We start from the raw sequence: 45,603 nt of genomic DNA on the forward strand, positions 1-45,603 counted from the left end.
TGAGCACGCGGTCGACGGCGGCGACGAACGCGTCGACGCCCTCGCGGCCGAGGCACATCGGCGGCTTGATCTTCAGCACGTTCTGGTGGTCGCCGGTCGGCTGCACGATGACGCCGAGCTCGAGCAGCCGCTCGCAGATCGCCGCCGTCTCCTCGGTCGCGGGCTCGAAGCTCTCGCGGTCGCGCACGAACTCGAGGCCGAGGTAGAAGCCCGAGCCGTGCACCGCGCCGACGAGCGGGTGGCGCTCGCCGAGCTCCGCGAGCCGCTCGCGGAAGTAGCCGCCGACCTCGCGGGCGTTCTGCTGCAGCCCCTCCTCGCGGATCACGTCGAGCACGGTCGAGCCGACGACGCTCGACACCGGGCTGCCGCCGGCCGAGGAGAAGAAGTAGCCCTGGCTGCGGTACGCCGCCGCGATCTCCTTCGTCGTGATGACGGCGCCGAGCGGATGGCCGTTGCCGATCGCCTTCGCGACGGCGACGACGTCGGGCACCACGCCCTGCTGCTCGAAGCCCCAGAACCACTCGCCGAGCCGGCCGTAGCCGACCTGCACCTCGTCGGCGACGGCGACGCCGCCGTGCCTCCGCACCGCCTCGTACACCGCGGCGAGGTAGCCGTCGGGCAGGGCGATCCCGCCCGCGTTGCCGTAGTACGTCTCGGCGATGAACGCGCCCGGCGGGGTTCCGGCGTCGGCGAGCCGTTCGACCTCGGCGACGGCCTCGCCCGCGTAGCGGGAGGCCTCGGCACCCCGGTGCCGCCCCCGGAACGGGTTGGGCGCGTCGACCGTGTGCACCCAGTCGGGGCGGCTCGCGAGCGCGCCCGGGTTGTCGGCGACGGAGGTCGAGACGGCGTCGGAGAGGTCGGTCCAGCCGTGGTACGCCTCGCGCACGGCGAGGATGTCGCGCCGCCCCGTCGCCGCGCGGGCGAGCCTCAGGGCGAGATCGACCGCCTCCGAGCCGCTGTTCACGAGGAACACCGTGTCGAGCGGATCGGGCACGAGCGAGGCGAGCCTCTCGGCGTAGTCGACGACCGCGGGGTAGTTGAACCGCGAGTTCGTGTTCAGCAGCTGCCACTGCTCGGTCACCGCCTCGACGAGGCGCGGATGCGCGTGCCCGATCGAGGTGACGTTGTTCAGCGCGTCGAGGTAGACCCGGCCGTCGGCGTCGACGAGCAGCTCGCGCCAGCCCCGCACGATCGCGGGCGGCTCCTCGAAGTAGTACTCCTGCACCTCGGCGAAGACGGCCTCGCGCCGGGTGATGAGTTCGCGGGCGTCGCGGGTTCCGGCGGGCAGGGCCGTGTCGCCCGCCGAGTCGCTCGCACGCTCCGCGCCTGCGAGGAGCGGGCTCGGGTCGGCGACGAGGGCGAGCCAGCCCGCGGCCTCGGCAGCGGGCGCGAACCACGGCGGGGTCGCGTCGCCGTCGCGGTGCACGCGCACGGCGAGCTGCGTCTCGGCTCGGCCGATCGCGGCGCTGCGATCGACGTGGGCACCGGCGCCCGGCGCAGCGGCGCTCACGAGGGCGGATGCCTCGGCCCCGTCGAGGCGCAGCACGAGTCCGTCGCCGCGCAGCTCGAGCCCGTCCTCCCCGGCGGTCACGATCCCGGGCCAGGGCGCGAGCAGCTCGACCGGGTGTGCGAGGGCGAGCTCCACGCCGAGCGCGACGTTCGCGGGAGCCTCCTGGGCGAAGGGCGTCGAGCGGGTGAGGCGCGCCTCGCCGAAGCGGGTCGCGGCCACGGCCGCGCCGGCGGCGAGCGCCGCACGGGCGGCGGCGGCCTCGGCATCCGGCTCGAGCCAGCGCCCGCCGTGCAGTGCGGGGCTCGTCGTGCCGAGCTCGACGTGGGCGAACTCCTCGGGGCGGATGCCGCCGAGCAGCGGCCCGTGCGAGGGCAGCGCGAGCGTCTCGGGCTCGTGCCCGGTCGCCGCGAGCACGAGCGCCGTCTGCACGGCGAGCGGGACGGCGGTGGCGGCCTCGAGGATCGCGAGCTCGTGGCCGAGGTTCTCGGCGGCGTAGCCGTTGCCCGGATCGGTCGCGACGACGTGGTGCCCGCTCGCGACGAGCACGGCGGCGCGCAGCACGACGAGCGGCCAGAGCGCCTCGGCCTCGGCGCGGGAGAGCGGGCGCAGCCCGTGGTACGAGGTGGCCGCGCGGAGGGCGGCGCGGCGGTCGACGCCGTCGTGGTGCAGCAGCGAGGAGAGCGTGATGGCGAGCTCGCCGACGGTCCAGCCCCGGTTCAGGTCGCCGAGGTCGATGACGCCGTCGGGCCGGCGGGTGAGCGGGTCGCTCCAGACCACGTTGTCGTCGGTGAGGTCGCCGTGCACGGCCTGCACCGGCAGCTCGGGCGCGAGCCGCTCGACGACGGCCCAGGCCTCGCGGGCGGCGGCGGAGACCCGCTCGCGGAGCGCGGCGTCGCCGACGTAGGGCAGCAGCGCGTCGAGCACGGCGGGCGCCCGGCGGAGGTCCCACTGGTGCGGCCGCTCGACGCCGGGGGCGTCGAAGTCCGCGAGGGCGAGGTCGACGCGGGCCGCCAGCTCGCCGATGCCGCGCACGACCGCGGGGGAGAGGTGCCCGCCGCCCGAGAGCGTGCCGCCGTCGAGGAATTCGAGCACGCGGGCGCCGAGCCGCTGCCCGCCCGCCTCGATCTCGCGCACGGTCGCGCCGTCGCCGCCGGACTCGGGGTCCGCGAGGCTGCGCGGGGTGCGCAGGCCGGGGGCGCGCTCGGCGATGCGGGCGGCGGCGGCCGACTGCGCCTCGAGCTCGGCGCTCGTCGTGCCGGGGTTCGCGATCTTCAGGAGCACGGGCGGCTCCTCGCCGCGGTCGAGGAAGAAGTTGCGGTCCTGGTGGCTGCCGAGCGCCCGGGCGGTGGCGCGCAGGCCGAACGCGTCGCGGGCGATGCGCTCGGCGTCGGCGGGGGAGAGCTCGGGCGGGGTGGGCTGCACGAGCTCGAGCTCGGAGGGCAGGGGGAGCGTGGGCATGATCGGTCCTTCGGGGTGCGCGGGCGGCGGATGGGTCGGTGCGGGGTGAGCGGCGGACGGCTCAGTCCCCGGGGTCGAACACCAGATCGCTCGTCGGGGCGGAGCAGCACACGAGCACACTGCCCGCGGGCGGCGGGGTGAGCGGCTCGCTCAGGTACTCGACGGTGCCGCTCGTGAGCTTCCGCACGCAGGTGCCGCAGACGCCGACGCGGCAGCCGCTCGTCCAGTCGATGCCGATGCCCTCGACGGCGTCGAGCACCGAGCCGGACTCGGGGCGCCAGTCGAGCTCGTCCTCGCCGACGGTGATGCGGTGCGGGCCGCTCGTCGAGGGCTCGCGCGGCTCGGCGAGCTCGGCGGAGCTGGGTGAGAAGAAGACCTCGGCCCGCACCCGCTCCGGGTCGACGCCGAGCGCCGCGAGCTGCGCGCGGACGTCGGCGGTGAAGGTGCCGGGGCCGCAGGCGTAGACGTCGAGCCGGTCGAGGTCGAGCTGGGCGAGGATCGCACCGAACGTCGCCGCGTCCGGCCGCACGCTCGCGGCGCCGAGGCGTTCGGCCCCCGCGGGGTCGCGGGTGAGGTGCAGGGAGGCCTCGGCGTCGGGCAGGGCGGCGACGGCGTCCCGCACCTCGTCCCAGAGGGCGACGGATGCCGCGTCGCGCTCGCTGTGCACGACGCGCACCCGGCCGGTGCCGGGCGCGGCGAGCCGGGCGCGCAGCATCGCGGCGGTCGGGGTGATGCCGGCGCCCGCGCTGACGAGCAGGAGGTCGCGGGAGGCGTCCTCGTCGAGCACGACGTCGCCGAAGGGGCCGGTGACGACGAGCTCGCCGCCGGACTCCAGCTGCTCGTGCAGCGCCGTGGAGATGCGGCCGTCGCGCTTGACGCTGATCCGGAACCGGCCCGACGGGCCCGACTCGCTCGCGCCGTCGTCGGTCGCGGAGATCGTGTAGCAGCGCCAGTTCGGCGCCGCGGCGCCGGGGGCGTGGACGCGCACGTGCTGCCCGGGCCGGGCGCGCGGCAGGAGGCCGAGCGGGTCGTCGAACCAGAAGCTCGTGACCGCCTCGGACTCCCGGCGGCGCTCGACGACGCGTCCGGTGCGCGGCCAGCCGTGCTCGGCCCCCGGGAGCGGCGTGCGCTCGTCGAGGGGCTCGATCCGGTCGCCGGGCGAGATGCGGCCGGGTTCGACGACCCGGGCGTAGACGCCGCAGAACATATGGCCGAAGCGGCTCGCGAGGAGGGCCGGCACGTTCAGATCGGAGACCGCGTCGAGCGGGTTGATGGTGGTGGCGCGGCAGCGGTCGGTCGGCTGGAAGACCTCGAGCACCGCCCCGCCGAGCCGCACCCGGCGGCCGAGGAGCGCGAGCTCGCCCCAGGCGGGGAGCCCGCCGAGGTACAGGTTGCCGCGGAAGCGCCGCGGGTCGACGGGCTCGCCGGCCGCCTCGGCGAGCGCCTCGAGCGTCGCCAGGTTGATGATCGAGAGGTGGGCCGCGGGCCAATCCCAGAGACCGGCCGCCGCAGTGCGGACGAGCGTCGGCGGGCCGAGCGGCCCGGCGGGCAGCGTCGCCCGGAGGAGCGCGTCGGCGTCGGCCGCGTCGAGGGAGGGACCGGCGAGGCGCAGCCGGGCGACGGCGTCGGCCGCGCTGAGCGTGAGCACCGGGTCGTCGCCGTCCGCGCCGTCGAGGGCGGTGCCGATGCGGGCGATCGACTCGTACTTCGCGAGGTGGAAGTAGGTCTCGCGGGGCTGCCAGGCCGCGCGATCGGCCGGCACGACGGTGCCGTTCTCGACGGCGTGCCCGCGGTCCCAGCGCAGGCCGCGGCCGGGGCGGAGCTCGGCCCCGTCGGTCTCGGGCACGCCGGGCAGGCCCTTCACGGGGTAGCGCACGATGCGCTCCAGGTGAGCGGGTGCCATGGCGCCTCCTTCAGCGCGATCGCGTTCGTCGGGCGAACGAGGATGCCGGATCGATCCGGCACTCGCAGCGAGACTAGCGGGAGGCGCGCGCGCCGTCAACGCTGCCGGAACGATCCGGAGCTTGAGATCACGGGGATGTCTCGATTCCGGGAAACCTTCCGCCGGGGTCTTGACGGGGCATCCGATCGGGGCTAGCTTTCCAACACGCCGGAACGATCCGGCATCCGTGGCCACACCAGGAACCCCTTGCTCCACCCCTCCGATCACGGGCCCCCGCCCACGAACCCAAGGGAGTCGACAACGATGCGACACGCGTTCCCCCTCATCGGCGGCCTCGCCGCCGCCACCCTGCTCCTCACCGGCTGTACCGGCGAACCGGCCGGCAACGGCGACGACGCCGCGGCCGAGGTCGCCCCCGGCTTCCTCGCGGTCGCCGACGAGTCGATCGCCTCGAGCGGCACCTTCCGGGCCTACCTCGACTACGACACCGTCGAGCCCAACGGCCTCGACCCCCGCACTGCCGACACCGCCCGCTCCTGGACGATCATGGGCCTCGCCTACGAGACGCTCGTGAACATCGACGAGAACTTCGAGTTCACCCCCGGCCTCGCCGAGTCCTGGGACGAGGTCAGCCCCACCGAGTACGTCTTCCACTTGCGCGACGACGCGGTCTTCTCGAACGGCCGGCCGATGACCGCCGAGGACGTGAAGGGCAGCATCGAGCTCCTGCTCGAGACCGGCTCCGCGTGGTCGCTGCAGCTCGGGCCGATCGAGTCCGTCGAGGTCACCGGCGACCTCGAGGTCACGGTGAAGCTCTCCGCCCCGTACACCGCCCTCCTCGGCGCCCTCGCGAACACGCCCGCCGCGATCCTCCCGGTGCAGGAGGTGCGCGACGGCACGGTCGACCTGAAGACCGAGATGGTCGGCACCGGACCGTTCGTGCCGACCGCGCACGTGCAGGACGAGTCCTGGAGCTTCGAGCAGAACCCGCACTACCACGGCCTCGACGAGCTCGGCATCGACGCCGTCGAGCTCGAGATCGTGCCCGACGAGGCCAACCGCCTCGCCGCCATCCGCGACGGCAGCGCCCAGTACGTGTTCTTCAACAACGCCGACGCCCTCGACCTCCTCGCCGGGACCCCAGAGGCCAAGGTCGTGAACCAGCAGAACACCGACTTCTACTACGTCATCCTGAACTCCACGAACCCGGACTCGCCGCTCGCCGACGAGCGGGTGCGCTTCGCGGTGAACGCCGCGATCGACCGCGCGCAGCTCTCCGACCTCACGCTCGCCGGCCACGGCCTCGCCACCGGCGTCTCGCCCGTGTCGCTGCCCGGCGCCTGCGACCCCGAGGAGCTGCCCAGCCAGCAGCTGAGCGACGAGGAGATCACGAAGCTCCTCGCCGACGCCGGCGCCGAGAACATCACGCTGTCGCTGCAGACCTGGAACTCCGAGAGCGCCCCCGGCAAGATCGCCCAGGTCATCCAGCAGCAGCTCGAGCCCTTCGGCGTCACCGTCGACATCGAGATCGTCGACGACGCCACCTACGGCGCCACCTTCTACGGCTCAGACGAGACCGCCGGCGCCGACATCGGCGTCAGCTGGTACGCCGGCTACGGCGACGCCGCGATGGTCTCGCGCTGGTGGAACACCGACCAGGCCGGCTTCACCGCGCGCTTCATGCAGGGCTCGCCCGAGCTCAACCAGCTCGTGGTCGACGCCAGCGAGGAGCCCGCCGGCGAGGGACGCGACGCGACGCTCACGAAGCTCTGCGCCGCGGTCGACGAGGGCGCCGAGCAGGTGCCGCTGATGACCCGCCCCGGCGTCATCGCCTACCGCGACGACCTGATCAGCCCGACCATCAACTCCAACGAGGGCTACGGCGACATCTTCCGCTACGTCACGGACTTCCGTCTGAAGAGCGAGGGCTAACGGCACCATGCGCCTGCTCCACTGGCTCCCGGGGAGGCTCCTCAGCGCGATCATCGTGCTGCTCGGGGCATCCATCCTGATCTTCGCCGCGGTCAGGAGCCTCCCCGGCGACTTCGCCCAGATCGTGCTCGGCCCGCTCTCGAACGAGGAGCAGCGCGAGCAGCTGCGGCAGAGCTTCGGCTTCGACCGCTCGCTGCCCGAGCAGTACCTGCTCTGGCTCGGCAACGCGGCGCGCGGCGACTTCGGGCTCTCGCTCGCGAGCCAGCAGCCGGTGCTCGACGAGCTCGCCTCCCGGCTGCCGGTCACCGCGCTGCTGGCCGGGATGGCGATGCTCGTCACGATCGCGATCGGCATCCCGCTCGGCGTCTACGCGGGCACGCACGCCTCGACCGGCCGCGGCAGCGCGGCGGCCAGGATCGTCTCGACGATCGGCATCAGCTTCCCGGAGTTCGTGCTCGGCTGCCTCGTCGTGTTCCTCTTCTCCCGCTTCGACCTGGGGCTCTCGGTCGGCGCATTCACCTCGCCGACGACGGACTTCGGCCGCGGCGTGGTCTCGCTGCTGCTGCCGGCCCTCGTGCTCTCGGTGTTCTGCGTCGCGGCCACCGCGCGCACCACGCGGGACGCGGTGATCGGGGTGCTCGTCGAGCCGCACATCGCCGCCTCGGTGGCGCGCGGCGAGCCGAAGGGCTTCATCATCCGCCACCACGTGCTGCGGAACGCGCTGATCCCCGTGCTCACCCTCACCGCGACGATCACGGCCTACCTCCTCGGCGGGGCCGTCATCGTCGAGCGGGTGTTCAACGTGCCGGGCATCGGCTCCTACCTCGTGCTCGCGCTCGATCGGCGCGACTACACCGTGATCCAGGCGGGCGTGCTCCTCGCGACCGCCGTGTTCGTGATCGCGAGCCTGTTGATCGACGTGCTCACCGGCCTCGTCGACCCGCGGGTGAGCGTCGCGAAGAAGGGACGGGGCGCATGACCGCCGTCATCCGGGTCGAGGGGCGACGGCGCAGCGTGCTCCGCCGCGCCTGGGACTACCTCGCCTCCTTCGACGGGCTCGCGAAGACCGCGATGTGGACGCTCGCCGTGCTGTTCACCGCGGCCCTGCTCGGCCGCCTCTTCGGCCTCGGCGGCAGCCCGACCGCGATCGTCGGACCGCGGCTCGCCCCGCCGTCGCTCGCCTACCCCGCGGGCACCGACAGCCTCGGCCGCTCGCTGCTGCCCCGGCTGCTCGAGGGGGTCATGACGACGCTGCTGCTCTCCGCGGTGGCGGTGCTGCTGACCGCCGTGATCGCGACGCTCTGCGGCATCATCGCCGGCTACCGCGGCGGCCGCACGGGCGGGCTGATCATGCGCGTCGGCGACATCCTCTACGCCTTCCCGGCGATCGTGCTCGCGATCCTCGTCGCCGCGGTCGTCGGGCCCGGCTATATCGCCGCGCTCTGCAGCATCGTGCTCGTCACGGTGCCGCTCATGACGCGGATGGTCGGGCAGGCGACGAGGCTCGTCGCGCAGCGCGACTTCATCACCTCGGCCGTCATCAGCGGGGTGTCGACCCCCGTCATCATGACCCGGCACGTGCTGCGGAACATCTCGGGCACGATCGCCGTGCAGGGCACCTACGCGCTGTCGGTCGCGATCCTCGTCGAGGGCGGCCTGAGCTTCCTCGGCTACGGCGTGCAGCTGCCGGGCTCGAGCCTCGGCCTCCTCGTGCAGGAGGGCACCCTCTACATGGTGAAGGCGCCGTGGCTGATCCTGCTGCCGGGACTCATCCTCGTGCTCGCCATCCTCGCCATCAACCTCATCGGCGACAGCCTGCGCGACCGATTCGAACCGAGAGAGGCGAGGTCCCTCGAATGAGCGCCATCCTCGACATCCAGGACGTCACGGTCGAGTACTCGACCGGCGGCACCATCGTGCGCGCCCTCGACGGCGCGAGCCTCGCGGTCCGCGCGGGCGAGACCGTCGGCCTCGTCGGCGAGTCCGGCTCGGGCAAGTCGACCCTCGGCTCGCTCGTCGGCCGGCTGCTGCCCGGCAACGCCCGCTACCCCGAGGGCCGGGTGTTCGTCGACGGGCACGACGTGCTGCAGCTCGGCGTGAAGGAGCTGCGCACCCTCCGCCGGGAGCAGCTCGGCTTCATCCCGCAGGACCCGATCTCGGCGCTCGACCCGACCATGCGGATCGGCCGCCAGCTCGAGCTCGCGCTGCGCGGCCTGCCGAACGACCGCGCCGCGCTCGTCGGCCACCTCGAGCGGGTGCGGATGCGCGAGCCCGAGCGGGTGCTGCGGCTCTTCCCGCACGAGATCTCCGGCGGGATGGCCCAGCGCATCGTGATCGCGATGACGATGGCGCGCTCGCCGCGCATCCTGATCGCCGACGAGCCGACCGCGGCGCTCGACTCGAACGTTCGCAGCGAGGTGACGAAGCTCGTCTTCGGCCTCGCCCGCGACGCCGGCACCACGGTGCTGTGGCTCAGCCACGACCTGCGCAGCGTCGGCCGCTGGTGCGGGCGGGTCGCCGTGATGTACGCCGGCCGCGTCGTCGAGGACGGCCCCGCCGAGCAGGTGCTCGGCTCGCCGACGCATCCGTACACCGTCGCGCTCGCCGCGGCGGACCCGGCCGGCGTGCAGCCGGGCGAGCGGATCGAGACGAGCTCGGTCGACGTCGCCGCGCTCGCGGCGAGCTTCCGCGACGAGGAGGAGGTGGTGGCCCGATGAGCGAGACGATCCTCGAGCTCGACCGCGTGACGACGGTGTTCCGCACCGGGTGGGGGCGCGGCCGCAGCGAGCTCGTCGCCATGCGCGAGGTCAGCCTCGACGTGCGGGCCGGCGAGACGCTCGGCCTCGTCGGCGAGTCCGGCTCGGGCAAGAGCACCACGGCGAGCGTCGCCCTCGGGTTGCGCGAGCCCACGAGCGGCACGGTGCGCTTCCTCGGCGAGCCCATCGGCGGGCCGAAGCAGCGCCGGGCCCGCCGCGGCCTCATCCAGACCGTGCCGCAGAACCCGCACTGGTCGCTCGACCCGCGGATGCCCGTCGGCCTCTCGGTCGCGGAGCCGCTCGCCGCGCTCGACGGCTCGCGCCTCACGGCGCACGCCGAGCGGGTCACCGAGCTGCTCCGCCAGGTGCGGCTCGACCCCGCCCTCGCGGCGCGCTACCCGCACGAGCTCTCGGGCGGGCAGCGGCAGCGCATCGCGATCGCCCGGGCGCTCGTGACGAACCCGCGCTTCATCGTCTTCGACGAGGCGGTGAGCGCGCTCGACGTCTCCGTGCAGGCGCAGATCCTGAACCTCATCATCGACCTGCAGGCGCAGCACGGCTTCGGCGCCCTCTTCATCTCGCACGACCTCGCGGCCGTGCGCTACCTCGCCCACCGGATCGCGGTGATGCGGCTCGGCGAGATCGTCGAGCTCGCCGACACCGCCCGCTTCTACGAGACCCCCGAACACGAATACTCCCGCCAACTCCTGGAGGCACTGTGACCGACCCCTCAGCCACCGCGATCCCGCCGCGGCTCGCCGGACTGCCCAGTTGGGGCCCCCGGCCCACGAACCGCGACGTCGAGCTCGTGCCGAGCACCGACTGGTCGGGCGACGTCGTCACGTACGACTTCCCCGGCGTCGAGGTCGGCGTCGCCACGTACGAGAACGGCCCGACCGGCTGCACCGTGCTGCATGTCCCGGCCGGCGCCCGGCTCGCGATCGACGCCCGGGGCGGCGCGATCGGCATGAGCAACGGCTTCGAGTACTTCGCCCACGCGATCTGCCTCACCGGCGGCTCGGTGTACGGTCTCTCCGCCGGCTCGGGCGTCGCGGACGAGCTCCGCGCCCGCGGCGGCAACCGCGGCGGCGTCGACGATCTGCAGCTCGTCTCGACCGCGGTCATCTACGACTACTCGGCGCGCGAGACGGCGATCCACCCGGATGCCGCGCTCGGACGCGCCGCGATCCGCGCCGCCGAGCACGGCCGCGTCCCCGTGGGCCGGGTCGGCGCGGGGGCCACCGCCTCCGCGGGCAAGATCGACTACGCCCGCACCGAGCTCACCGGCCAGGGCGCCGCCTTCGCCCGCGCGGGCGAGGTGCGCGTGCTCGTCGTGACCGTGCCGAACCCGGTCGGCGTCATCGTCGACCGCGACGGCGAGGTCGTGCGCGGCAACTACGACGCCGAGCGCGGCGAGCGGCGCCGCCTCGAGGGCGACTACCTCGCGGCGATCGAGCGGGCGCAGCAGCCGCGGGCCGAGCGCGGCAACACGACGATCACCGCGGTGATCACGAACGTGCGGCTGAGCGACCGGGAGCTCATCCACTTCGGCCGGCAGGTGCACTCCTCGATGAACCGGGCCATCCAGCCCTTCCACACCGCACTCGACGGCGACACCCTGTTCGCGCTCACGACCGACGAGGTCGACCTCACCCCGAGCGTCCCCGCCGAGGACGACGACGCCCCGGTCAACTCGATCGCCATCGGCGCGCTCGCCTCCGAGCTCGCCTGGGACGCCGTGCTCGAGGCGGCCCGATGAGCGCCGCAGCGCCCGCGCCCACCGGCCGGACGCCCGCCACCCGCACCGCCACCGCCACGGAAGGATCCGACGTGCCGTTCATCGACCCCGCCGCGAGCGACGCCGGCCGCGCCGCCCCGCACCGGCTCACGCCCCCGCCCTACTGGGGCGACCGCGTCGGCAACGACGACGTCGAGCTCGTGCCGAGCCACGGCGTCGGCCGCGGCCTCGTCGCCTTCGACTTCCCCGGCGTCGCCGTCGGCACCGCCGAGTACGCGAACGGGCCGACCGGTGCGACGGTCATCACGATCGCGAACGGCGCGCGGACCTCGGTCGACGCCCGGGGAGGGGCGATCGGCATCATCGGCCGCTACGAGGAGTTCAACCACGCGATCTGCTTCGCGGGCGGCTCCTCCTACGGACTCGCCGCCGCCACGGGCGTCGACGAGGAGCTGCTCGTGCGCGAGCAGGGCCGGGTCGGCTGGCAGGACCTGCGCTCCGCCTCCGGCGCCGTCATCTACGACCTCGGTGCGCGCGACACGGGCATCGTGCCCGACGCGGCGCTCGGCCGGGCCGCGCTCGAGGCCGCCCGCCCCGACGCGATCCCCGTCGGCCGGGTCGGCGCGGGCATCGCCGCCTCGGCGGGCAAGATCGACCTCTCCCGCTGCGAGTTCACCGGGCAGGGCGCCGCCTTCCGGCAGATCGGCGACCTCCGCATCCTCGTCGTCACGATCGTGAACCCGGTCGGCGTCATCGTCGACCGCGACGGCCGGATCGTCCGCGGCAACTACGACCCCGAGACGGGCGAGCGGCGCCTGCCCGTCGTGGACTACGAGGCGGCCCTGCTCGCGGGCGAGCAGCCCGTGACGGCCGCCGGCAACACCACGATCACGGCGGTCGTCACGAACGTCAAGCTCGACGACAAGGAGCTGCGGCTCTTCGGCCGCCAGGTGCACAGCTCGATGCACCGGGCCATCCAGCCGTTCCACACCAACCACGACGGCGACACGCTCTTCGCGCTCACCACCGACGAGATCGCGCTGCCGCCCGCTGGCAGCACGCGGCTCGGCGAGCAGGCGGTCAATTCGATCGCGCTCGCCGCCGTGGCCTCCGAGCTCGCCTGGGACGCCGTGCTCGAGGCCGGCCGATGACCCGAGCGACGACCAGCACCACCCCGTTCGCGGCCCGCCGCGAGGAAGGACCGACCAGATGACCGTCCGCCGCTTCGAGACCGACGAGCTCGACCCCTATCAGCGCGGGCTCGCCCTCGGCCGCTTCGGCGCCGAGGAGATCGCGTGGAACGCGCGCGGCTACGCCGAGCTCTTCGAGGTCGTCGGCGTCGTCGCCGACGACCTCCCCGGCATCGGCCGGCAGGCGATCGAGCGCACCGAGGAGTGGGCGCCCGAGCTCGCCGCCGAGCTCCGCGGCCTCGCCGACGGCGCCGGTCTCGAGCACTGGCAGCTCGGCGTGCTCAACGCGCGCACCGAGATCCTCGCGACGGTCGGCGCGATCGGCGAGGGCGAGTGCTCCACGGTCGTCACCCTGCCGGCGGATGCCGCGCCGCGCACCGTGCAGACCTGGGACTGGCACGACGTCTCGAACGACCACACGCTCGTCGTGCGCGCCCGGGTGCGGCCCGACCACGAGGTGCGGTACTTCACCGAGTTCGGCATCCTCGGCAAGATCGGCCTGAACAGCGCCGGCATCGGCGTGCACTTCAACATCCTGAACCACGCGGGCGACGGGGAGGGCATCGGCGTCCCGGTGCACGTCGTCGCCCGTGCGGTGCTCGACCGGGCCCGAACCCTCGAGGAAGCCGTGTCGATCGCGTCCTCCGCCGCGGTCAGTGCCTCCACGGTGCTCACGATCGTCGCCTACACCGACGGCGTCGCCGACGCGGTCTGCGTCGAACTGAGCCCCGGCGGCGCGGCCGTCGTGCGGCCGAACGACGACGGACTGCTCGTGCACACGAACCACTTCCTCGACGAGGCGCTCGCGGGCGGCGAGCTCTCGCCGGCCACCGCGAGCAGCTACCCCCGCCTCGAGCAGCTGCTCGCGCGCGAGGCGCTGTTCCGCTCCGAGGACCCGGTCGATCGCGCGGTCGGGATGCTCGTGCACGACGCCGACGGCGCGCCGGTGTGCTGCCACCCCGATCCCGAGCTCGCCTTCGAGCACCGCTGGCAGACGCTGCTGACCATCTCGCTCGACCTCGAGGCCGGGCGGCTGCAGTTCCACGAAGGCGGCCCCTGCCGCGTCGAGCGGGCGAGCTGGCAGGTGTTCTGAGCGGGGAGGGTCTGACACAATGGCGGGGACTCGGGGAGGGCACGTGACGCCGGCGACGATCGTGGACGTGGCGCGAGCCGCGGGAGTGTCGAAGACCACCGCGTCCGACGCCCTGCGCGGGCACGGACGCGTCTCCGACGCGACCCGCGAGGCCGTGCTGCGCGCGGCATCCGAGCTCGGCTACGCCATCAACCGCTCCGCCCGCTCGCTGCGCACCGCGACGACCGGGGCGATCGGGCTGTACATCCCGCAGGTGGTCTTCCGCAGCGAGCACTACCTCTCCTTCGTGTACGGCGTCGTCGACGTCGCGGCCGGCTTCGACTACGACGTCACCGTGATCGTCGCCGGCGAGGAGGCGCGGCCGAACTACGCCCCGCACGTCGACGGCCTCGTGATGATCGACCCCGCCGAGGGCGATGCGATGGTCGAGCGGCTGCTCGCCATGGGGCTGCCCGTCGTCTCCTCCGAGCGCTTCCCGAGCGGCCAGCAGCCGACCGGCGTGGTCTGGTCGGATCACGGCGCCTACACGAGGGTGCTGCTCGACCACCTCGCCGAGCGCGGCGCGCACCGCCCGGCCCTGCTCGCCTCGGCCACGGTCTCCGACTGGTCGATCGGCATCCAGGAGTCCTACCTCGCCTGGTGCCGCGATCACGGCGTCGAGCCCGCGGTCGCGGTCGCGACCTTCGGCACCGACGCCTCCCAGGCGCAGGCCGAGGCGGCCGCCATCCTCGAACGCGAACCCGACGTCGACGCGCTCATCGGCGCGAGCGACGGCTTCGCCGCGGCGGCCGCGCCCGTCGTCACGGCGGCCGGGCGGGTCATCGGCGAGGACCTGCTGCTCGCCTCCTGCGTGGACAACAGCGCGCTGCGCGCCATGCACCCCTCCGTCACCGCGATCGACACCAAGGGCGGCGAGGCCGGCGCCGAGTGCGCGCGGCTGCTGTTCCGGCTGCTGAGCGGGGAGACCGAGCGGGGCGCCTCGATCGAGCTGCCGCTGGAGCTGCACGTGCGCGAGTCCACCCAGGGCCGCTCGCAGGGCTGAGGGCCGCCGCGTAGCGTGGGGGCATGACCTCCGCAGCCGTTCCGTCCCCGGCCGAGCTCCTCGGCCTCGCCCGCGACATCGCGGTCCGCGCCGGCGAGCAGTCGCTCGCCGCCCGCCGGGAGGGGGTGAGCGTCGCCGCGACGAAGTCGACGCCGCTCGACATCGTGACCGCGGTCGACCGCGACACCGAGGCGCTCATCCGGGCGCTCATCGCCGAGGAGCGCCCCGACGACGGCGTGTTCGGCGAGGAGGATGCGGCGCGCATCGGCACGAGCGGGCTCGAGTGGATCGTCGACCCCATCGACGGCACGGTCAACTTCCTCTACGGCATCCCGAACTGGGCGATCAGCATCGCCGTCGTCTCCGGCGGCGCCGACCCGGCCGAGTGGACCGCGCTGGCCGGCGTCGTGGTGAACCCCGTCTCGGGCGAGCTCTTCGAGGCGAGCAAGGACGGCGGCGCGCGCCTCGCGGGCGCCGAGCTGCGCGTGAACGATCCGGTGCCGCTGTCGCGCGCGCTGATCGGCACCGGCTTCGGCTACGCGGCCGAGGTGCGCCGGGCCCAGGGCGCGGTCGCGGCGGCGTTGCTGCCCGGCATCCGCGACCTCCGCCGCCTCGGCTCGGCCGCCCTCGACCTCTGCGCGCTCGCGGCCGGCCGGCTCGACGGCTTCTACGAGACCGGGCTGAATCCCTGGGATCACGCCGCCGGGGCGCTCATCGCCCGCGAGGCGGGTGCGCTCGTCACCGGGCCCGGCGGCGGCCGCGAGTCGAGCGAGCTGCTGGTCGCGGCCGGCCCGGCGCTGGCGCCGGAGCTGCGCGCGGCACTGACGGCGGCCGGACTGCCCGCCTGAGCGGAGGGCCCGGGACCGCTCTCACGGCGCGTCGCCTGGAACGGCGGGGATGCCGGCCGGAGCTGGCGGCCGACGGGTGGCGCGATCGGCGTGCCCGGGGTAGCCTTTACCAATCTGTTACCCGAGCACCGCTCGGAATGACGGCCCCTACGTCCGCCCCCAACGCCGAAAGCCCCTACGTGCTCGAGTCCCCCCTCGTGCCCGACGGTTCCACGCCAGGCACTCAGACCCCGTTGCGGTCTGAACGACCCCTGACCCGTCGAGAGCTTCGCGAACGCGAGCGCGCCGCCGAGCTGGCTGCGACCCCCGCCGCGCCCGTTCCGGCCGTCGTCGAGGAGCCCAGCGGGGTCGAGCTGTTCGACGCCATCATCTCGGGCGAGCCCGTGCCCGCGGAGGCCGTCGCGGCCGCCGCCGAGGCCGCGCCCGCCCGGGTCGAGGAGCACCCCGCCGCCCGCATCGCCGAGCCGCTTCCCGCGCCGGCCGAGGCGGAGCTCGCCGTGGCGGTGCCCACGATCCCGGCACCGGCCCCCGAGGCCCAGCTCAGCCGCCGCGCGCGGCTGCGCGACGAGGCGCCCACGGCGCGCTCGCGCCGCCTCGCGAAGGATCCCGCCCCGGTGCAGACCCCCGTCGCGGCCGCCCGCCCGCCGCGTTCGGCGAACGCCGCCTTCGCCGCCCCCGCCCGTGCGCGCCGCAGCGGCGCCAAGCTCACGAGCCTCGTCGCGATGGGCTTCGCCGCGATGCTCGCCGTCGCCACCTCCGTGCCCTCGCTGTCGCTGCTGAGCTCCGACGACGTGCAGGCGATGGCCCTCACCGGCACCGACTCCGGCCGCGAGGCGGGCCAGACGCTCGACACCAGCGGCGACGCCATCGCGGCGACCCCGCAGCTCGGTCTCGAGTCGTACAAGTCGCAGTCGATCGCCGAGTACGCCGCGGCGGCCGGCATCCGCGCCGAGGCGACCTTCACGAACAACCCGAACGGCACGATCCAGTGGCCCTTCGCGGTCGGCGTGCACATCGGCGACCGCTTCGGCTACCGCGACTGCGCCGGCTGCTCGAGCGACCACCACGGCCAGGACTTCAACCCGGGCCTCGGCGCCGACATCCAGGCCATCGCCGACGGCGTCGTCTCGCAGTCGACCGACAACGGCGGCTCGCTCGGCACCGTGATCATGATCGACCACGTCATCGACGGCCAGACCGTCACGAGCGTCTACGCGCACATGATCGAGGGCTCGCGCACGGTCGAGATCGGCGACACCGTGCACGTCGGTCAGGTCATCGGCGAGACGGGCAACACCGGCATGTCGACGGGCCCCCACCTGCACTTCGAGATCCGCATCGGCGGCATCAACGGCACCTGGGTCGACCCCCTCGAGTGGCTGTACGCCAACACGAACTGAGCCGACGCGTCGACGCCGACTGATCGGCGGCTGACCGGGTCGCTGCGCCGACCCTGGGGCCGGCGCAGCACGGCTCAGCGGGCGAGCCAGACCGTGGTGTCGGCGGGGAGGATGCCGCGGGCCACGTCGCCCGAGGCGAGCAGCGGCTGCGCGGCCGCGGCGGCGGCGTGTTCGTCGGGCAGCACCTGCGCGAGCGAGACCGTGGTGTCGCCGGTGTTCGCGACGACGAGCAGCGCGCCGTTCGTGAAGGCGACGAGGTCGGGCGCGTCGGGCGTCTCGATCCATTCGAGGGTGCCGTTCGCGAGGGCGTGCTCGCGGCGTAGGCGGAGGGCGGCGCGGTACATCGAGAGGGTCGAGCCGGGCGCGTCGTGTTGGCGGTCGCGGGCGTAGTCGGCCCACTCGGCGGGTTGGGGGAGCCAGGAGGCATCCGACGGGCCGAAGCCGAAGGAGGGCGAGCCGGCCTCCCAGGGGATGGGGACGCGGCAGCCGTCGCGGCCGTAGCGTTCGCCGTTCGTGCGGAACCAGGTCGGGTCCTGCCGGGCGTCGTCGGGGAGGTCGATGGCCTCGGGGAGGCCGAGCTCCTCGCCCTGGTAGAGGTAGGCGGAGCCGGGCAGGGCGAGCATGAGCGCGGTCGCGGCGCGGGCGCGGCGGAGCCCGGTGGCGGGGTCGCCGATGCCGGGGGTGCGGGGGCCGACGCCGTGGCCCTGGAGGTTGCCGACGGTGAGGGCGAGGCGGGTGGGGTGGCGCACGACGTCGTGGTTCGAGAGCACCCAGGTGGAGGGGGCGCCGACGGCGCCGAACGCGGCGAGGGACTCGTCGACGACGCGGCGCAGGGCGGCGGCCCGCCAGGGGGTCTCGAGGTAGGCGAAGTTGAAGGACTGGTGCATCTCGTCGGGGCGGACCCACTGGGCGACGCGGGCGAGGGGGTCGACCCAGGCCTCGGCGGCGAGGATGCGTTCGCCCGAGTAGCCGTCGAGCAGGGCGCGCCAGTCGCGGTAGATCTCGTGCACGCCGTCCTGCGCCCAGAACGGCGGGGCGTCGCCGGGCTCGGAGGAGATGTCGGGCTCGAGCGCGACGCCCGGCTCGGCGCTCGGCACGGGGCGTTCGGCGCCCGGTGCGTCGTCGGCGAGGCCGCCGGCGCCGCCCATGCTGCCGCCCTCGGCGGGCGGGGTCCAGTCGGGCAGGCCCTCGGCTTTGATGAGGCCGTGGGCGACGTCGACGCGGAAGCCGTCGACGCCGCGGTCGAGCCAGAACCGGAGGATGTCGCGGAACTCTTCGCGGACCTCGTCGTTCGTCCAGTCGAAGTCGGGCTGCGAGGAGTCGAAGAGGTGCAGGTACCACTGGCCCGGCTGCCCGTCGGCCTCGGTGACGCGGGTCCACGCGGGGCCGCCGAACACCGAGTCCCAGTTGTTCGGGGGCAGCTCGCCGGCCGCGCCGCGGCCGTCGCGGAACAGGTAGCGGGCCCGCTCGGCGCTGCCCGGCCCGGCGGCCAGGGCGGCCTGGAACCAGGCGTGTTCGTTCGAGGAGTGGTTCGGCACGAGGTCGACGATGACGCGGATGCCTCGCGCGTGCGCCTCGGCGAGCATCGCGTCGAAGTCGGCGAGGGTGCCGAACAGCGGGTCGACGTCGCGGTAGTCGGCGACGTCGTAGCCGGCGTCGTGCTGCGGGGAGGTGTAGAACGGCGAGAGCCAGATGGCGTCGACGCCGAGCTCGGCGAGCGCGCCGAGCCGGGAGGTGATGCCCGCGAGATCGCCCATGCCGTCGCCGTTCGCGTCCGCGAAACTGCGGGGGTAGATCTGGTAGATCACGGCCGTCCGCCACCACTCGCTCGTCATAGCGCTCACTGTACGCGACGGGTCCGACGGGGCTGTTTCCGGGAGCCGGCCTCGATTCGGCGGTGCGCCGCCGAGGTGCTATCCTCGAACGGTTGCCGAACGCGGCGACGCGCCCCGATAGCTCAGTGGTAGAGCACTTCCATGGTAAGGAAGGGGTCGTCAGTTCAATCCTGACTCGGGGCTCTGGTTCCCGGCTTCGGCCGGAGGCCTTGCGGCGGGGTAGCTCAGGTGGTTAGAGCACACGGCTCATAATCGTGGTGTCGCGGGTTCGAGTCCCGCCCTCGCTACCGGAAAAGCCCGGAACTCCAGGAGTTCCGGGCTTCTCTCGTCTCCGGGGCGGGTGCGACCGCTACTGTTCCTCGGCGGGCACGGCTTCCGCAGCCGCGTCGGCGCGCCGGGCCCGCACGTGGTCCCACCTGGCGAGGGCGAGGGCGAGCAGCGTCACCAGCACGAAGCCCCAGAGCAGCCACGGCGCCGCGGCGTCGAGCGCGTGCGCGAACGGCGAGGCGTACCAGGCGAGGGGCAGGGGCAGGTTCGTGCTGCCCTGTTCGTGCGCGGCCGCGAGGTCGAACTGCACGTCCCATGCCGGGGCCTCCGCCTCGGCGCCCGAGGCGTCGCGAAGCGTCACGTTGTAGGCGGGGAAGAGTCGGGACACCGCCTCGTCGTCCACCTGGACGACGAAGTCCGAGCTGCCCTTCCCGGCTGTGCGATCGCCGTAGCTGTCGAGTTCCTCCGGCAGGGCCCCGCCCTCGCGGTCGTCGATCACGACGTACCCGCCGAGGGCGTCGTACATGTCGCGGAGCTCGCCGGCGTCGTCGATGGCCTGGCCGCGCACCTGGCGCGATGCGGGGGGCTCCTCGCCGGGCATGAGGAAGCCGATGTCGGCGTCCACCGGCACTTCGGCGCCGACGTAGGACGTCGTGTCGACGGCTTCGATCCCGAACACCTGCGGGTCGACCAGCGCAGGGAGGCCGTTGATCAGACGGAGTTCGGTCGTCGCGCCGGACGCGTCGCGGACGACGAGGGTGTCCGGTGCGTCGATCCGGACGCCGCCGGCGGGGATCCGCGGCATGCCGACGCCCGCCGTCATCAGGCCGGTCGCGACGGCGAGCAGGGTGCCGGCGCCGGCGATCGCCAGCCACCATCGAACACGGGTCTTCGCTGAGTGCTGTGTCATGTCTCCCACGCCGGATCGCTTCGCTTGCCGACTTCCATCCTGACGGATCGGAGTCGATTCTCCGAAGCCGCCGGCGCGGAGCTTGGTCGCCCCAGGATGGCCAGTGCGCCGGATTCTCTCGATGAATCCCTGCAATGTTAATGATGCACGGCTCGATCCATGGCATCCCAAATCCGGCAAAATGCTTGTCTGCGCGTCCCGCTCGTGCAAGTCTGGGCACTGACGGGACGGAAACCCGGCCGCATCCGGCCGGTCCGGCGACGGTCGACCGCCCGGCGCGAAGGGGGTGCGAGATGCGCGAGGCTCAGCGAAACGGCAGGCCGGGGAGGCGCTGGCCGGCGGCGGCCGTCGCGGGGCTGCTGCTCGGCGGCCTCGTCGTTCCGGCCGGTTCCGGTGCGGTCGCCGCGCCCGGCAATCCCGGCGTACCCGGCCCGGCCCAGGAGGTCTATCGCGAAGGGTTCGAGAACGCGACGGGAGCGACCGCGATCCGACTGCCGGCGTACGTCGGCGCAGAAGGGGAGCGCTACACCTCCGATCCGTTCTGGGTCATGCAGGACCAGTGCAACGGCGTCGTGCTCCGCTACGACGGGACCGTCTATCCCGCCGGCTACTGCACGACCGGCAACGGCTCGCAGAACAACGTGCGGCGCATGGCCGACGTGCTCGGTCAGGTCGAAGCCGGCGTCGTCGGCAGCACGAACCCGGCCGCGCCAGTCGAGGCGTCGACGCCGCAGAGCCGGGCGAACCACGCCGTCACGGCCTGGACGGGCAACGTCAACGGACCGAGCAACGCGATCACCCTGGAGACGCCCCAGTTCGACCTCGCAGGGCAGGGCGCGAGGTTCTTCACGGCCTCGGTCAACGTCGCCGAACTGTCCTGCACCTTCCAGGGCGGCGCAAACAACTCGCGGTTGACCTTCGCGCTCGTCTCAGGCGGGCAGGAGCTGATGCTCACGAACACGCCGATCCGCGCGTGCACCGACACCCAGGTCCGGTACTACACCTCGCCGACGCTGCCCGGCGGCTGGGGCAACGGCGGGGCCTACGTGGCGGCCGGTCGCTTCTTCGCCGACAGCTCGTACCTCGTCGACCCGGACCTGGCCCCGACGATGAGCCTGCGCATGCGCAACCTCACCGGCAGCAGCTCCGGCAACGACTTCGCGTACGACGAGGTCCGGTTGTTCGACGCCACCCCGCAGCTGGACAAGTCGTTCTCGCCGAGCTCCGTGCCGGTCAACGGGCGCTCGACCCTGACCTTCACCGTCACGAACACCGACGATCTCGCCGAGAAGCGCGGCTGGGGCTTCGTCGACACGCTGCCCGCCGGCCTCGTGGTCGCCGACCCCGCGAACATCGGCGGCAGTTGCACGGCGACGACGACCGCGGCGCCCGGCTCCGGCGTCATCACGATCGAGGACGGCGTGCTCGCCGCCGACGAGGCATCCTGCACTGTCACCGTCGAGGTGACCTCGCCCGCCCCCGGCCCGAGCGAGGACTCGCCCGTCGTCTACGCGAACTGCCCCGCGAACGTGCAGACCTTCGGCCTCGATGCGCCGGCCTGCGCGACCGTCGAGTTCTTCACCGAGCCGCACCTCACCCTCGCGAAGCAGCACGACGGCACCGGCGCCTCGCGCCCGGGCGACACCGTGCGGTACACGGTGACGGCGACGAACGACGGCACCGGCGACTACACCGCGGCCGACCCGGCCGTCGTCGTCGACGACCTCACCGGCGTGCTCGACGACGCGGCGTTCGTCGACGGCTCGCTCCGGGCCGAGATCGACGGCGTGCCGGTCGGCCCGCCGGCCCGCTCTGGGGACCGCATCGCGTGGCAGGGGCCGCTGCGCGTCGGCCAGACGGTGACCATCAGCTACGAGGTGGTGCTCGGATCCGGCGGCGATCATCGCGTGCGCAACGTCGCGTTCCCCTCGGAGACCCCGTTCGACCCGGATGCCCCGCCGCCGACGCCCGCGTGCGGGGAGGCCGGCAGCGTGTGCACGGAACTGCTGCTGCCCGCCATCCGCCTCGAGAAGAGCACCCAGGAGACCTCGATGAGCTGGGGCGGCCGCCTGCACTACGTGTTCACCGTCACGAACACCGGGCAGGTCCCGCTCGACGAGATCCGCATCGACGAGACCGCCTTCGACGGGAGCGGCGAGATGTCCGCGACCGTCTGCGACGCCACGAGCCTCCAGCCCGGCGCATCGACGAGCTGCCGCGCCACGTACACGGTCACCGGCGCCGACATGGACCGTGGCAGCCTCGACAACACCGCGACGGCGACGGGCACCCCGCCCGCCGGAGACCCGGTCGTCTCCGCGCCCGACGACCACCGGCTCACCGGCGAGCGGACGCCAAAGCTCACGATCGAGAAGTTCTCGAACGCCACGGCCCTGGTCGCGGGCGAGCGCATCTCGTTCTGGTTCGTGGTGCGCAACGAGGGCAACGTGACGATCCGCGACCTCGTCGTGACGGAGGAGCGGTTCACCGGTTCCGGCGCGCCGCCCGAGATCAGCTGTCCGGGCGACGAGCTCGCCGCCTTCACCCAGATGACCTGCCGCGCGAGCTACCTCGTCACCCAGGAGGACGTCGACCGCGGCGAACTCGTGAACACGGCGTCGGTCACCGGGACCGATCCGGAGGGCGAGCCCGTCGACGGCGGCGAGTCCACGGTCGACGTGCCGACGCAGCCGGCACCCGGACTCCAGATCCGGAAGACGACCGCCACGCAGACCCTGATCGCCGGGGAGGACATCACCTACTGGTTCCAGGTTCGGAACACGGGCAACATGACGCTCGACGAGATCACCGTCGTCGAGACCGAGTTCAGCGGCTCGGGCACGCTCTCCGCCATCACCTGCCAGCGCACCACCCTGCCGCCGCAAGACACCACGTGGTGCCGCGCCGACTACACCGTGACGCAGGCCGACGTCGACGCCGGCTTCATCGAGAACGCCGCCACCGCGACCGGCGTCACACGGGACGGCGCGGACGTCACCGCGAACGAGTCGGAGCAGCGGATCCCGAGCCAGCAGGCGCCGGCGCTCACCCTCGAGAAGACCGCGGACGCCGCCGAGCTCGTGGTCGGCGAGACGGTGACGTACACCTTCCGCGTCACCAACACGGGCAATGTCACCGTCGGCAATGTGCGCATCGAGGAGATCTCCTTCGACGGGAACGGCGCGCTCGGCGCGATCGAGTGCCCCGCCGATCGGCCCCTCGCGCCGACGGAATCGCTCAACTGCACGGCGGAGTACGAGGTGGTGCAGGCCGACCTCGATCAGGGCGGGGTGCGGAACACCGCCGTCGCCGAGGGCACGCGACCCGGCGGAGAGACGGTCGCGAGCGCGCCCGACGACGCGACCGTGCCCGGCGGCGGCGCTCCGGCGCTCACGATCGAGAAGACCGCGGACCCCGCGCGGATGACGGCGGGCGGGCTCATCACCTACACCTTCCTCATTCGGAACTCGGGGAACGTGACCGTCACCGACGTCTCGGTCGTCGAGGGCGGCTTCACCGGCTCCGGCGCGCTCGGCGCGATCAGCTGCCCCGACGACGCCCGACGGCTGGCTCCCGGCGAGTCGGTGCGGTGCACGGCCACGTACCGGGCGACGCAGGCCGACGTCGACCGCGGCAGCATCGACAACTCGGCCACCGCGAGCGGAACGGTGCCCGGCGGGGCGGCGGTCGAGTCCGCACCGGACGACGCACGCGTCACGGCCGAGCCGGCGCCCGCGCTGCGCCTCGTGAAGAGCGCCGATACCGACACCCTGGTCGCGGGTGAGACGGTGACCTACACCTTCGTGGTGACGAACACGGGCAACGTCACGCTCACCGGCGTCCTGATCACCGAAGACGAGTGGACCGGCGACGGCGATGCGCCCGAGGTCGTCTGCCCCGCCGATCAGGCCGCCTCGCTCGCGCCCGGCGCCGAACTGCGGTGCACGGCCGAGTACCTCGTGACGCAGGCCGACGTCGACGCCGGCGAGGTCTTCAACCAGGCCGGCGCGAGCGGGCAGCCGCCGCGCGGGGATCGGGTCTTCTCGCCGCCCTCCTCGGTGCGGCTGACCACCGACTCCGCACCCGCCCTGACGGTCGTGAAGAGCGTCGAGCCCGACGAGCTCGTCGCCGGCGAGACGATCACCTACCGCTTCGTCGTCACGAACACGGGCAACGTGACGTTGCACGACGTGCGCGTCCGCGAGGACGCGTTCACCGGAGCCGGCGCGCTCGGCGAGCCGAGCTGCACGCCCGCGGAGCTGCAGGCGGCGCTGCCACCGGATGAGCAGCTCGTCTGCACCGCGGAGTACGTCGTGCAGCAGGCCGACGTCGACCGCGGTTCCATCCGGAACACGGCGACCGCGCTCGGCACGCCGCCCGGTGCCGACGAGCCGGTCGAGTCGGAGCCCTCGGACGCCGCCATCCCCGCGGAGCCCGATCCTCGCCTCTCCCTCCGCAAGACCGCGAGCACGGGGCAGCTCGTCGCGGGTGAGACGATCACCTACACCTTCGCGATCACCAACACCGGCAACGTCACCCTGCGCGACGTGACCGTCGCCGAAGGGTCGTTCACCGGGGCCGGTGAGCTCTCCGAGATCCGCTGCCCCGCCGAGGCGGACGCGCTCGTTCCCGGTCGCACCGTGCGCTGCACGGCCGACTACCTCGTGCAGCAGGCCGATGTCGATCGCGGCTCGATCGAGAACACGGCGACCGCGCTCGGCACGCCGCCCGGTGCCGACGAGCCGGTCGAGTCGGAGCCCTCGGACGCCACCGTCACCGCTGAGCCGGAGCCCTCGTTCGAGCTCGTGAAGGCCACCGAGGCGGAGTCCTTCCGAGTCGGTGACACGATCACCTACACCTTCGAGGTGCGCAACACGGGCAACGTCACCCTCCGCGGCATCGCCATCGACGAACTCGACTTCTCCGGCGACGGCGAACTCTCGGCGATCAGCTGCCCGCCGGAGGCGGCGGCGCTGCCGCCCGGCGAGGCGGTGGTGTGCACCGCGGACTACGCGCCGACCCAGGGCGACGTCGAGCGCGGCCGCATCGACAACACGGCGGCGGCGCGGGCGACCCCGCCGCAGGGCGACGAACTCGAGTCGGACCCGTCCGAGGCATCCGTCCCGGCGGAGCGGATCCCGGGCATCGCCCTCGTGAAGTCGGCCGACCGCAGCGAGCTCGTCGCGGGCGAGACGATCACGTATACCTTCGTCGTCACCAACACGGGCAACGTGTCGCTGCGCGACATCGCCGTGGACGAGGGCGCGTTCTCCGGTGCGGGCGAACTGTCCGACGTCAGCTGCCCGGGCACGGGTCCGCTCGCGCCGGGCGAGCAGCTCGTCTGCACCGCAGAGTACGTGGTGCAGCAGGCCGACGTCGACCGCGGCACGATCGAGAACACGGCGACCGCGCGCGGCACCCCGCCCGGCGGTGACCCGACCGGTTCCGAGCCGTCCTCGGCGCGCGTGCCGCAGGACCCGGCGCCCGCGATCGCCCTCGTGAAGACCGCCGCCACCGAGCGCATCACGGCCCCCGGTCAACGGGTGCGCTACGAGTTCCTCGTGACGAACACCGGCAACGTGACGCTCGATCGCGTCCGGATCGCCGAGGGCGAGTTCACCGGTCACGGCGAGCTGCCGACGCCGAGCTGCCCGGAGGGCCCGCTCGCGCCTGGCGAGTCGATGCGCTGCACGACGACGTACACGGTCGTCGCCGACGACCTCGGCGGAGCGCCGCTGCGCAACACCGCGACGGCGACCGCCGAGGGGCCGGGCGGCAGTCCGGTCGCCGCACCGCCCTCGACGGCGGAGGTCCCCACGGTGCTGCGCCCGGTCGAGTCGCGCCCCGGCGGACTCGCGCGGAGCGGATTCGACGCCGGGCCCGCGCTGATCGTCCCGGTGCTGCTCCTGCTCCTCGGGGGCATCGCAGCCGCGATCTCGCGCCGGCCCGGCCGGCGGCGTGCGGGGTGATGCCGTGAGGATAGACGCGGAAAAACCGAGCAGAGATTCGCGTGACGTTGGTGACAAAAGACGGGGGAATTGTTCGATCGCTGCCTGTGGATAACTAAACCGAACGTCCGGCTTATTTCGTTACCGTGTTCGGGTTGCCTCAATCGAACACGGGCAGCGATAGGAGATCGATGATGGATCGGAACGCGTATGGTCGGCACACATCCCGAAGGCGGCGGGCAAGTCTCGGCGCTGCTGCGTTCGGCCTTGCATTGGCCGGTGCCATCGGCGCAGTTGTTAGCCCGGCCTCTGCGGCGGAGTACACCTGGCTCTCGAAATCGGTGAACCCAAACGGGTCCTGGTACTCGGATCGCAGCACGGGAGCAACAAGCTTTTCGCGTACTGGTGTCTCCGCGAAGATCGACGGCGCGGACGGATACACGTGGAAGACCGTCGCTTGGTACAACGGATACTCGAACACCGGCCAAGGGATGGCGACTCAGAACGGCCCTCGTGGCTACGGGGAGACGAAGGCTCAGTTTACGTTCTTGCCTGGTACTGGGGAAAACGATCGGATCGAGGTCAAGGCTTGGCTCCTAAATGCTGTTCTGGGGCGTTCGGCGCAACAAACGCTGGACGCGAGTGACAGCGAGAGCAACATCGAGCCTCCGGCAAGCGTGAACGTCACCGCAGCTGACCTTCGCAACGGGCAAACTGACGGATTCACGCTCACGTCATACGGAGAGACTGGTGGCGGTGAACTCTGGTCCGGTGTGACAAGTGATGGCGAGACCTGCATCTTCGTTCTGCAGGACGAGGAGTATGTCGGCTCGAGTTGCGCGGAAGCTGCGAGCTTTGCAGCGCACGGCCTCAGTCTGCACATGGAGGGTCCGAATGAGTCGCTCCAAGTCGCGCTCGCTCCTTCGGGCGGGATAACTGAGGAAGCCGCCGCGGCGGCAGGCCTTGTGCGGCTCACCGATGCGGTCGCGATTAATGCCGGTGAACCAGTCAGCGGGCATGTCGTTGCGAGAAGCGGAACGACGAATCGGTCCGCTGTCGCAGCTCCCACGACTATCGTGTTGGTCAAGGGACCGGGCGCGTAGAGCGAAAGGTGGCCGCCATGGACGATCAGCACAGGCAAGAATTCGGCCAGATGCCTGGCATGAGCGAAGCCCCGCTCAATCCGTCGTTTCGTGACGGCCCCGCCTCGAAGCCGATGCGGGTACCGTGGTGGAAACCTGCGCTGGTCATCGTCGCGGCCGCCGGAGCATTCATCGTGCTCGTGAACTTGGTGTAGTCGGGCGCAGCCGCGATCTCGCGCCGGCCCGGCCGGCGGCGCCCGGGGTGATGCCGCTCGAAGCCGCGCTGTCAACCCCTATCCTGCGACGCCCGCCGGGTGTGGAATGAACCCGTCGCACTAGGGAGCGATCAACGCACGGAATGGGGTGGCCCGGTGCGCGGTCTCGGACCGCGAGCCGGGCCTATTCCGTGCCGGGAGCCCTGCGGCCTTCCGTGTCGGCGATGGTCATGGAGGCGTGCGTTCGTCGGAGGCGCGACGTACGGTCGAAAGCATGAAGGTCACGATCATCGCGACGAACCCGTCATCGGGCGAGGCGGTCGTCGTCGAGGCCGACGGCGCCGACGAGCAGACCGCGACGGCCGCGGCGAAGGCGCAGATCCCCGAGGGCTGGAAGGCCGTCAGCATCCGCCGGGTGTGAGTCCGGGGCGGGCGCGGGCCGGCGCTCAGGCGAACGCGGCGGCGCGCGCCGCCAGCCACTCGTCGTACTGCGCCCACGGATCGTCGACGCCGAGCGCGAGCGCGGCGACGTGCGCGTCGAGCTCGGCCGTGCGCTCGAACCACTCGGTGCCCGGGATGCGGGAGACCGCGAACTGCTCGTGCCGGCGGCGCTCGCTCGCCCGGCCCCCGGGCTCGAGCGCGAGCAGCTCGTCGTGGGGGAGCGCGGCGACCCGGGCCCGCAGCCGCCCGCTCGTGCCGATCTTGATGCGGTCGTCGAAGCGCAGGTAGTACACGACCTCGACGACGGGAGCGCCGAACTCGCGGTCGGGCACGTCGCCGGCGCGCCAGCCGCAGCGCTCGCACAGGGTGCCGTCGGGGTAGCGCACGCCCACCCGGCCGCCGCAGGCGAGGCAGGGCGAGAGCAGCAGCCCGCGCGCGCCGAACTCGCCCTCGGCCCAGTCGAGCGCGACGGCGAGGTGGGCCGCGCAGAGTGCGAGCGGCGCACCGGGCGCCGTCGGCGTCGGGCAGGGGGCGCCCGAGGCATCCGTCAGTGCGCAGCGCTCGTCCACGCCTGCACCGTACGCCGCACCGGCGACATCGACGCCGCGGATGCCCCGGCTCAGCGCCGCGCGCGGACGGGGCGGAGCACCGTGCGCAGCACTGGGCCGAGCGGCGAACGCGACACGGCACGTCGGAGCCGCTGCAGCCGGGACTGCGGCGTCGCGCGCCGCCGCTCGAGGGCGCGCTCGAACTCGAGCGCCCACTTCGCGACCACCCGGTCCTCGTCGAAGTCGCGCGCGGCCTGCATCGCCCGCCGGCGCATCGCGGACACGCGGGCGGCGGGCATCGCCTCCAACCGCTGCACGGCGCGGGCGAGCCCGGCGACGTCGCCCTCCGGCACCAGGAAGCCGTTCCGCCCGTCGCGGATCAGATCGGCGGGGCCGTAGCGGATGTCGTAGGCGATCGGCAGGCAGCCCGCGGCCATGCTCTCGACGAGGACGAGCGGGAAGCCCTCCGAACGGGAGGTCAGCAGCATGAACGAGGCGCCGTCGAGGTGCTGCCTCGCCGACGGGTCGTAGCCGTGCAGCACCACGCCCGGCGCCTCGGCGGCGAGCGCCTCGATCTCGGCGCGGCACTCGCCGTCGCCGTACACGTCGAGCCGCACGGGCGTCGCCCGCCCCTCGTTGGCGATGGCCATCGCGCGCACCGCGTGCTGCACCCGCTTGCGGCGGGTGAGCGCGGCGAGCACCACGCCGCCCGCGCGCGGGCGCACGATCGTCGGTGCGGCGTCGGCGCGGGCGGGGCGCGCGTTGGGGATGACGACCACGTTGGGGCGGGCGCCGACGAGCTCGGCGACCTCCTGCGCCTGGCGCTTCGACAGCAGCGCGACGAGGTCGAACTCGTCGATGCGGTCGAAGACCTCCCGCCGGGAGGCGCGGACCGGATGCGTCTCGCCGCCGCCCGAGCGGTGCGAAGCGTGCACGACGTGCGCCGTGACGACGTGCTTGCGCCGATAGCCGAGCATGAACGGGGCGATCGTCTTGCTGTCGACGATCATGAAGCTGCGCTCGCCGGCCGTGAGCGCGTCGAGCCAGGCCGTGTAGAGGTGCCAGATGCGCGCCCACGAGCGCACCGGCTCGCCGTGCGCGTCGCAGAGCACGACCGAGCGGCCGCCGAGGGCGCCGCGCTCCTTCGTGTCGCGGCGGTCGCTCAGCAGGAGCGTGCCGTCGGCGCGCAGGTGGTCGATCTGCAGGAGCCGGCCGTCGGCGTCGTGCCGGAGCCGCGCCATCACGCGGTCGCCGCGGCGCAGCAGCTCGTCGGCCTCGGCCTCGCCGAGCGGGGTGAAGGCGTCGCGGTCGAGGCGGAGCGAGCCGCCGGGCAGCGGATGCTCCCGCAGCCACTCGTACAGGTTGCGCAGCCGCACGCCGTCGGCGAGGGCGCCGCGAGCGCGGAGCCCTGCCTCGAGCCCCGGCACGTCGGGGTGGGCGTCGAAGGTCAGCACGTCGACCGGGGTGCCCGCGAGCCGCGCGAAGGAGGCGCAGCGCGCGAGCATCGCCTGCGTCATGCCGCCGTAGTCGCTCGGAATCGCCCACGTCACCGCGAACTGCCGCCCCCGCGGCATCCGCACCTGCGGCGCAGTCCGCACCGCCACCCCCCGATCGCTCATGCGACGACGGTAGCGGCGGAGCCTTGGCGCCGGCTGGGCGGCCCCTGTGCGCCGCGGCCCGTCGCGCTCAGTAGCGCAGTGTCGTGAGCACCGCCAGGTGGTCGCTCGCGCCGGCGGGGATCACGGTGTTCTCGACCGGCGTCAGCCCGCGCTGGAAGAGGTGGTCGATGCGGGCGACCGGGAACGCGGCCGGCCAGGTGAAGCCGAACGACGGCTCCGACTGGCCCGGTTCGCTCAGCGTGCGCCGGATGCCCGCGAGCGCGGGATCGGTCGACGCCGCGTTGAAGTCGCCGAGCGCGACCACCCGTTCGTTCTCGTCGCGGTCGATGACGGCGGAGAGCTCGTCGAGCATCGTGTCACGGTCGGACTGGGCGCCCGGCCGCAGCGAGGCGGCGTGCACGACGTAGACGCTGACGAGGCCCGCCGGCGCCGAGATGTCGACCGTGAGCGCCCGGTTCCAGCCGAGGCCGAGCTCGAGCGGACGGGCGTTCGAGATCGGCGAGGTGCTCCAGATGCCGACGGTGCCCACCGCGTAGGAGTACGGATGGCTCGCCTCGAGCGCGGCATCCGCCTGCGCCCTGGCGTCGCCCTCGAGCTCGGTGAGCGCGATGACGTCGGCACCCGCGGCGACGAGCGTCGTCGCGGAGTCGGCCGCCGTGCCCGAGAGAGCCTCGACGTTCTGGCTCGCGAAGACGAGCTCGGCCGGGGCCTCCGCGGCGTCCGCCGCGCCGACGCCGTCCGAGGCGGGCAGCCAGGCGAAGGAGGGGCCGACGGCGAACGCCCAGGCGATGGCGGGCACGAGGGCGACGAGCCAGGTGCGGCCACGCACCGCGAGCGCGGCGACGAGCAGCGGCACGAGCAGCAGCCCGAGCCAGGGCAGCGCGGTCGACACCGCCGAGCCGACGAAGCCGGGCACGAGGCCGAGCAGCACCACCGCCGTGAACGCGAGCGCCAGGACCGCGACCGCTCGGCGGCGGCCCAGCCCGCGCCGCGCATCGGGGCCGCGGGCAGGCGCGGCGGCCGACGTGGCTGGGGGCTGGGGAAGCGTGCGCGTCATAGTGGGGAACGGCCGTGGGGGACCTGGCTCCGACCGTACCGCCTCGAGCTGCACAGGCGCTGGACATCCTGCGAGGACTACCCTGGAGCGTGACCTCTGACGACTTCCCGACGCCCGACCCGGCCGACGCAGCACCCACCGCCGGTACTGCCGAGGCCGAGGAGTCCGCCGTCGACGCTCCCGCGGACGCCCCGTCCGACGCCCCCGCCGAGCCCGCCTCGCCCTCCGGCTTCGCCGCGCTCGGCCTCGACGGCCCCGTGCTCGCCGCGCTCGACGACGTGGGCTACGAGACCCCCTCCGCCATCCAGGCCGCGACGATCCCGCTGCTCCTCGAAGGCCGCGACGTCGTCGGCCTCGCCCAGACCGGCACCGGCAAGACGGCGGCGTTCGCGCTGCCCATCCTCGCCCGCCTCGACCTCGACGTGCGCGAGCCGCAGGCGCTCGTGCTCGCCCCGACGCGCGAGCTCGCGCTGCAGGTCTGCGAGGCCTTCGAGCGCTACGCCGCGCACCTGCCCGGCGTGCACATCCTGCCGGTGTACGGCGGGCAGGGCTACGGGGTGCAGCTCTCCGCCCTCCGCCGCGGCGTGCACGTCGTCGTCGGCACGCCCGGCCGCATCATGGACCACCTCGACCGGGGCACGCTCGACCTCTCCGGCATCCGCTACCTCGTGCTCGACGAGGCCGACGAGATGCTGCGCATGGGCTTCGCCGAGGACGTCGAGTCGATCCTCGCCGACACCCCCGACGACAAGCAGGTCGCCCTGTTCTCGGCCACGATGCCGGCGATGATCCGGCGGATGTCGCAGCAGTACCTGCACGACCCGGAGGAGGTGCGCGTCGCGGGCAAGACGCAGACCTCGGCGAACATCACCCAGCGCCACCTCGTCGTCTCGCACATGCAGAAGCTCGACGCCCTCACCCGCATCCTCGAGGTCGAGAACTTCGAGGGCATGATCGTCTTCGTCCGCACGAAGAACGCCACCGAGGAGCTCGCCGAGAAGCTGCGCGCCCGCGGCTTCTCCGCCGCCGCGATCAACGGCGACCTCGCCCAGGCGCAGCGGGAGCGCACGGTCGAGCAGCTGAAGTCGGGCGCGCTCGACATCCTGGTGGCGACGGATGTCGCGGCCCGCGGCCTCGACGTCGACCGCATCAGCCACGTCGTGAACTACGACATCCCGACCGACTCGGAGCCCTACGTGCACCGCATCGGCCGCACCGGCCGCGCCGGCCGCACGGGCGACGCGATCAGCTTCGTCACGCCGCGCGAGCGCGGCCTCCTGGCCCGCATCGAGAAGGCGACGCGGCAGCCGATCGCGCAGATGCCGCTGCCGAGCGTCGACGAGGTGAACGAGACCCGGCTCGCCCGATTCGACGACCGCATCACCGCGGCCCTCGACGAGACGAGCCGCATCGAGGCGTTCCGCGACATCATCGCCCACTACGTGCGCCACCACGACGTGCCCGAGGTCGACGTGGCCGCCGCGCTCGCCGTGGTCGGCCAGGGCGAGTCGCCGCTGCTGCTCGAGCCCGACCCCGAGCCCCGCTTCGAGCGCGGCCGGCGCGACGAGGAGCGGCGCGGACGCCAGCGCGACGGCGACGACCGCGGACGCGAGCGCCGCGACCGCGACGATCGCGACGGCGGCCGGGAGCGGCCCGAGCGCCGTCGCCGCGGCGACGCCGGGGAGCTGCAGAGCTACCGCATCGCGGTCGGCCGCCGGCACCGGGTCGAGCCGCGGCAGATCGTCGGCGCGCTCGCGAACGAGGGCGGGCTGCGCCGCGAGGACTTCGGGCGCATCCAGATCCGCGGCGACTTCTCGCTCGTGGAGCTGCCCGCCGAGCTGCCGCGCGACGTGCTCGACCGGCTCGAGGGCACCCGCATCTCGGGCCGGCTGATCGAGCTGCGCCCCGACCGCGGCGGCCCCCAGCGCTTCGACCGCGACGCGGACCGCGGCCGCCGGCGCGACGACGACCGCGGATCCCGGCGCGACGAGGAGCGGAGCGGCCCGCCGCCCCGCAAGCCGCGCCACAGCTCGCGGCGCCGCGAGGACTGAGCCGCCGCCCGCTGCAGAACCACGAGTTGCCCGACTTTCCTGAAAGTCGGGCAACTCGTTGTTTGGGGGTGCTGGGCCGGCTGGCGCTCGAGGCTGGGAGCCCCCGGGCTCGGGGCCCGGGGGTCGCCGCCGGAGCAGGCTCTCGCGGCGAACGGGCGCACAGGATCGGGGGATCCGCTGCGCACCCGCCTCGACTGAGAGACGGCCCGCCGCGACGAACATGACGCGGCGCTTCCTGCGAATCCGCTGAGCGCCGGGGCCGGCTGTGTGGCCGCGTGTTGCGCCGTCTTACCCCGTGCGTCGGCGGGGGCTCGCGAGGGCCGCCGGCCGCCCCTACCGTCGTCGGGACGGCCCCGATCCGGGCCGGGACGCCGCCTTCGACCGGGCGGGCGACGGGGGAGGCGCAGCATGACGAGGCTCATCATCGGCGCCATGGTGCGGGCGCTCGGCGCCTACCCCTCCGGCTGGCGCTACCCGGGCGCGCACCGCGACCCGCGGGGCGACGCCGGCGTGCTCCGGCTGACCGCGCGGCTCGCCGAGCGCGCCCGCCTCGACCACCTGTTCTTCGGCGACTGGCTCTCGACCGGGCCCGAGCTCGCCCACCGGGATCCGTACCTGCTCGCCCGCATCGACCCGCTCTCGGCGGTCGCGCACCTCGCGGCCGTCACCGAGCGCATCGGGCTCATCGCGACGGTCGACTCGAGCTACGCCGACCCGTACTCGGTCGCCCGGGCGACGGCGTCGATCGAGCTGCTCTCCGGCGGACGCGTCGGCCTGAACCTCGTCACGACCGCCGACGCGAGGGCGGCGGGCAACCACGGACTCGACGCCGAGCGGGTGCACCCGAGCCGCTACGAGCGGGCCGTCGAGTTCGAGACGGTGCTGAAGCGGCTCTGGGACTCCTTCGACGACGACGCGATCGTCGCGGATGCCTCGACCGGCGACTTCCTCGATCCGGCGGGCCTGCACGAGGCGCGCTTCCACGGCACGCACCTGCGGGTCGACGGCGCGTTGAACGCCGTGCGGCCGGTGCAGGGGCATCCGCCCATCGTCCGCTCGGGCGCCTCGCCGGCCTCGCGGCTCATCGCCGCCCGCAGCGCCGACCTCGCCCTCGTCGCGGCGGACGACCTCGCGCACGCGGTCACCGTCCGCGAGGAGCTGCGGGCGCTCGCCTTCGAGTCCGGCCGCGACGACCGCACGCTGAAGGTCATCGCCCCGGTGCTGCCGATCGTCGCCGAGACGCGGGCGGGCGCGCAGGCCATCGCCGACGAGCTCTCGGAGCTCGTCCGGCTCGTCGACGACTGGCCGGACGGGCCGCCGCCCGGGTTCCCCGCCGAGCGCTCCCTCGCGAGCCTCTCGCCGCTCGTGGGGGTGGATCTGCAGGGGGTCTCGCCGGACCTCGCGGTGACTCCCGCGGTCGCGGCGCAGTTCGGCCAGGCCGGGCAGCAGCTCGTCGAGATCGTCGCGGAGCGCACCGGCCGCACGCCGGCGGGATTCCGCCCGCCGACGCTGCGCCACCTCGTGGTCGCCGCGGCCGTGACGGCGCCGATCATCGTCGGCACCGCCGAGGACGTCGCGACCGAGTTCGAGGCCTGGGGCGACGCGGGCGCGGTCGACGGCTTCAACGTGCTGTCCGCGGTGCAGCCGTCGCAGTTCGAGGCGTTCACCTCGCTCGTGGCGCCCGAGCTGCAGCGCCGCGGGCTGCTGCCGCGGGCCTACGAGGGGACGACGCTGCGCGAGCACCTCGGCCTCGCCCGCCCCGACAGCGTGCACGCGGCGCTCGGGGCGCTGCACGGCTGAGCCGGCGGCGGCCACCGGCACGCATGACGTCGTGTGACGCCGCGTTCCGGCGTGTGACCTGGCCGCTGGCGGGCGCCGCCGGGCGGTCGTAGCGTCGCCGCATGACTGGAGCGAGCACGGTGGCGGAACGGAAGGCGCGGGCGACGGAGTCCCCGCTGATGCCGCTCGCCGAGCTCGCCGACCGCGGGCTCGTCGTCCCCGTGCTCGGCGGCGACCGGGTGCCGCACACGAACCTCGACCTCGCCGCCTCCGCGCCGCCGCTCGTCGCGGTGGCGCAGCACGTCGCCGAGATCACGCCCTGGTACTCGAGCGTGCACCGCGGCACCGGCTACGCCTCGGAGCTCGCGACGGAACTCGTCGAGGGTTCCCGGGCGGCCGTCGCCCGCCACGTCGGGGCCCGCGACGACGACCTCGTCGTCTTCACCCGCAACACGACCGACGCGCTGAACCTGCTCGCGAGCGCCGTGCCGGGCGATGTGATCGTGCTCGACCTCGAGCACCACGCGAACCTGCTGCCCTGGTGGAGCCGCCGCGTCGTCGTCGCGCAGCCGAGCATCGAGGCGACGCTGCTCGCCCTCGGGACCGAGCTCGCCCGATGTCCCGCCGCCCTCCTCGCCGTCACCGGCGCCTCGAACGTGACGGGGGAGCTGCTCCCCATCGCCCGGCTCGCCGAGCTCGCGCACGCGCACGGCGCCCGGCTCGCGGTGGACGCCGCGCAGCTCCTGCCGCACCGCCGGGTCTCCCTCGCCGAGTCCGGCGCCGACTACCTCGCCTTCTCCGGCCACAAGGCGTACGCCCCGTACGGCGCCGGAGCGCTCGTCGGCCGGGCCGACTGGCTCGACGCGGCGGCCCCCTACCTCGCGGGCGGCGGCGCGGTCGCCGACGTCGCGCTCGACGCGGTGGCCTGGCGGACCGGCGCCGAACGGCACGAGGCCGGGACGCCGAACGTGCTCGGCGCGGCCGCGATCGCCGCGGCGCTCGCCGAGTTTGAACGGCTGGGCGAGCCGGCGCGCGCGGCGCACGAGGCGGCGCTCGCGGAGCGGCTGGGCGCCGGGATCGAGCGCATCGCCGGGGTGCGCCGCATCCGAGCGTTCGACGACGCCCCGGAGTCCCTCGGCATCGTCACCCTGGAGCTCGAGCACGGTTCCGTCGGCCTCCTCGCGGCCGCCCTCTCGGCCGAGCACGGCGTCTCGGTGCGGGCCGGCCGATTCTGCGCCCACCCGCTCTTCGACCGCGTCGCGAGTCGGTCGAACGGGCTGCGCGCGAGCGTCGGCCTCGGCACGGGCGAGGCCGAGGTCGACCGCTTCCTCGCTGCCCTCGAGCAGCTCGTCGCCGAGGGGCCGCGGGCGAAGTACCGCCGGACCCCCGACGGCTGGAAGCCGGTCTCCGACGACCGGCCGCGGCCCGCGCTCCTGCACCGCGCCGGCTGAGCCGCCGCCGGGGCCTGCGCCTGCGCCGCCGCTCCGGGCGTAGGGTGGCTGGGTCGGAGGGAGAGGCATGCGGGCGCTCAGCGAGGCGGAGATCCGCGAGTCGTTCGTGAACGCGACGCCGGCCGAGCTCGAGCAGTTCGAGCTGCCGATCGAGGTGCTCGTCGCCGAGTGGGAGCGGCTCGACGCGCTCGCCTGGCGGGATCGCTCCAACCGGCGGCTGGGCTACCTCGTGACGCTCCTCGACGAGGAGCCGGTGGGGATCGTGCTGCGCGCGGCCGAGACCACGATGTCCCGGCACCGCGCAGCGATCTGCAACCTCTGCCACACGCAGCAGCCCGCCGATCAGGTGACGCTGTTCTCGGCGCGGCGGGCGGGGCCGGCGGGGGCGAAGGGCGACTCGCTCGGCAGCTACCTCTGCGCCGACCTCTCCTGCCAGGAGAACGTGCGCCTGCACGCGCCGCTCGCCCCGGCGGAGGTGCGCGACGGCTGGCAGGCGCTGCGCCGCATCGAGGGCCTGGCCCGGCGCACCCGCGCGTTCGTGGCGAACGTGCGCGGCTGAGGCATCCGCCCGAGCTCTGCTACGGTGTTGGCGTACCGCATCGCGTGGCGGCCTCCCATTCTTCGTTCCTTCTGGAGGCATGACCATGCAGATCGTCCCCCGCGCACGTCTCGCTCGACGCGATGACCGCGAGCAGCTCGCCGAGCTCGTGAACGCGCACCTCTCCGCCGTGATCCCGGGCGCCCGGGTCTCGGTGAACACCGTGCTCGCGAGCCTCGAGCGCCAGCCCGACGAATACGTCGTCGACCCGTGGGTCGTCGAGCGCGTCACGATCGTGGTCGAACAGCTCGACCGCGTCGTCGCCGCCGCCCACCTGCAGCGCTTCGCCGACCGGCCGGCCGTGAGCGAGGACTACCGGGGCGCCGGGCTCGTGCAGTGGTTCCTCGTGATCCCCGAGGAGGATGCCGCGGCCGACGCCCTGCTGCGCGCCTGCCTCGCCCAGCTGGCGGCCTGGGACGTCCGGATCGCCTACGCCGACGGGCAGCTGCCGTTCCCCGGCGTCTACGGCGTGCCCGAGTCGTGGCCGCACGTGCGGGCGGCCCTCGAGCGCGGCGGCTTCGTCTGGGACGGCCCGGCCGAGACGGTGCTGCTCGCGACGACCGCCTCGCTCCCCGACCCCGCGCTGCTCGCTTCGGAGGGCCTCGCCGTGCGACGGACGCTCGGCGCGGCGGGGGTGCGCTTCGCCGCGGAGCGCGACGGCTCGGAGCTCGGCTCCCTCGAGCTCGATCTCGGCGCCGGGCGCGCGGAGCGGCACGCCGCCGGCGTCGGGATCGCCGAGCTGTCCGACTGGGACGTCGACGACGAGGCGGATGCCTCGGCGCTGCCCTGGCTGCTCGCGCAGGCCCGCGCCTGGCTCGAGCTCAGCGAGGTGCGCCGGCTCCTCGTCGCCGAGGACGCCGACGACGCCGAGTCGCTGCAGCGGCTCACCGGGCTCGGCTTCCGCGAGCTCGTCACGACGGCGCGCGGGTGGCGGCGGGCCATCCGCTGATCCGGTCCGCGGCGGTCAGGGCAGCGAGAACGGTTCGAGCACGGGCCGCTTCGCCGTCCGGCCGTCGCCGGAGCTGCGCCCGGTGAGGCGCCGGCCGATCCACGGCAGCACGAACTCGCGGTAGTACGCCGCGGTGTTGCGGCTGCGCGGGCCGGCCGGCGCCGCGGCGACCTCCTCGACGCCCCACTCGGCGGGCACGGGCACGCCGATCGCGGTGAGCACGTTGCTCGCGACGCGGGCGTGGCCGAGCGAGTTCAGGTGCAGCTTGTCGGGCGACCAGTACCGGATGTCCCGGAGGCCCCGGTCGGAGAAGTTGTCGACGAAGGTGACCCCGTCGAGCTCGCCCACGTCGGCGAGCGCGCGGGTGAGCCGGGCGCCCCGCGAGTCCATCATGCGGCCCATCGGCAGGTGGTCGCTGGGGTTCGCGCCGCTCAGCATGAGCACGTGCACGCCCGCGGCGCGGATGCGCAGCACGGCCTCGCGGAAGCGCTCGGCGACGGCCGCCTCGTCCATCCGCGGGCGCATGATGTCGTTGCCGCCGCCGTTGAAGCTGATCAGCTCGGGGCGGAGCCGGATGGCCGCCTCCACCTGCTCCTCGATGATCGGGCCGAGCTTGCGGCCGCGGATGGCGAGGTTCGCGTAGCGGACGGGTTCGCGCGCGTGGGCGGCGAGCCCGAGGGCGACGAAGTCGGCCCAGCCGCGCACCGAGCCGTCGGGGAGCTCGTCGCCGACGCCCTCGGTGAAGCTGTCGCCGATGGCGGCGTAGCTCGTGTACATGCCTCCACGGTACTCGCCGAACCCTCGACAGCGGACCCACTGGTCCGGTTGAATGAGCGAGGGCGCCGCTGGCCGGCGAAGACCGGCCGGCTGCCTCGGCGTGAAGGGGGAGTCATGGCCGTGTCGCGACGCATTCGGAGGATCCTGTCTGGCGGGATCGCCATCGCGGTGGGCGCCGCGCTCGCCGTGCCGCTCGGGGCCATGCCCGCCCAGGCCGCGCCCACGAGCGTGCTCGAGGTGCGCAAACAGGCCTCCGTCACCGAGGTGCGGCCGGGCGACACCTTCAGCTACACCGTGCAGGTCTCGTGCTCCTCGATCACCGACACCGGCTGCGAGGGCGCGACCCTGAGCGACGCCGTGCCGGCCCCCTTCGTGCCGGTCTCCGCGGCCGTGAGCGGCGCGACGGCCCAGACCCCGACGATCGACGGCAGCGACGTCGAGGTCGTCTTCGCCCAGGACCTCGGCGACGGCCGGCTCGGCCTCCTCGACAACACCACCGCGACCGTGACGATCACCGTGCAGGCGCCCGACCCCATGCCGTACGACCTCAACGGGCAGCCGATCACGAACACCGCGACGGCGAGCGCCACGAACGCCGACCAGGCCCAGGGCAGCATCGCCGTCACCCCCGTCGTGGACCTCGAGCTCGCCACCGAGGCGACCAAGACCATCGAGCCGCCCTCGGCCGTCGCAGCTCCGGGCACCGAGCTCACCGCCGTGCTCGGCGGCACGAACACCTCGAACGGCTCCGTCGACCGGCTCGTCATCAGCGACCCGGCGGACCCCAGCCAGCCGGGCGCCTTCGAGCTGCTCGACCTGCAGTCGGTCGATGCGGTCACGTACCCGGAGGGCGCGGACACGGCCGTGCTCTCCTACTGGGACCCCGCCACCTCGAGCTGGGTGCCCGGCCCGCCCGCGACCGCGCCCGCGCTGCCCAACCCGCCGCCCGCCCCCGCGGCGGCCGACGCCGGCGGCTTCCGCGTCGAGTTCACGAGCTCCTCGGGCGAGGCCACCATCCCGCCCGGCGCGCAGGCGGGCGTCACCGCGACCCTCGTGCAGGGCGAGGCCGTCGACGGGCTCACCGAGCCCACCACGGTGCAGAACACCGCCGCCAGCGAGGTCGGCCGCGGCGACGATGTCGAGCGCGGCACCGCGAGCGACGACTACCGCATCGTGCTCGATCCCGTCGTCGTCGACGTCGAGAAGGCCTTCGACCCGGCCGAGGTGCTGCCGGGCGAGCCCAGCGAGGTCGGCATCGTCGCGAAGAACAGCGGCGAGACCGAGCTCGACCGGATGACGGTGACCGAACCGGCCACGGGCGACTTCACGAGCGATGCCGCCTTCGACGGCTTCACGGCGCCCATCGGCTGGCCGGCCGGCGCGGATGCCGCGACCCTCGTCTACCGCTACGACGACGGCACCACGAGCCCCGTGTACGACCTCGCGGAGGGCGTCGACCCGCCCGCGCCCGACCCCGCGAAGACCGTCGCCGGCTTCACCGTGGAGTACACCGGCACCATCACGGAGGGTGCCGAAGCCGGCATCCGCTTCGGCGTCGCGACCGACCCCGCGCTCGTCGGGCCGATGACGATCCCGAACACCGTGGGCGTGGAGGGCGAGTCCGGCGGCGCCACCGCCACCGACGAGGACACCGCCGGGCTCACGATCCTCGAGAAGATCCTCGCGCTCGAGACGACGAAGAAGATCAACCCGGGCAGCATCCCCTCGGTCGCCGGCGAGCTCGCGACCGTGCAGCTGCCGACGCAGTTGCTGAAGCCAGAGTCCACGACCTCGGCGACCCAGATCGTCGTGCAGGACCCCGAGACCATCCCCGACCCCGGCTGGTGGAACAGCTTCGACGTCGTCGCCATCACGAAGACCGACATCCCGCCGGGCGCGACGCTCACCGTCAGCTACTGGAGCGTGTCCGAGCAGCAGTGGGTCGTGTTCGACGGCGCCGACCACGTGACGACGCCGAACCCGTTCTCGATGACGGTGCCGCCCGAGCTCCGCGACGATATCGGCGGCCTGCGGTTCCAGTTCGACGACCCGAACGGCTTCCCGCCGGGCACGACGGTGCAGCCGAACTTCACGAGCGCCCTGCGCGATCAGCTGCGCGACGGCTCGGGGCCCGCGGCGGGCAGCGACCAGCCGGTGCCGAACTGCGCCTCGGCCGGGGCGACCGCGCCCGGCGTCGACCCCGCCGAGGCGACGACGCCCGAGCCCTGCCCGAGCATCGAGCTCATCCCCGGCGAGGGCGGCACGGGCGACCTCATCGACAAGGAGTGGATCGACCCGGTCCCGCCCGTCGTGATCGCCCGCAGCGGCGAGCAGGCGACCGCCCGGCTGCACTGGTCGACCGGCGGCTACTCCAACCTCGACCAGGTGATCGTCGCCGACACCGCCGACCCGCCGGCCGACGACGCCGCGGTCGCGGCCTCCGTGTTCCAGGCCTTCGACCTCGTCGAGATCCCCGAGATCACGGCCGACCCCTGGCTGCGCTACGACCGGGTGGCCGCCGTGCAGCTCTGGAACGGCTCCGCCTGGGTGCCGACCGAGACGAACCCGTGCGTCGGCGACGCCTGCGCCGGCGTCTTCCCCGGCTACCGGCTGAGCGACGCCGAGCGCGCCTCGACCACCGGGGTCCGACTCGTGTTCGAGGAGTACCCGGAGGCGCGCGAGGCATCCGACGCCCCCATCGACGCCCCGCTGCCCGGCACCGGCGTCGCCCGCTCGAGCGGCAACGACCGCGCCCTCGACCTCGTCTTCGAGCTGCGCGACCTCGCCCGCGTGCCGTCGAGCGACCCCGACCCCGTGCTCGGCACCCGCTTCTACAACACCGACACCGCGGGCGACGTGAACAACACCGCCTCGGCGACCGGCTACGTCGACGAGCAGCAGGTCATCCGCGACACCGCGGCCGACGTCATCTCGATCATCGACCGGCCGCTGAACACCACGGTCACGAAGGGCTGGTCGGGCGGGCCCATCGGCATCCCGCCGGCCGGCACCGCCCCCGAGGACTACCCGAGCGGGCGCGTCACGATCATCGGCACGAACGCGACCGTCGCCCAGGTGGACACGCTGAGCGTGAGCGACCCCTCGCCCGCGCAGACCGGGCCGAGCGCGTTCGACACCTTCGACCTGCGCCGGATCGTCAGCATCTCGGTGCCCGGCGGCACCGTCACCGCGACCGTGCAGCTGACGCGGGCCGGCGGGGCCGTCGACGAGGTCAGCATCGCCACCGCGACCGGCATGTCGCCGACCGAGCTCGCCGACGTGGCCGGCATCGCCGTCGTGCACGAGGGCCGCATCGCCTCGGGCGCCGACACCAGGCTCGTCATGGACCTGCGGCTCCGCGCCACGCACCGCGACGGTGGCGCCCCGGTCACCGCGGCCGACTCGCCCGTGCACAACGTCGCGCAGAGCGCCGTCGAGGACCTCGGCGGCGTGAACGACCAGCACCGCGTGACCGACGACGACGACGCGCAGATGCGGCTCGTCGCGCTCGAGATCGGCGTCATCGCCGGCAAGAGCTTCTCGCCGCAGGCGCAGGTCGAGGCGGATCGCGACCCGATCATGATGAACCTCACGGCCCGGCCGACGGGCTCCGCCCGCGCGTCCGAGCTCGTCGTCACCGACGACGAGGCGACGTTCTGGAACGCCTTCGACTTCGTCGACTTCGGCCCCATGTTCACCCTCACCTCGCCGATCACTCGGGTGCAGGTGGATGCCTTCACGGGGGCCACCTTCACGGCGGAGCCCGACGGCTCGCTCACCCGCACCGGCGGCAGCTGGGTGACGGGCAGCCCGGGGACCACCCCGCAGCTGCCCGCCGCCGTGCAGCCCGAGGACGTGCAGGGCCTCCGCTTCACCTTCAGCCGCGCCGACGGCGCGCAGTGGGAGAACCCGGCGAACCCGCTCCAGCAGATGCCGCTGTTCGTGCAGCGGCGGCTCGAGTTCCGCAGCGGCGGCGACGTGCGCACCGACCTCGTGATCGACGGCAACACGCCGGCGCCGGGGGAGACCGAGCTCGGCACCTTCACGAACCGGGTGGAGGCGACCGCGAACTCCTTCCTCGAGAACGGCTCGGGCGACCCGCTCTACACGAAGAGCGACGACGCCGAGGCGCAGGCCCGCTACCTGCACTACGAGACGTCCGTCGTCGTGACGAAGGGCCCGCGCGGCGTGCAGGAGCCGGGCGCGGCGATCCCGTTCACGCTCGAGGTCGTGAACAGCGGCACCGGGCCGATCTCGAACCCGGTGATCGTCGACCGCATCCCGATGCAGGATGGCGAGCCGCTGCTCGTCTTCGACCCCGAGCTCTCGGGCTCGCCGTACGCGTACACCCTCGACGGCGACGCCCCGGACCCGGCGAACGGCTCGCCCATGCCGACCGACCCCGACGACGTCACCACGACGGTCGCGGCCGACGGCAGCACGATCGAGTTCCGCTTCCCCGACGGCACCGTGCTCGAACCCGGCCAGACGTACACGATCACCGTGATGCTCATGTTCCGGCCCGGCGTCGCCGCCGGCCAGGAGATCACGAACGCCGTCGACGTCACCGCCGACCGGCCCTTCGACTTCTGCGAGGGCACCGCCGGGCCGCACGAGGACTGCTCCGACACCACGGTCGTGTACCCCGCGAACGTCGGGGCGCTGCGGGCCGCGAAGTTCGTGAAGGCCGACGACGGGCTCGGCGTGCAGAACGTCGACGACCCCTCGGCGAGCGCCGCCTGCACGCCGGCCGTCGCCGACTTCTACCGCGCGCCGTGCGTGCCGGTGACGAAGCCTGGCACGACGGAGACCTGGCTCGTCGCGGGCCAGAACACGGGCACGATCCCGGCCGACCGGGTCATCTCGATCGACCGGCTGCCGACGCCCGGCGACTCGGGCGCGTACGTCAGCCTGCCGCGCGGCTCGGAGTGGACGCCGCTGTGGGTCGGCAACGTCACGCCGCAGTCCGTCGGCGGATCGCGGATTCCGGACTCGTTCACGGTCTACGGCACGACCGCCGCGGACCCGTGCACCGTCGAGCTGAGCTCGCCGGGCGCGACGTGCCCGCCGGGCGCGTGGGTGCCGATCGACTCGCTCGATCCGGCGTCGGTGACGAGCATCAAGGTCGAGTTCCTGTTCACGAGCGCGCAGCTGCAGCCCGGCGAAGAGGTCGACTTCACCTTCCAGACTCGCAGCCCCGCAGTCTCGCCGACCGCCGGGCCCGACACCATCGCGTGGAACACCGCGGCGATGGGCGGCAGCTCGGGCTCGTCGAGCGTGCTGCCGAGCGAGGGCCGCCGCGTCGGCGTCTCCCTCGCGACCGGGCCGCTCGAGGTCGTGAAGCGGGTCAGCGGCGACGGCGCGGCGTTCGCGCCGGACGAGTTCCAGGTGCAGCTCACCTGCACCTCGGCGATCGGCACGCCCGTCGAGACGGTGCTGCCGCCGATCGAGCTGACCCTCGTCGCCGACGAGGTGCAGACCGTCGAGGACCTGCCGTGGGGCGCGGAGTGCGAGCTCAGCGAGGTGCCGGGCGCGAACGGGGAGACGAGCTCCTCCTCGACCACCGCCGTCGTCGGCCGCGACACGGACCCCGTCGGCCTCGTCGAGCTCGAGAACGTCTACGAGCTCGCCGGTCTCGCGCTCGAGAAGCAGGTGACGAGCGCGGCGGTCGACGAGCACGGCGATCCGGTCGCCTACGGTCCCTTCGCCTTCGAGGTGAGCTGCAGCTACCTCGGCGAGGAGGTCGTCGCCGACGGCTACCCGGCGGGGCAGCCGATGGCGGTCGAGCTGGCCGACGGCGAGCGGATCGAGCTCACCGGGCTCCCCGCGGGGGCGCAGTGCGCCGTCGAGGAGACCGACGACAAGGGGGCCGCGAGCACGACGCTCACGGTGACGGTGGGCGACGGCGCACCCGAGACCGGACCGGGCCCGCGGGTCGACGTCAGCCTCACCCCGCTCGACGAGGGCGTGCCGACCGTGCAGGTCGTGACGGACAACGTCTTCGACACGGCGGGCGTCGTCATCGAGAAGGCGAGCGTCGGCCCCGGCGCCGAGGACTTCGGGCAGGGGCCGTTCACGCTGCACCTCGAGTGCGTGCTGTCGGACGAGTCCGGCGTCCGCACGGTCTGGGACGGCGACCTCGTGCTGCCGACGCCCGAGGGCGAGTGGACGACCGAGGTCGACGGGATCGCCGCCGGCGCGTCCTGCACTGTCACCGAGCCCGACCCCGGCCTCGCCGACGAGGTCGCGATCTCGCCGGACGGGCCGTTCACGGTGGGCGGAGAGGAGCCCGTCGAGGTGACGGTGACGAACACCTTCCTCGCCGGCTCGCTGCACGTCGTGAAGGAGCGCACGGGCGACGGCGCCGAGCGCTACGGGGCCGGGCCGTTCACGGTCTCGCTCGCCTGCACGCTCCCGCTCGACGGCGGGCCGGTGCCGGTCGAGATCCCTGGCGGCCCGGAGCGGGTGCTGAACGCGGCGAACGGCTACGAGGCGGACTACGAGCCGCTGCCCGCCCGCGCCGAGTGCGAGCTCAGCGAGACGGGCACCGGCGGCGCGAACGAGGTGCGGATCACCGACGAGGAGGGCGAGCCCGGCGGGACCTTCGTCGTCGAGCCCGGCGTCGAGCGCAGCTTCACCGTGACGAACGTCTTCGAGCTCGGCTCGATCGAGGTCGTGAAGACCGTCACCGGCTCGGGGGCGGCCGCGGCCGCCGACCGCAGCTTCACGGTGCAACTGACGTGCGTCCGCGACGACGGCGGCGAGGGCGTGCAGATCGAGATCCCGGGCGGGGCGACCCGCACGCTCTCGAAGGCGAGCTCGCTCACGACGGTGTACGAGGAGCTGCCGACGGGCACGGCCTGCGAACTGGTCGAGACGGATGCCGCGGGTGCCGCCCGCACGACGCTCACCCCGCACGCGGACGACCCGCGCACGGCCTCGGTGATCGTCGGCTCAGGCGACGTGGTGCGGATCGACGTCGTGAACGAGTTCGACGCGCCGCCGCCGATGGCCCGCACCGGGTTCGACGCGCTGCCGCTCGCGCTCGTCGCGGGGGGCATCCTGCTCGCCGGCGGGGCGGTGCTCGCGATCGCGCTGGTCCGGCGCCGTCGCCAGCGCTGACCGCCGCGCAGCTCACCATTCCACCCCAGGGTTGCCCGACTTGATGAAAGTCGGGCAACCCTGGGTCAGTACCGGAGTTGCCCG

The 45,603-nt window shown here is 73.7% G+C and carries 29 protein-coding genes and 2 tRNA genes; 23 read left to right on the forward strand and 8 right to left on the reverse strand.

Features of this window, described 5'->3' with window-relative positions; translation table 11 throughout:
- Together IEY71_RS11985 and IEY71_RS11990 are read right to left on the reverse strand one after the other, a co-directional pair.
- A partial coding sequence (locus tag IEY71_RS11985; protein WP_189085556.1) for an aminotransferase occupies positions 1-2,968 on the reverse strand: 2,968 nt, incomplete at its 3' end.
- A 61-nt stretch (positions 2,969-3,029) separates the two neighbouring features.
- Positions 3,030-4,871, reverse strand: coding sequence for an MOSC domain-containing protein (locus tag IEY71_RS11990; protein WP_189085557.1), 1,842 nt, complete (start codon positions 4,869-4,871; stop codon positions 3,030-3,032).
- 303 nt (positions 4,872-5,174) lie between these two features.
- On the opposite strand from IEY71_RS11990, the gene IEY71_RS11995 reads away from it, so the two are divergent.
- The 11 genes from IEY71_RS11995 to IEY71_RS12045 all read left to right on the forward strand — a co-directional run bounded on the left by IEY71_RS11995 (position 5,175) and on the right by IEY71_RS12045 (position 16,870).
- Entirely contained in the window at positions 5,175-6,803 is a 1,629-nt protein-coding gene (locus tag IEY71_RS11995; protein ID WP_189085558.1) for an ABC transporter substrate-binding protein, read from the forward strand.
- A 7-nt stretch (positions 6,804-6,810) separates the two neighbouring features.
- Positions 6,811-7,782, forward strand: a complete 972-nt coding sequence (locus tag IEY71_RS12000) for an ABC transporter permease (RefSeq protein ID WP_189085559.1) — start codon at positions 6,811-6,813, stop codon at positions 7,780-7,782.
- A complete protein-coding gene (locus IEY71_RS12005) occupies positions 7,779-8,663 on the forward strand; it encodes an ABC transporter permease (RefSeq protein WP_189085560.1) in 885 nt (294 codons plus the stop codon). The genes IEY71_RS12000 and IEY71_RS12005 overlap by 4 nt, the downstream gene beginning before the upstream one ends.
- Complete coding sequence (locus IEY71_RS12010) at positions 8,660-9,520, forward strand: ABC transporter ATP-binding protein (RefSeq protein ID WP_189085561.1); 861 nt, start codon at positions 8,660-8,662, stop codon at positions 9,518-9,520. The genes IEY71_RS12005 and IEY71_RS12010 overlap by 4 nt, the downstream gene beginning before the upstream one ends.
- Positions 9,517-10,281: an ATP-binding cassette domain-containing protein gene (locus IEY71_RS12015; RefSeq protein ID WP_189085562.1), complete on the forward strand. Its 765-nt coding sequence runs from the start codon at positions 9,517-9,519 to the stop codon at positions 10,279-10,281. The genes IEY71_RS12010 and IEY71_RS12015 overlap by 4 nt, the downstream gene beginning before the upstream one ends.
- Positions 10,278-11,318, forward strand: coding sequence for a P1 family peptidase (locus tag IEY71_RS12020; protein WP_189085563.1), 1,041 nt, complete (start codon positions 10,278-10,280; stop codon positions 11,316-11,318). Before IEY71_RS12015 ends, IEY71_RS12020 begins: the two co-directional genes overlap by 4 nt.
- Positions 11,315-12,448 carry a P1 family peptidase gene (locus IEY71_RS12025; protein WP_189085564.1) on the forward strand — a complete coding sequence of 378 codons (1,134 nt, stop codon included), beginning with the start codon at positions 11,315-11,317 and terminating at the stop codon, positions 12,446-12,448. The genes IEY71_RS12020 and IEY71_RS12025 overlap by 4 nt, the downstream gene beginning before the upstream one ends.
- A 58-nt stretch (positions 12,449-12,506) precedes the next feature.
- Entirely contained in the window at positions 12,507-13,580 is a 1,074-nt protein-coding gene (locus tag IEY71_RS12030) for a C45 family autoproteolytic acyltransferase/hydrolase (protein ID WP_189085565.1), read from the forward strand.
- 19 nt (positions 13,581-13,599) lie between these two features.
- Entirely contained in the window at positions 13,600-14,622 is a 1,023-nt protein-coding gene (locus IEY71_RS12035; protein ID WP_189085566.1) for a LacI family DNA-binding transcriptional regulator, read from the forward strand.
- Positions 14,623-14,645: 23 nt separating this feature from the next.
- Positions 14,646-15,470 (forward strand): inositol monophosphatase family protein, encoded by an 825-nt coding sequence (locus tag IEY71_RS12040; RefSeq protein WP_189085567.1) that lies wholly within the window; start codon positions 14,646-14,648, stop codon positions 15,468-15,470.
- 233 nt (positions 15,471-15,703) lie between these two features.
- Positions 15,704-16,870, forward strand: coding sequence for a M23 family metallopeptidase (locus IEY71_RS12045; RefSeq protein ID WP_189085568.1), 1,167 nt, complete (start codon positions 15,704-15,706; stop codon positions 16,868-16,870).
- A 74-nt stretch (positions 16,871-16,944) separates the two neighbouring features.
- Here IEY71_RS12045 and IEY71_RS12050 read toward each other — a convergent pair whose 3' ends face one another.
- Entirely contained in the window at positions 16,945-18,705 is a 1,761-nt protein-coding gene (locus tag IEY71_RS12050) for a glycoside hydrolase family 13 protein (protein WP_189085569.1), read from the reverse strand.
- A 111-nt stretch (positions 18,706-18,816) separates the two neighbouring features.
- Here IEY71_RS12050 and IEY71_RS12055 point away from each other — a divergent pair.
- Together IEY71_RS12055 and IEY71_RS12060 are read left to right on the forward strand one after the other, a co-directional pair.
- Positions 18,817-18,888: transfer RNA gene (locus IEY71_RS12055), tRNA-Thr, on the forward strand.
- A gap of 30 nt (positions 18,889-18,918) precedes the next feature.
- Positions 18,919-18,992, forward strand: a tRNA-Met gene (locus IEY71_RS12060).
- A 62-nt stretch (positions 18,993-19,054) separates the two neighbouring features.
- On the opposite strand, the gene IEY71_RS12065 is transcribed toward IEY71_RS12060, so the two are convergent.
- Positions 19,055-19,882 carry a hypothetical protein gene (locus IEY71_RS12065; RefSeq protein ID WP_189085570.1) on the reverse strand — a complete coding sequence of 276 codons (828 nt, stop codon included), beginning with the start codon at positions 19,880-19,882 and terminating at the stop codon, positions 19,055-19,057.
- 293 nt (positions 19,883-20,175) lie between these two features.
- Here IEY71_RS12065 and IEY71_RS12070 point away from each other — a divergent pair, with 293 nt between their 5' ends.
- From IEY71_RS12070 to IEY71_RS12085, 4 genes are all read left to right on the forward strand, one after another.
- Positions 20,176-25,851 (forward strand): CLIPPER-2 domain-containing protein, encoded by a 5,676-nt coding sequence (locus tag IEY71_RS12070; protein ID WP_189085571.1) that lies wholly within the window; start codon positions 20,176-20,178, stop codon positions 25,849-25,851.
- Positions 25,852-26,024: 173 nt separating this feature from the next.
- Positions 26,025-26,933: a hypothetical protein gene (locus tag IEY71_RS12075; RefSeq protein WP_189085572.1), complete on the forward strand. Its 909-nt coding sequence runs from the start codon at positions 26,025-26,027 to the stop codon at positions 26,931-26,933.
- A gap of 17 nt (positions 26,934-26,950) precedes the next feature.
- Positions 26,951-27,127 carry a hypothetical protein gene (locus IEY71_RS12080; RefSeq protein ID WP_189085573.1) on the forward strand — a complete coding sequence of 59 codons (177 nt, stop codon included), beginning with the start codon at positions 26,951-26,953 and terminating at the stop codon, positions 27,125-27,127.
- A 274-nt stretch (positions 27,128-27,401) separates the two neighbouring features.
- The gene (locus tag IEY71_RS12085; RefSeq protein WP_189085574.1) at positions 27,402-27,548 is read left to right on the forward strand and encodes a hypothetical protein; all 147 of its coding nucleotides are present in this window, start codon (positions 27,402-27,404) and stop codon (positions 27,546-27,548) included.
- A 25-nt stretch (positions 27,549-27,573) separates the two neighbouring features.
- Here IEY71_RS12085 and IEY71_RS12090 read toward each other — a convergent pair whose 3' ends face one another.
- The 3 genes from IEY71_RS12090 to IEY71_RS12100 form a co-directional block, all read right to left on the reverse strand.
- A complete protein-coding gene (locus IEY71_RS12090; RefSeq protein ID WP_229781715.1) occupies positions 27,574-28,137 on the reverse strand; it encodes a GIY-YIG nuclease family protein in 564 nt (187 codons plus the stop codon).
- A 50-nt stretch (positions 28,138-28,187) separates the two neighbouring features.
- Positions 28,188-29,735, reverse strand: a complete 1,548-nt coding sequence (locus IEY71_RS12095; RefSeq protein ID WP_189085575.1) for a glycosyltransferase — start codon at positions 29,733-29,735, stop codon at positions 28,188-28,190.
- Positions 29,736-29,802: 67 nt separating this feature from the next.
- Entirely contained in the window at positions 29,803-30,792 is a 990-nt protein-coding gene (locus IEY71_RS12100; RefSeq protein ID WP_189085576.1) for an endonuclease/exonuclease/phosphatase family protein, read from the reverse strand.
- An 89-nt stretch (positions 30,793-30,881) separates the two neighbouring features.
- On the opposite strand from IEY71_RS12100, the gene IEY71_RS12105 reads away from it, so the two are divergent.
- From IEY71_RS12105 to IEY71_RS12125, 5 genes are all read left to right on the forward strand, one after another.
- Complete coding sequence (locus IEY71_RS12105; RefSeq protein ID WP_189085577.1) at positions 30,882-32,843, forward strand: DEAD/DEAH box helicase; 1,962 nt, start codon at positions 30,882-30,884, stop codon at positions 32,841-32,843.
- A gap of 408 nt (positions 32,844-33,251) precedes the next feature.
- Positions 33,252-34,643, forward strand: coding sequence for an NtaA/DmoA family FMN-dependent monooxygenase (locus IEY71_RS12110; RefSeq protein ID WP_189085578.1), 1,392 nt, complete (start codon positions 33,252-33,254; stop codon positions 34,641-34,643).
- A gap of 101 nt (positions 34,644-34,744) precedes the next feature.
- Entirely contained in the window at positions 34,745-36,073 is a 1,329-nt protein-coding gene (locus tag IEY71_RS12115; protein ID WP_189085579.1) for an aminotransferase class V-fold PLP-dependent enzyme, read from the forward strand.
- A 67-nt stretch (positions 36,074-36,140) separates the two neighbouring features.
- Entirely contained in the window at positions 36,141-36,632 is a 492-nt protein-coding gene (locus tag IEY71_RS12120; protein WP_189085580.1) for an FBP domain-containing protein, read from the forward strand.
- A gap of 79 nt (positions 36,633-36,711) precedes the next feature.
- Positions 36,712-37,620, forward strand: a complete 909-nt coding sequence (locus IEY71_RS12125) for a hypothetical protein (protein WP_229781716.1) — start codon at positions 36,712-36,714, stop codon at positions 37,618-37,620.
- 15 nt (positions 37,621-37,635) lie between these two features.
- Here IEY71_RS12125 and IEY71_RS12130 read toward each other — a convergent pair whose 3' ends face one another.
- On the reverse strand, positions 37,636-38,397 hold the full coding sequence (locus tag IEY71_RS12130) for an SGNH/GDSL hydrolase family protein (RefSeq protein WP_189085581.1): 762 nt from the start codon (positions 38,395-38,397) through the stop codon (positions 37,636-37,638).
- Positions 38,398-38,511: 114 nt separating this feature from the next.
- Between IEY71_RS12130 and IEY71_RS12135 the strand changes: the two genes are divergently transcribed.
- Positions 38,512-45,519 (forward strand): DUF5979 domain-containing protein, encoded by a 7,008-nt coding sequence (locus IEY71_RS12135; protein ID WP_189085582.1) that lies wholly within the window; start codon positions 38,512-38,514, stop codon positions 45,517-45,519.
- The last annotated feature ends 84 nt before the right edge of the window (positions 45,520-45,603 follow it).

This window comes from Agromyces mediolanus (assembly GCF_014648575.1).
GTDB lineage: Bacteria > Actinomycetota > Actinomycetes > Actinomycetales > Microbacteriaceae > Agromyces > Agromyces mediolanus.

Excerpts from the sequence above, each read along its gene's own strand:
- IEY71_RS12085 (WP_189085574.1), top strand. The coding sequence starts at position 27,402 with ATGAAGGTCACGATCATCGCGACGAACCCGTCATCGGGCGAGGCGGTC.
- IEY71_RS12100 (WP_189085576.1), bottom strand. The coding sequence starts at position 30,792 with ATGACGCGCACGCTTCCCCAGCCCCCAGCCACGTCGGCCGCCGCGCCT.
- IEY71_RS12065 (WP_189085570.1), bottom strand. The coding sequence starts at position 19,882 with ATGACACAGCACTCAGCGAAGACCCGTGTTCGATGGTGGCTGGCGATC.
- IEY71_RS12125 (WP_229781716.1), top strand. The coding sequence starts at position 36,712 with ATGACCATGCAGATCGTCCCCCGCGCACGTCTCGCTCGACGCGATGAC.
- IEY71_RS12110 (WP_189085578.1), top strand. The coding sequence starts at position 33,252 with ATGACGAGGCTCATCATCGGCGCCATGGTGCGGGCGCTCGGCGCCTAC.
- IEY71_RS12025 (WP_189085564.1), top strand. The coding sequence starts at position 11,315 with ATGAGCGCCGCAGCGCCCGCGCCCACCGGCCGGACGCCCGCCACCCGC.
- IEY71_RS12015 (WP_189085562.1), top strand. The coding sequence starts at position 9,517 with ATGAGCGAGACGATCCTCGAGCTCGACCGCGTGACGACGGTGTTCCGC.
- IEY71_RS12135 (WP_189085582.1), top strand. The coding sequence starts at position 38,512 with ATGGCCGTGTCGCGACGCATTCGGAGGATCCTGTCTGGCGGGATCGCC.
- IEY71_RS12120 (WP_189085580.1), top strand. The coding sequence starts at position 36,141 with ATGCGGGCGCTCAGCGAGGCGGAGATCCGCGAGTCGTTCGTGAACGCG.
- IEY71_RS12010 (WP_189085561.1), top strand. The coding sequence starts at position 8,660 with ATGAGCGCCATCCTCGACATCCAGGACGTCACGGTCGAGTACTCGACC.
- IEY71_RS12130 (WP_189085581.1), bottom strand. The coding sequence starts at position 38,397 with ATGTACACGAGCTACGCCGCCATCGGCGACAGCTTCACCGAGGGCGTC.
- IEY71_RS12080 (WP_189085573.1), top strand. The coding sequence starts at position 26,951 with ATGGACGATCAGCACAGGCAAGAATTCGGCCAGATGCCTGGCATGAGC.
- IEY71_RS12040 (WP_189085567.1), top strand. The coding sequence starts at position 14,646 with ATGACCTCCGCAGCCGTTCCGTCCCCGGCCGAGCTCCTCGGCCTCGCC.
- IEY71_RS12035 (WP_189085566.1), top strand. The coding sequence starts at position 13,600 with ATGGCGGGGACTCGGGGAGGGCACGTGACGCCGGCGACGATCGTGGAC.
- IEY71_RS12070 (WP_189085571.1), top strand. The coding sequence starts at position 20,176 with ATGCGCGAGGCTCAGCGAAACGGCAGGCCGGGGAGGCGCTGGCCGGCG.
- IEY71_RS12000 (WP_189085559.1), top strand. The coding sequence starts at position 6,811 with ATGCGCCTGCTCCACTGGCTCCCGGGGAGGCTCCTCAGCGCGATCATC.
- IEY71_RS12075 (WP_189085572.1), top strand. The coding sequence starts at position 26,025 with ATGGATCGGAACGCGTATGGTCGGCACACATCCCGAAGGCGGCGGGCA.
- IEY71_RS11995 (WP_189085558.1), top strand. The coding sequence starts at position 5,175 with ATGCGACACGCGTTCCCCCTCATCGGCGGCCTCGCCGCCGCCACCCTG.
- IEY71_RS12095 (WP_189085575.1), bottom strand. The coding sequence starts at position 29,735 with ATGAGCGATCGGGGGGTGGCGGTGCGGACTGCGCCGCAGGTGCGGATG.
- IEY71_RS12050 (WP_189085569.1), bottom strand. The coding sequence starts at position 18,705 with ATGACGAGCGAGTGGTGGCGGACGGCCGTGATCTACCAGATCTACCCC.
- IEY71_RS12005 (WP_189085560.1), top strand. The coding sequence starts at position 7,779 with ATGACCGCCGTCATCCGGGTCGAGGGGCGACGGCGCAGCGTGCTCCGC.
- IEY71_RS12030 (WP_189085565.1), top strand. The coding sequence starts at position 12,507 with ATGACCGTCCGCCGCTTCGAGACCGACGAGCTCGACCCCTATCAGCGC.
- IEY71_RS12115 (WP_189085579.1), top strand. The coding sequence starts at position 34,745 with ATGACTGGAGCGAGCACGGTGGCGGAACGGAAGGCGCGGGCGACGGAG.
- IEY71_RS11990 (WP_189085557.1), bottom strand. The coding sequence starts at position 4,871 with ATGGCACCCGCTCACCTGGAGCGCATCGTGCGCTACCCCGTGAAGGGC.